This window comes from Thermanaerovibrio acidaminovorans DSM 6589 (assembly GCF_000024905.1).
GTDB classification, from domain to species: Bacteria; Synergistota; Synergistia; order Synergistales; family Synergistaceae; genus Thermanaerovibrio; species Thermanaerovibrio acidaminovorans.
The window spans coordinates 633038-690708 of the sequence record NC_013522.1 but is presented as its reverse complement, the minus strand read 5'-3'; the positions used below and the strand labels follow the sequence as shown (position 1 = coordinate 690708).

Below are 57671 nucleotides of genomic sequence, written 5' to 3'. Positions count from 1 at the left end.
GAGGAACACCAGGTCCACCTTCCCGGTGGGACCGTTCCTGTGCTTGGCCACTATGGCCTCCGCCTGGATGTTGGTGTCCGCCTGGTCCCTCTCGTAGTAACCGGGCCGGTAGAGCAGGATCACCAGATCCGCATCCTGCTCTATGGCCCCGCTGTCCCTCAGGTCCGACAGCTGGGGCCGCTTGTCGTTCCTCAGCTCCACCGCCCGGGACAGCTGCGACAGGGCCAAGACCGGAACGTTGAACTCCCTGGCCACCCCCTTGAGGGCCCGGGAGATCTCCGCCACCTCCTGCTGCTTGCTGTCCACCCTTCCGGGCAGGCTCATCAGCTGAAGATAGTCTACCACCACCAGCCCCAGGCTGCCGTGATGAGCCAGGAAACGCCTGCAGCGGGCCCTCATCTCCAGGGTGGACAGCATGGAGCTGTCGTCTATGAAAAGCGGCGCCTCGCTCAAGGTTCCCGCCGCCCGGGCCAGCTTGTCCCAACAGCTCTCGGGGAACCTGCCGGTCCTCAGGTCGTGGATGTTCACCCCCGCCTCGGCCCCCAGAAGCCGCTGGGCCAGCTGCTCCGCCCCCATCTCGAGGCTGAAGATCAGCACCGGAGTCCTGCCCCTCACCGCCGCGTTCTGGGCTATGTTAAGCGCGAAGGCGGTCTTACCCATGGAAGGCCTGGCGGCCAAGATGTTCAAGCTACCGGGCTGAAGACCCCCGGTGAGCCGGTCGAAATCGTCGAAACCCGTGGGAACCCCGGTGACGATGCTACCTGAGGCGAACCGCTCCTCTATCTGACGGAACGTCTCACCCATGACCCTCTTGATGGGCCTGACCTGGGCCCCCGAGGCCCCGGTGCCTATCTCAAAGACCATCCGCTCCGCCTCGTCCAGGATCTCCTCCTTCGGCCGGTCCTCCTGATACCCCAAGCGGGCTATGTCACCCCCCACCTGGATCAGCCGCCGATGGATCGCCTTGTCCTTGACTATCCGGGCATGATACTCCGCGTTGGCGGTGGTGGTCACCGAGTCCGCCAGGGCGGCCACGAAGGCGCTACCCCCCATCCGCTCCAACATGCCCTTGTTCTGGGCCTCATCCAGGAAGGTGAGCGCGTCCACCACCTTGTCCTTCCGGGCCATGTCCTGGATGAGCTCGAAGATAAGCCGATGCCGCTGATCGTAGAAGTCCAGGGGGGACAGCAGCTCCGTCACCGCCAACATGGCCTCCCGGTCCAGAAGACACGCCCCCAAGGCGGATCGCTCCGCCTCCAGGTTGTGGGGCGGAACCCGGTCGAAGGTCACCTCCGACAAGCCCCTACGCCTCCACCGAAAGGGACATCTCCGCCTCCACCCCGGGGTACAGGCGAACCTTGAAGCGGTACTCCCCAAGCTGCTTTATCTGATCCAGCTTTATCTCCCGCTTGTCCACCTTCACCCCGTGCTGGGCCTCTATGGCCTCCGCCACCTGCTGGGCGGTCACCGCCCCGAAAAGCTTACCCGACTCGCCAGCTGAGGCCTTGATCACCACCCGCTTGCCCCCCAGATGGGCCGCCTGCTCCTTGGCCTGAGCCATCAGCTTCGCGTCCTTGGCGGCCTTGCTCCGCCTGCGCTCCTCCAGCTCCTTCAGCTTCCCAGGGGTGGCCTCCTCCGCCAAACCCCTGGGGAAGAGGAAGTTCCTGCAGTAACCGTCGGAAACCTCCACCAGATCCCCCTTGCGCCCCAGCTTGCTAACGTCCTCCTTGAGAATAACTTTCATCGGTCCTCACCTCCGAAACGGCCTCTGAAATCCCACCAAAGATCCAACAGCCCCGCCATCACGATCAGCCCCGACAGGAGGGGCATGAGCACCAGCAGGGCCGCCAGAAGGTACCTGACCCCCCGGGACAGCCCCCGCTTCAACATGAAGAACCAGGCCACCGCAAGGCCCTGGATGAAGAACAACATCTGTATCAGGATCCGAAGGTTCAAGGACGCCTGGTGAAGCACCCCCTGTCCCTTTGGCCCCGCCACCATGGACACCACTACCGACAACAGGAAGGCCCACAGCACGCTCCTCGGGAACCTCCACTGGGAGAAGGCAGGCAAAGGGGGCAGCTCCGCCATGGACACCTTGCCCGCCACCCACCGGCTAACCGAGTAGGACAGGTAGGAGTCCACCGCGGACGCCATGGTGATCAACGCCGGGAAGAGGTCCGGCAGCTGGCCGAAGGCGGCCAGGAGCTGCCGCTTGGTCTCCTCCATGGCGGCGGAACCCATGCCGTGCCGGGCGTAGAAATCGAAGACCTTGTCAAGCATGGCCTCGATCTGGGCCTGATCGCCAAAGGAGAAGGGGTTAACCCCCGTGAGCTTCACCATCACCGCCACCAGGGCCAGCTTGCTCACCAGGGATACGATGATCCCGTAGAAGAGGATCTCCACCGCCCTCTCCCGGGTCCTGGCCAGCATGCCGAGCCCAACCCCCAGGATCCCGAAGCCCAGGAAGAAGAAAAGCCCCCCTTGAAGCCCCAGGAACAGAAAGGACACCAGGGAGGCCACCACCATGCCCAGCACCGCGTTCCTGGGACTGTGCCGCAGGCCAAGGATGACCAGCGGGGCGGGACAGAGCAGGGTCAGAAACGCCCCCGCCACGGGGATGAAGTTGCTGGCCAGGAACAGCGCCGCCCCCATGGCGGATAGAAGGGCCGACTCTACCAACGACCTTATTGGAGTCATCACGTTCCTCCGGACGGTTCAAAAAAAGGATGGGGAGCTCCCGCCCCCCACCTACGATTCCAGCTTATCCCAGGACTAGTCCGCCGTGAAGGGGAGCAGGGCCAGGATCCTAGCCCTCTTTATGGCCCTGGTGAGCTGACGCTGATGCTTGGCACAGGTCCCGGTCACCCGGCGGGGGATTATCTTCCCCCTCTCGGTGACGTACTTGCGCAACTTGTCGAACTCCTTGTAGTCCACCGCCTCAACCTTGTCCACGCAGAAGTGACAGACCTTCGGCCGACGCTTCCGGCGCTTACGGTTGTTGTTATACTGACCGTTCAACTTCGATTCCCTCCCTTCGAAGGAAGAACACTAAAAGGGCAGATCCACCTCGTCATCGTCCTTGAGCCCCGATATGTCCAGGGGGAACTCGCCGGAGAAGTCGTCGTCGTCCCTGAGGCTTCCGAAGTCCTCCTCCTTGCCCCTGGGGCCGGCGGGGAAGGAGGCGTCATCCTCCCTGCGCCCACCGGGCAGAAGGGTCAGGTTCTGAGCCACCACCTCGGTGACCCAACGGTGCTGACCAGTCCTGGCGTCGTCGAAGTCCCTCACCGAGAGACGACCCTCCACCAACACCGGACGCCCCTTCCTAAGGTACCGCTCACACAGGTCAGCCAGGTTGCCCCAGGCAACCACGGAGATGAAGTCCGTCTGGTTCTGGACCTCCCCCGACTGGGACTTCCACTGACGCCCCACCGCCACGGTTATCCGGGCCACCTTCTGCTTGCTAGGGGTGTAACGCACATCCGGATCCCTAGCCAGGTTGCCCATCAGTATGACCTTGTTGAAGCCCCGGGACATATCAACACCCCCAGACGACTACTTCTCGTCACGAGCCACCACCAGATGACGCATCACCTGGGGCTTCAGGCGAAGGACCCGCTCCATCTCCTTGATCATGGACGGCTTCTGCTTGAAGTTGTAGAGAACGTAGACCCCCTCGGTCTTCTTGGAAATGGGATAGGCAAGACGCCTCTTGCCCCAAAGGTCCACCTTCTCCACCTCGGCGCCCTGGGACTTTAGCACCTCAGCAAGCTCCTCCGCAGCGGACCTGGGATCCTCCAAATCCGCCGTGAGAATGGTAACCAACTCGTATGGCCTCACGACTTTCACCTCCTCCCTACGGACTTAGGCCTTCCGCCGAACGGAAGGCAGGGACATACATTAGGGGATTATATGGCCTTTCTATTTGCCACGCAAGGGCTTGGGAGGAACAACCTCTATCTTGTAGACCACCTCGTCGGGGTAGAAGAGGTTGAACTCCTCCCGGGCCAACCGGGCCAAACCCTCGTCCGTGGAATAGTACCGGATCTTCCTCTCCAGCATCTGGTTGTGACGGCTAAGCTTCACCAGCTCGTCCAGCCTACGGTCCACCAACCGGGCCAGCCGATCCACCTTTCGGGTCTCAAGCACGAGGGCGGTGGCCAGGATGGCCATCACCAACGTGGCGGCGGACCAGAAGACGGCCCAGCGAAGCCTCATCCCTGAGCTACATCCTCTCCGGAGCGCTCACGCCCAGTATGCCCAACGCGTTCCTCAATGCAATCCGGGCAGCCTCCATGAGCAACATCCGGTTCCGCCTCACCGGCTCCTCCTCCCCTATTATCCTGGCAACGTTGTAAAAGGAGTGGAAGGCCTCGGAAAGCTCCTGGGCATAGTAGGCTATCCGGTGGGGAGCCATGTCCCTGGCGGCCTTTCGGATCTCCTCCGGGAACTTGGCTATCACCGTGGCCAGCCTCAGCTCCTCCGGAAGGGAGAGAAGCGACGGATCCAGATCGTCCATACTGGGCCGCTCGAGCCCCCGGGCGTCACTCTCCCTCTCAATGCTGCACATCCTGGCGTGGGCGTACTGCACGTAGTAGACCGGGTTGTCCGAGGAGGCCCGCTTGGCCAGCTCCAGGTCGAAGTCCAGATGGCTGTCACAGCGCCTCATGACGAAGAAGAACCGGGTGGCATCCACCCCCACCTCGTCCATCACGTCCCGAAGGGTTACGAAGGCCCCCGCCCGCTTGGACATGGAAACCGGCTCCCCGTTCCTCAACAACGTCACGAACTGGATCAACAGGACCTGAAGATCCTCCGGATCCCGCCCCATGGCGGCCACCGCGGACTTCATCCTGGGGATGTACCCGTGATGATCCGCCCCCCACACGTCTATGACCAGATCGAAGCCCCGGTCGTACTTGTTCTTGTGATACACCACATCGGACATGAAGTAGGTGGGAGCCCCGTTGGACCTTATGAGGACCCGATCCTTCTCGTCCCCGAAGGCGGTGGACTTGAACCATATGGCCCCCTCCGCCTCGTAGGCGTAGCCCCGGGCCTTAAGGGCCTCTATGGTCCTCTCCACCTGGTCACCCACGTACAGGCTCCGCTCGGAAAACCAGACGTCGAACTTGAGCCCGAAGTCCTCCAGATCCCGCTTTATCCACTTGAGGGTCCTCTCGTAGGCCAGGTCGGTGAAGAGGGGTACTGCCTCCTCCTCCGGCAGGTCCGCCAGGGATGGGCCCTTCTCATCCAGGATCTCCCGGGCTATGTCGTACATGTAGTCTCCGTGGTAACCCTCCTCCGGGAACGGAGCCTCGTCGCCCCGGCCGATAAGCTCGAAATAGCGGCTCCGGGCGGAACGGCCCAACATCTCCATCTGGAGCCCCGCGTCGTTTATGTAGTACTCCCTCTCCACGTTCCAACCCGCATAGGAGAGGATGGAGGCGGTTATGTCCCCCACCGCCGCGCCCCGGCCATGCCCCATGTGAAGAGGACCCGTAGGGTTGGCGCTCACGAACTCCACCTGCACCTTCTTGCCGCCCCCGTCGTTCACCCGGCCATAATCGGCCCCGGCGGATATGACCCGGCGGATCAGGTCCCCAACCCAGCCCTTCGAGAGGGTTATGTTGATGAAGCCCGGGCCCGCCACCTCAACCGTCTCAACCGAGGGATCCTCCGCTATCTTGGCGGATATCTCATCCGCCAGCTCCCGGGGGTTCACCCCAAAGGACTTGCAAAGCTGCATGGCGGCACTGCACGCCCAGTCACCCTGTCCCTCCCGCTTGGGACGCTCCAGGTATATCTTGGCTCTACCGGGGATCTCAACACCCCTCTCCTGGGCCATCTGGGTCACTATGCCCCGGATCTTGTCCTCCAAAGAAAGCTTTATCTCCTCCACCATAAACCCCCCTTAAGAGAAGCCCAAATCGCTCTGGGATATTGTATAACACCTTATCTCACCAGGATACCGTCCCCCAGGCCCCGGATGAAAAAGAAAAAGTCTTCCGACGAGACGTCCGATCGCCCGCCGGCGGCGTCCCTCACCGTCAGGGCGGCGGAGAAGCTTATCCTCCCCCTCACGGACGAGGAGGAGATCCGCTGGCGCAACCAACGGGAGTTCTTGAGCACCGGCTCCACCACCGGCGAGGTGCCCTTGGGAACCCCCAGGTCCACCCGCTGCTCCAGGAGGAAAGGGAACCGGGGCTTAAGGACCTCCCCGCGGGACACCAGATCCTCCAACATCCGGGGATACACCGACGGGATCTTGAGGAGCATCCCATTGGCCCCCACGTCCAGCTGGCCCGCCATGGGGGACTCCAGCACCAGCCCTCGCTGGGACCTGCGCACCCTTACCCCATCGAAGATGAAACTCCCTCCGGTGTTCAGCCACCCCAATGGATCCTCCAGATCCACAAGGCCGATCCAGGCCCCGGAGATCAGCACCTCCATGGTGCCCTCGAAGCGTCCGTCAGGGGAAACGCTGCCCCTTATGTACGAGCTGACCCGGCTGTTCTCCGCCGGCGGCATGGGCACCCCCATGGACCCGATCTCCCCGGAGGGAAGGGACCTATAGAGGGTGCGGCCCAAGAGGCCCATGGGCACTTCCCCCGGCGGGACCCCCTGCCCCACGTAGAAGGGGGATCCGCCGAAGAGCCGCTGGGACCTGAGCACCGGGGTGAGCCACATCCCGTCGGACACGGGATCCCCGGGTGCGAAGCCGCTCTTCGGGGCCCACCAGGTCTCCACGTGATGCCCCTCCGCCTCAAGGGCGTCCCGAAGCGCCAATGTCAGGCGGGAGCCCACCGGATCCGACCCTCCCACCAGGGACATGACCCGCACCCCCTTGAGGGAGGAGGACCACCTGGACTCCAGGGCCTCCAGCTTCCCCTTGGGGTCCTTGGGAAGACCGGACAGGCGATCGGTGCGGACGGAATCCATCTCCCGAAGCCTGAGGGAGGCGGCCTCGGGCCCCCGGGAGGTGCTGAAGGAGACCCAGGGCCTCTGCCGATCCACCAGCCCCGAATCCGACATGGGGGGCTGGTTGCGGTTGATCCAAACGTAGGCTTCAACCCCGCTCAGGGAGCCCACCACCGGCTCCTGGACGCCCTGTTGCTTGAAGTTGAGCCCCCTGCCGGAGGGGATCTCCACCGATAGGACCTCCTCCCACACCGGTAGCTCCATGCCGAAGGACACGAAGCCCGAGAGGCTGGCCCTGGAGGGCACCCGCTGAACCAGGGTGATCAGAACCACCCGGCCCGCCGCGTCCTGAGGCAGGCTCATCTCGAGCCCCCGCACCCCCTCCAGCTGGGTCTCCTTGGGACTCACCGACCCCACCTCCCGCCAGGTCATGGGATCGTAGTAGCGAAGGCCCGCCTGGGCGCTGCCCCCATCGGGGACGGGGACGAAGAGCCTCCGAAGGGCGCCGGGGATCCGCTCCCCAATCTGGGCCACCAGGGTGCAGGACGCCTCGGTGGAGCCATCGGAGAGCATCCGGTAACGGCGCTCCAGCCTCCACACCAGACCATCGGAAGAGAAGGCCGCCAGGGACGGCACCTTCTCCTTGAGGGCCCTCACCCCCTCAGGAGCCAAGTCAAAGGCGTGGGCCCCGGTTGACAGGACCAGGAAAAGCCAAGCCGCCAAAGGAACCAGCCATCCACGGAGCCTCAATCCTACTCCCCCCTGCCACAGCAGTGTTTGTACTTCCTGCCACTCCCGCAGGGGCAGGGATCGTTCCTACCCACTTTGGGCCCCCGATGGAACGGCTTATGCCCCTCCTCCGCCCCGTCTCCAGGCGAGGACCCCAGAAGCATGGGCCCCCTGCCCTCCTGGACCCTGGCGGGGCGGCGCTCCTCCACGATCCTGACCCGGAGCGCCAGCTCGCAGAACCCCTCCCGGACCTTGTCCAGCATCTCCTTGAACAGGTTGAAGGACTCGAACTGGTACTCCAGGAGGGGGTCCTTCTGACCTATCGCCCGGAGGCCTATCCCCCGGCGCAGCTCGTCCATGGCCAGAAGGTGCTCCTTCCAGTGGGAGTCGAGAACGTTGAGCAGCAGGAAGCGGAAGAGCTCGCTGGCGTTCTGCTCCCCCAGCTCCGACACCTTAGTCTCGAAGGCCCTTCGGACCAGATCCAGGATCTCCCCCCTGACCTGTTCCAGGTCCTTGTCCTCCCCAAGGGGGGCGTCGAAGCCGGGACCCAAGACGGACCTAAGCCGCAGGGAGCAGCCCTTCAGGTCGAAACCACCGTCCTCCCCCCCTTGGGAGTGGGAGTCCAGTATGGCGGACACCGTGTCCTCCAGGATGGACCAAGCCCGATCGATCAGGTTATCCGCCCAGAGGATCTCCTGCCTCTCCTTATAGACCGCCTCCCGCTGCTGGTTCATCACGTTGTCGTAGGCCAGCAGTTGCTTCCGGATGTCGAAGTGCATCTGCTCAACCTTCCGCTGGGCGTTCTCTATGGCCTTGGTGAGCAGGGAGTGCTCCACCGACTCCCCCTCCTCCATCCCCATCTTGGCCATGAAGCCCTGGATCCGGTCGGAGCCGAACAGGCGGAGCAGGTCGTCCTCCAGGGAGATGAAGAACCGGCTCTCCCCCGGGTCCCCCTGGCGGCCCGCCCGCCCCCTGAGCTGGTTATCGATCCGCCTTGACTCGTGTCGCTCGGTCCCCAAGATGCAGAGCCCACCGGCGGCCACCACCTTCTTCCGCTCCTCCTCGCACAGCTTCCGGTAGCGCTCCAGGATCTCCCGGTACTCCTCCGGAGACCCGATGGGGTCTATCCCCTTGGAGGCCGCATCCTCCTTGGCCAGGAACGACGGATTGCCCCCCAGGAGGATGTCGGTGCCTCGCCCAGCCATGTTGGTCGCCACCGTGACGGCACCGAAGCGGCCCGCCTGGGCAACTATGGCGGCCTCCTTGTCGTGGAACTTGGCGTTCAGCACGTGGTGGGGGATCTTCCGGGCCTTGAGGAGCTTGCTCACCCGCTCGGAGTTCTCTATGGAAGCGGTGCCAACCAGAACCGGCTGACCGGACCGGTGACGCTCCTCCACCAGGTCCGCCACCGCGTTGTACTTCTCCCGCTGGGTCCTGAAGATCACGTCCGGGTGATCCACCCTTATCATGGGACGGTGGGTGGGGATCACCACCACGTCCATTCCGTATATCTCCTTGAACTCCTCCGCCTCGGTGGCGGCGGTTCCGGTCATGCCCGAGAGCTTCTTGTACATCCTGAAGTAGTTCTGGAGGGTTATGGTGGCCAGGGTCTGGCTCTCCCGGCCTATCCGGACCCTCTCCTTGGCCTCGATGGCCTGGTGAAGCCCGTCGGAGTAGCGCCGGCCGAACATGAGCCTGCCGGTGAACTCGTCAACGATAACGATCTCCCCGTCCTTCACCACGTAGTGCACGTCCCGCTGGAAGAGGTGGTGGGCCTTGAGGGCCTGGATAACCTTGTGGGCCAGCTCGGACATGCCGTAGTCGCTGAACAGGTTGGGGACCTTGAGGATCTCCTCGCAACGGGCTATGCCCCTCTCGGTGAGGGCCACGTTGCGCTCCTTCTCGTCCACCTCGAAGTCCTCGCCCTTCCTCAGGGATCGGGCACAGGAGTCCGCCACCCGGTAGGGCTCCACCGAATCCTCCGACGGGCCGGATATAATTAGGGGCGTCCTGGCCTCGTCGATGAGGATCGAGTCCACCTCATCCACCAGACAGTACCAGTGACCCCGCTGGACCTGCTCCCGCTTGGACAGGGCCATGTTGTCCCTCAGGTAGTCGAAGCCGAACTCGCTGTTGGTGCCGTAGGTTATGTCCGCCCGGTAGGCGGCGTACCGGTCCTCCTGGGACATGAAGGGCTCGATCACCGCCACTGTGAGCCCCAACCCCCGGTAGACCGGCCCCATCCACTCCGCGTCCCGCTTGGCCAGGTAGTCGTTCACGGTTACCACGTGAACCCCCTTGCCCTCCAGGGCGTTGAGCGCCACCGCCAGGGTGGCCACCAGCGTCTTGCCCTCCCCGGTCTTCATCTCCGCTATCTTGCCCTCGTGAAGGGCCATGCCCCCCATGAGCTGCACGTCGAAGTGGCGGAGCCCCAGGCGACGCCTGGAAACCTCCCGCACCCGAGCGAACATCTCAGGCAACAGAGCATCCAGGCCCTCCCCCGCCTCCAGACGGCCCCGGAACTCAACCGCGGTCCCCTCCAGCTCCAGATCCGACAGGGCGGACACCCGGTCCTCCAGCTGGTTCACCTGATCCACCATCTTCCTGTACCTGGACAGGGCCCTGTCGTTGGGATCCAGGCCCAGCATCTTGATGATCCCCTTGATCATCCAGCCAATACCACCTTTCATGCTTTAACGAGCCCATAGGCCCGGTTAGATCCGATCAACCCGTAGATTATATCCCCAAACTAGCCCTCCACAGCCCAACGGGCCATCTCCTCCGCCGCGTTGAGCGCCCCCCTGGGATCCACCGCCCCTGGCGGGGGCGGGAAGGCCCTCTCAACAGCCCAGATCAGCTCCCCCCTGCCCCAGGAGCCCCAAGGCCCCAGATCTATCCCAAGCCCCATCTCCCCTATGGCCCTACCGTTGGAGGCCTGATTGTCCGCCACCTGGAAAGTGACGATCCGCTTGCCCAGCGCCAGAGCCTCGTAGGCGGTGACGCTGGAGGTGCAAAGCACCGTCCCGCACGAGGCCATCCGATCCGGCAGGTCCGGGGGAGAGACCAGCACCCGCACGTTCCGAGCCCCCTTCGAGAGGGCGGTCAGCTCCTCCACCAGATCCCGGGGCACCATGGGGCCCACCACCAGATCCAGTGGGAAGGGCAGGTCCCAGCGGAGGAGCTCCAGGTTGACCCCAAGGGGGTCCGATGCGCCGGGGATCACCAAGATCCGCTCCCCCCCTCGGGGCTCCAGACGCCAAAATATCCTTCGCAACAGGGCGTAGCGGGGCCCCAGCAGGAGCCTGCCCCGGACGTAGCCCAGTTCATGGGCAGTGAGGCTGTAGTTCAGCACCCCATGGGCATGCAGATCCACCGGTAAGGTCCTCAGATCATCTATGACGAACAGCCTGCCCAAGCCCCTCAAGGCATCAAGCTCCCGGCAACCCAGGAGGTAGCTGTCCGCCACGGTCAGCGTGGGCCTTAGGTCCCACATGCGGGGGACCAGATCCCCCACCGCCGCGTCCAGCGGGTCCCGCAACTCCAGCACCTGGAGGGGCTGGTTGGAGTCCCAGTTGGACTGGAAGAACTCCACCGCCCACCGGTTCGCCGCCAGGACCACCGGGAACCCCAGGGAGCTAAATGCCTCCGCCAGGGCCAGGCACCGGGAGGCGTGGCCTCCCCCTATCCCCGGCCCACCATGGGTGACTATGAGAAGCATGCCCTCAACCCAAAGACCCGTCAGCCGGACAGGCCATCCAGCATCTCAGCCATCCGAGCCCGCCTTCCGAACCAATCCTCCCGGAAGGTGGCCATCCAGTAGAGGTCCTCCCACGATCCCTGGGGAGACCTGATGTGCCTCTCGAACCGGCCCTCCACCTTGAAACCGAACTTCAGGTACATGGAGATGGCCCCCACGTTGGATCCAACCACAGAAGTGTACATCCGCTCCAAACCCTCTTCATCAAAGGCCCAATCCATCAGGTGGAACAACATCCTCTTAGCCAGGCCCCTCCCAAGGTATTCCCTCTCGCCTATGTACATGCCCCAATCGCAACGCAGGGATTCCCGATCCAGGTCCTTCAACGTGACCACCCCGAACGGCACCCCATCCAGGTGGGCCACCCTCACCACCTGACGCTTGGGCTCCCCTGACAAGGAATCAAGCCATCGGGCGTGCTCCTCCTCGGTTATGATGGAGCTGTTCAGCATTTGATGCCTAACGTGATCGCTGTTCCGCCAGCGTAGGACCAGAAACTGGACCTCTCGGGGTTCGCTCAGGATATCTCGGTAGTCTATCAAATCTATATCATCTCCCAGGTTATCCACTGGTCCGCCTCGATGTGGCACTTGGCGGCACGGCCCACTATCAAAGGCACGAACTTGGGCCTTATGCCGTACCCGGGACGCTTCACGGTCAGCATCTCCCGGGTTATCACCGTCCCGGCGGGGATGTCCACCGCCGCATGCACGCTGCGCCGGGCCTTCTGATAGAACTCCATCTCCTCCGGCCTGGGCCCCAGCTTCCTCCCGTCCCCCAGGGCGGCCTCCACGTCCCTTATCTGCCTCACCATCTCACAGAGCTCCCGGGGCTCGATGGCAAAGGGATGGTCTGGACCCTCCATGGTCCGATCCAAAGTGAAGTGCTTCTCTATTATCTTGGCCCCCATGGCCACCGCCGCTACGCTGATATGGATCCCGGTGGTGTGATCCGAAAGACCCACCGGGGTGCCGAAGGCCCTGTGGATGGTCTCCATGCTCCGAAGGTTCATGATGGAAGGGGGCGCCGGGTAGGTGGAGGCACACTGCAGAAAGGCCACGTTGGGGTTCCCCGCCTCAAGGGCGGCACCGTACGCGTCCTCTATCTCCCCCAGGGTGGCAAGGCCAGTGGAGATTATCATGGGCTTCCCCTTGGAGGCACAGTAGCTTATGAGCGGAAGGTCCACCAGCTCAAAGGAGGCTATCTTGAAAAGGGGGCTCAGGGGATCCAACTCGTCCACCGCGGCGAAGTCGAAGGGGGTGGCGAAGAAAACTATCCCCCGGCTGGCACAGTACTCGGACAGCTCCGGCAGCCAATCCCTGGGGGTCTCTATCTCCTTGATCAGGCTGAACAGGTCCTTGGAGTAGCCGGAGTGCATGGGGGTCCTGCGGGAGTAGAGCCCCTCGGCGGTGTATATCTGAAACTTGACCGCGTCCGCCTTGGCCTCCACCGCCGCGTCCACCAGCTCCTTCGCCAATGACATGGACCGGTTGTGATTGGCCCCCACCTCGGCTATCACGAAACAGCGCTCCCCGTCACCTATGGCCAGATTATCTGCAACCTTTATCCTCATTCTCACCCCTCCTAGGCCACCAAAGGATAACACGTAACGGGCCCGGATTACATGAAAGGGGCCGGCACTGGGCCGGCCCCCGGGTCGTTCGCGGCGCGTAAAGGGTCTAACTATCGATTTAGAGGCTGACGGGGCTCAGGTGGGCAAGGAAGTGGTGTAGCCCCTTGGCCGCCGGGGCGAAGTCCACCTTGAGGCCATAGCGGATGCTGTCCCGCCTCTTGTAGACGTTGATTATGGTCTCCGCCACGTACTCCATGTGGCTGTTGGTGTAGGTCCTGCGGTTGATGGCAAGACGGAAGAGCTCCAGCTTGGGGTAGACGATCTCCCCGGTGGCCTCGTCCTCGGTGGCGAAGGCCAGGGCCCCAAGGCCTATGCCCCGGACCGCCCCCTCCCGATAGACCTCCACACCCAGCACGTCGGCGGGATAGTACTTCTGGGGGATGTGGGGGAGGAACGCGGCGGCGTCGATGAAGATGGCGTGACCACCGGTGGGCTTCACGAAGGGAACACCCGCCTCATCCAACAGGTCACCCAGGTAGGCCACCTGGGCTATCCGGTGGGACAGGTAGTCCTCCTGGACCATCTCCCGGAGCCCCTGGGCCAGGCACTCCAGGTCCCGGCCCGCAAGACCACCGTAGGTGGCGAAGCCCTCGAAGAGGATCACCCGGGGCAGGATCTTGTAGTAGAGGTCCTCGGTCCTGGTGCACACCAGGCCGCCTATGTTCACCAGGGGATCCTTCTTGGCAGAGACGGTTATGGCGTCCGCACAGTCCATGCAGGCCTTGAGGATCTCCGCCACCGACATGTCCTTGCAGGCCTCCTCCCGGGTCTTTATGAAGTAGGCGTTCTCCGCCATCCGGGCCGCATCCAGGAAGAGGGGTATGCCGTACTTGTCCGCCACCTTGCGGACCTCCCGAAGGTTCGCAAGGCTCACCGGCTGACCGCCGCCGGAGTTATTGGTGATGGTCACCATGATCAGGGGGATCCGCTCCACCCCGTAGGTCTGTATGGCCTTCTCCAGCTTGGCAATGTCCACGTTGCCCTTGAAGGGATGGTACTTGGCGGGATCATAGGCCTCGTCTATCACGCAGTCCACCGGTTCGGCCCCAACGTTGAAGATGTGTGCCCTGGTGGTGTCGAAGGGCATGTTGAAGGGGATCCTGTCACCGGGCTTCACGAGGGCACCGAAGGTGACGTTCTCCGCCGCCCGGCCCTGATGGCAGGGGATCACGTAGTCAAAGCCCAGGATGTCCTTGACCGCCTCCTTGAGGGCGTAGAAACTCGTGGCCCCCGCGTAGGCCTCGTCACCCCTCATGAGCGCCGCCCACTGCTGCTTGCTCATGGCCCCGGTTCCGGAGTCGGTGAGAAGGTCTATGTAGACGTCCTCGGACCTCAAGCCGAAAAGGTTGAAATGCCCCCTCTTCAGCGCCTCCTCCCGCTGAGCCTTGTCCGGTATGGACACGGGCTCCACCATCTTGATGCGAAAAGGCTCCGGCTGAATGCGTCTGACCACAACAAGTTCCTCCCTTGACTGGTCTTCGGCTCATCTGGGCTTGACTCGATGCCTTCCTCGGCTCTGGCTTTCATAAGCCTAGCACTTAAATTTGCAAAAATCAACCCTTAAGCTTCAAAACCCGCGGACCGGATCCCCTCCCCAGTGGAACGGAGGTCACTAAAAAAGCCCCGGGGAGCCATAACCCGGGGCAGACAGCGGAACCGAACTTGATTTAAGCAAACATCCGGGCGAAGACCCTGGCCTCGTTCAGCATGTGCTCCACCAGGGCGTACTCGCCGGGCATGTGGGCCGTGTCGGTCTCCTGGGCCCAGACCGCCGCAGGGATGCCGTTGGCCCTGAAGAAGGCGGCGCAGGTGCCGCCCCCTATGCCCCCCACCCGGGGGCTTACCCCCAGGACCGACTGAACCGACCGGGTCAAAAGCTCCACCACCGGGGAGGCGGGATCGGTCACCGGCGTGGGATCCCCCTTCTGGAGGAACCGGTGGGAGACCTTGGCCCCGTAGGCGTCCTCCACCTTACGGACCTCGGCGGCGATCACCTTCTCCACCTCAGACACCGGCACGTGGGGCAGCACCCGACAGTCCAGGGCGAAGACCTCCCTCCCCGGCACGGTGTTCACGTTGGCCACGTTCTGAAGTCGCCTGGTGGGCTCGAAGGTGGATATCGCGGGCTCGAAGAGGGGGTCCGACTCGGGAAACGCGCTCCTCAAGGCCCTGTCCAGGTTCACCGACAGCTCGTTGGCCACCCGGCAGGCGTTGATCCCCTGATCGGGGCGGCTGGCGTGGACCTGACGGCCCAGCACCTGGAACTCGACCCATAGGATGGTCTTCTCCGCCACCTCGATGAAGTCCCCTGCCTCGTTCCCACCATCGGGCACCAGGACCAGGTCGGAGGGGGAGAACAGGTCCCGATGCTCCCTCATGAGGAAGCCGATGCCGTGCTCGCTACCCACCTCCTCGTCCGCCACGAAGGCGAGACACACCTCCCGCCCGGGTCCCCCCTGGTCCACCACCGCCTTGAGGGCGAAGAGGGACGCCACCAGCTCCTGACCGTTGTCGTTGGCCCCCCGGCCGATCACCATCCCGTCCCTCACCACCGGCTCGAAGGGATCCGACTCCCATAGGCCCCGGTCCCCCTCGGGGACCACGTCCATGTGGGTGAAGATCCAAAGCCGCGGAAGGTCCCGGTAGCTCCCCGGCACCCTTAGCACCAGGTTGGGCCTCACGCCCCCCTTGGCCCTAGGATCCGGCGAGCCGTACATCTCCACGGGACCCAGGCCCAGAGAGGACACCAGGGACTCGATGTAGAGCGCCTTGTCATACTCCCCTAGACCGCCGTCATCGGGGGATATGGCAGGACGCCTCACCAGCCCGCACAGGGCCTCCACCATGGCCCCCTCGTAGGCCAAGACCTTATCGTCCAACGGATCGCCACAGAATCTGCTCAAGGGAACACCTCCAGAGGGGTTAATGTCAGCGGCTCAGGAAATCCTTGCCCTTTATGAGATAGTCCATTCCGGACCACACGGTGAGGATCATGGCCACCCACATGACCCATATGCCTCCCGGCAGGTCCAGTATCATCATCGATATGGCCACGATCTGGCTCACCGTCTTGGCCTTGCCCCCCTTGCTGGCGGCTATGACCACCCCCTCAGCGGCAGCCACCATCCTGAGACCGGTGACTATGAACTCCCTGGAGACCACCACCACCACGATCCAGGCTGGAAGCCGCTGAAGCTCCACCAGCGCCACCAACACGGCGGTCACCAGGATCTTGTCCGCCAGGGGGTCGATGAACTTGCCCAGGTTGGTCACCATCCCCCGCTTCCTGGCTATGTAGCCGTCCGCCGCATCGGTCACGGAGGCCACCACGAACACCAGAAGGGCCAGCAGGTCCCCCAAAGGCATCCCAAGGAAGCTACCGAACTGGGTCCTCATGGTGAGGATAACCATCACCACCGGGGCCAGGAAAACCCTAGAAAGGCTCAACAGGTTGGGAAGGTTAAGAGACGACACGGCACATCCCTCCGATTTTTTTGTAGGGGCTCGGGCCCTCAGGAAATTTATATCACATAAAAAGAGAAAAGGGGCCCGAAGGCCCCTAGATGAACCGACGAAAGTCAACCTCCCAGGTAGGCCTCCTTGACCCGCGGATCCTCCAGGAGCTTACTCCCCGGGCCATCCAACACCAGGGAGCCCACCTCAAGCACGTAGGCGTAGTCCGCCACCTTGAGGGCGGCGAAGGCGTTCTGCTCCACCAGCAGCACCGTCTTGCCCTCCACGTTGATCGCCTGGATTATCTCGAAGACCTCCTTGACCAACAATGGGGCCAATCCCAGGGAGGGCTCATCCATCATGACCAGGTCCGGCTGGCTCATGAGGGCCCTCCCCAGGGCAAGCATCTGTTGCTCCCCGCCGGAGAGGGTGCCCCCCTTCTGCCAGGTCCTCTCCTTAAGACGGGGGAACAGCTCGAAGACCCAGTCCAGCGTGGCCTTCACCCCCACCTGGTCATCCCTTATGTAGGCCCCCAACATCAGGTTCTCCATCACCGTGAGATGCGGGAAGATCCTACGCCCCTCGGGGCAAAGGGCGATGCCGCTCCTCAATACGGACTCGGGGGTCATCTGGGTCACGTCCCCCCCGTTCCAACGGACCCTGCCCCTCTTGTCCTTCACCAGGCCCGCTATGGCCCTCAGGGTGCTCGACTTACCCGCCCCGTTGGCCCCTATGAGGGTAACGATCTTGCCCTTGGGCACCTCCATGGATATGCCCTTGAGGGCGTGGATCCCGCCGTAGTGGACGTGAAGGGCCTCCACCTCAAGCATGCTCCAGCGCCTCCTCCCCAAGGTAGGCCTCTATGACCTTCGGGTTGGACCTTATCTCCTCCGGAAGGCCCTCGGCTATGATGGTCCCATAGTCCAGAACCCATATGTACTCCGATATGCCCATGACCACCTTCATGTCGTGCTCGATGAGGAGTATGGTGAGGCCGAACCTGTCCCGGATGTTCCTGATGAAACCCATCAGCTCCAGGGACTCCTGGGGGTTCATGCCCGCCGCAGGCTCGTCGAGCAGGAGGAACGAGGGACCGGTGGCCAGGGCCCGGGCTATCTCCAGCCTCCGCTGAGCCCCGTAGGGAAGCGACGTGGCCATCTCGAAGGCCAGCTTCCCAAGCCCCACTGACTCCAGGAGCTCCATCCCCCTCTCCCTTATCTCCCTCTCCTCCCGGAGGTGCGACGGTAGCATCAGGGGAGCCGCCCACCAGGGGGACCGTTGCCTCACCCGGAAGCCCACCAGAACGTTCTCCAGCACGGTGCCCCCCGAGAAGAGCCTTATGTTCTGGAAGGTCCTGGCCATCCCCCGGGCGCAAACCTTGTGGGGGGGGAGCCCGGTTATGTCCTCCCCGTTGAAGAACACGTGACCCTCCGTGGGGGTGTAGAAACCGGTCATTATGTTGAAGCAGGTGGTCTTCCCCGCCCCGTTGGGACCTATGAGGCTCACTATGCCGCCCCGCTTGACCGCTATCTCGAAGCCGTTAACCGCCGTGAGGCCCCCAAAGCGCATCACTATCCCCTGGGTCCTCAGTATGTGCTCCTCCAAGGATCACGCCCCCCTTCTGGTGAGAAGACCAATGAGGGCGTCCCAGGACCACTCCCGCTGGCCCATCATGCCCTCCCGACGGAAGAGGATTATGAACAGCAACGCCAGGGAGAAGATCACCATCCTCATGCCCGGGATGCCCGGGATGTGAATGGGCCCCAGGTCGATGGGGTTCTCCACGAACCTGAGCCACTCCAGCAGGATGGTTATCACCACGCTACCAAGCACGCTGCCGGTCACGGACCCAAGACCACCGGCCACCACTATCATCAACACGTTGAAGGTGAGCAGGAAGGTGAACATCTTGGGGTCTATGGTGGTTATCAGGCTCCCCATGAGGGCCCCGCCAACCCCGGCGAAGAAGGCCCCGATGGTGAAGGACGTGACCCGGTAGCGGAAGGTGTCGATCCCCATGGCCCGGGAGGCAACCTCGTCATCCCTTATGGCCTTGAGGCAGTTGCCGAAGTTGCTCCTAAGGAGGCTTACCACCACGTAGAGGGTGATGAGAAACCATCCCCAGTTCCACCACAGGTTCGCATAAGGAGGAATCCCCTTTATGCCCAGGGCACCGTTGGTGACCGACTTGGCGTTGGTGAAAACCACCCTTATTATCTCCGCGAACCCGAGGGAGGCTATCCCAAGGTAGTCCCCCCCGAGCCGAAGCACCGGCATGGCTATCACCAGGCCGAAGAGGGCCGCCATTATCCCCCCCGCCAAGACCGCCACGAAGAATGGGGCCTGCATCACCGACAGGGGCCAGATGAGGGGATCCAGGATGTAGATCATCTCCTTCTGTATGGGGGGGAGGATCAGGAGCGCACAGGTATAGGCCCCCACCGCCATGAACCCCGCGTGCCCCAGGGAGAACATGCCGGTGAAGCCGTATATCAGGTTGAGGCTCACCGCCAGGATGGCGTTGATAGCGATCAGGTTCAGCACCTGGATCTTGTAGCCGTCCAGGTGGCCATCGGCCCACCAAAGGAAGAGGCCCAGGAGGGCAAGACAGGCGCCGTTGAGGATCAGATCTCTCTTCTTCTTGTCCATCATACCTTATCCTCCAGCTTCTCACCCATGAGTCCGGTGGGTTTGAAAAGAAGAATCAGTATAAGCAGAACGAAGGCGAAGGCATCCCGATATCCCGACAGGGTGGGCATGAAGGCTACGATCATTATCTCGATGAACCCCAGCATCATGCCCCCCACCAGGGCCCCGTGGATAGAGCCGATGCCCCCTATGACCGCCGCTATGAAGGCTTTGAAGCCCGGGAAGATGCCCATCAGCGGGTGGATCTGGGGATAGCGGAGGGACCACATTATCCCCGCCGCGGCGGCCAGGGCGGACCCCAGGCCGAAGGTCATGGCTATTATGTGGTCCACCTTCACCCCCATAAGCCGGGTGGTCTCTATGTCCTTGGATATGGCCCTCATGGCCAACCCGGGCTTGGTCCGGTAGACCACCCAGAAGAGGAAGGCCACCAGGAGCAACGACACCACAGGCACCACCACTGCCAACGGAAGGATCCGGACGTTCCCCAGCTCCACCACCCTCACCAGCCACTCGGGAGAGGGCACCGGACGGGGGATGCCGGAGAAGACCACGATGCAAACGTTCTCGATAAAGAAGGAGACCCCTATGGCGCTTATTAGGGCACTTATCCTGGGCGCGTCCCTCAAGGGCCTGTAGGCGATCCGATCCACCATTATCCCTATGCCCGCCACCGCCACCACCGAAAGCACCACAGCCGCGGACCACGGGAAGTTGAACAGGGTGAAGCTCCAGAAGACCCCATAGGCCCCCAGCATGAAAACGTCCCCGTGGGCGAAGTTTATAAGCCTCAGTATCCCGTAGACCATGGTGTAACCGATGGCCACCAGTCCGTAGAGGCTCCCAAGCATCAGGGCGTTAAACAGATGTTGTATAAACATATCCAGGCTCAACTATCAACACCCTCCCCCAAGGAACGCGGGGGAAGAGGATCCCCCTTCCCCCGCATCGAGTTGTAGTTCCCCCTACAGCTTGGGCTCCACGGTGGTGAGGAAGATCCTCTTGCCGTTCTTGATCTGCATTATGCCCACCGGCTTCTCCGCGTCCCCGGTGGCGTTTATGTTGGTCACCCCGGTGACCCCCAAGAAGCCCTTGGTGGACGCCAAGGCGTTCCTTATAGCCTCGGGCTCCGCCTTGCCCGCCCGTTTTATGGCGTCAATGATCAGCATGTAGGTGTCGTACCCAAGGGCGGCGTTCACGTTGGGCTCCTTGCCAGGGAACTCCTTCCGCCAGCGCTCGGTGAACTTCTTGGCTACCGGGTTCATGTTCTTCATGGTGGGATCGTACGGGAAGGTGGTGTAGGCGAAGCCCTCAACCGCCTTACCTCCGATCTTGACTATGTCCGGGTTGTCCATGGCGTCCCCACCCAGGATGTGGAACTTGGCCCCCAGGTCCCGGGCCTGCTTCATTATGATGGCCCCCTCGGCGAAGTAGGAGGGGATGAAGAGCACGTCCGGGTTCTTGCTCTTGATCTCCGTCAGCTGGGCGGTGAAGTCCTGGTCACCGGAGTTGTAGCTCAGCTTGGCCACGATCTTGCCGCCCCCCTTGGTGAAGGCCTTCTCGAAGAATGAGGCGAGCCCCACGCTGTAGTCCTGGGCCACGTCGATGAGCAGGGCAGCGTTCTTAGCCTTCAGGTCCCTCATGGCGAAGGCGGCGGCCCCGGCACCCTGATAGGGATCTATGAAGCATGTACGGAAGTAGTACTTCTTGCCCTGGGTCACCAACGGGTTGGTGCAGGAGGTGCCCACCGCGGGGATTTTGGCCTTCTCGGATATCTCGCCCCCCGCCATGGCCAGGGAGGAGCCGTAGGTGCCTATTATGGCCACCACCTTCTCCTTCTCCACCAGGCGCTTAACCGCATTGGCGGCCTCCACCTTGTCGGACTTGTTGTCCACCACCACCAGCTCCACCTTCTTGCCCAACACCGTGCCAGCCTCCCGGTGGGCCATCTTGACCCCCTCCAGCTCTAGCTGGCCACCGAAGGCGTTCTGACCCGTCAGCGGCAGGTACACCCCTATCCGGATGGTGTCCGCCGCCAGGGCACCCCCAGCGAAGACCATGGCCAACAACAACCCAAGACCAACTACCTTGAAGCCCTTCATTCCCATACCCCCTATCGCTTTTGAAGACTAAACCGACGATCTAATTATACCAATGGGGTATAATAAAACAAAGGGCCGGAGAGAATTTTTGAGAAATTAAACCCTAAATCCGCTCCGACCCCTTGTTGTTGGCAACGAGCCCGGCTATATCAGCTAAAATTAAAACCTATGCCCCGATGCCCCTTACCCGGATACCCCTAAGCTCTTCCTCCAGGGGCGCCGGGCTGGCCGGGTCCTCCTGGTCCAGGGAGGGATCCAGGCACCTGCCGGGCCTGAAAAGCTGCACCACCCAGTGGGCGTCGTCCTTCAGCATGAACCGAATGGCCTTGATATCCTCCAGCGACAGGAGCTTAGGAACCCAGGTAGTCCTCAGCTCGTAATCGCCCCCCCAGGACCTTATGATCCCGATCGATGTCCTAACCTTGGAGGCCACATCGAAGCCCCCGGTCAGGTCCCCGTACCGGTCCCAGGGGGCCTTCACGTCCAGGGCCACAAAGTCCACCAGACCCCGGGATAGGAGGTCCTGGAGCACCTCCGGATAGGTGCCGTTGGTGTCCAGCTTAACCTTGAGCCCCATGGACCTTATCCTTGCCATCAGCTCCCCAAGGCCCCGGTGCATGCAGGGCTCTCCCCCGCTTATGCACACCCCGTCCAGGAAGGCCCTACGCCCCTCCACCACCCGGAGGAAGGCCTCCGGGCCGTCCCCCGCCACCGGAACCGGCACCAGCTCCGGGTTGTGGCAGAAGGGGCACCGGAGGTTGCATCCCGCGGTGAACAGGCTGGCGCAGACCATGCCAGGCCAGTCCAGTAGGGAGGTGGGCACGTACCCCCCCACGATCACCTGACACATCAGGACACCGCCACCCGGCTGCGATCCCTGAGCTCCCCCCTCTTGCCCGCGTTCCAGCTGGAGGTCCTGGTGAAGTAACCGGTTATCCTGGTTATCCCGTCCACGTCGGCGGACCCGCAGGTGGGACAGCTCTCGAACAGCCCCCGGTGTACCCGGTTGCAGGAGTTGCAAACGGTGAACTCCGGGCTGAAGGCCACCTGGGCGTTCTCGCTGTGGTGGAATATCTTCTGCACCAGGGAGCTCAACGAGCGGGGATCAGGCTTGTGCTCCCCCATCCACACGTGGGTCAGGGCACCGGCCTTTATCATTGGATGGAACATCCCCTCCTCCACCACCCGCTGGATCGGATCCAGCGCCAGGTGATAGTTCAGGTGGGTGCTGTTGGTGTAGTAGATCTCGTTGGTCCTGAAGTCCCCCTTGATGACCCGGGAGGCCTCCTCCGGGAAGGTCTTCAGGTCCAGCTTGGCGAACCGATGGGCGGTGCTCTCCGCCGGGGTCTGCTCCAGCACCATCTTCACCCCGTAGCGCTCGCTCAACTGGTCGCACTTGAGCTCCATGTACTTGATCACCGACAGGGCCAGGTCCAGCGCCCCCTTGTCCTCGTGGAGCTCATGTCCGGTCATCACCTGGACCATCTCGTTGACCCCCAGGATCCCTATCAGGTGAGAGGCCTTGTGGAACCGGAGGTAGGCCTCCCCGTCGTGATCCACGCAGAGGGCGCTAAGGGGCCCCCGCTTGCCCAGGTCGAGTATCTCCTTGATGAAGGCCCTCTTCTGCATGTGGGCCTTGGCGGATAGCTCCATGTACTGATCCACCAGGTCAAACAGCACCTCCTGGTCCCCCTTGGCCCGGTAAGCCAGCCGGGGCAGGTTGATGGTCACGTTCTGGAGGGCGCAGTAGCGCATCTTCCAGGGCTGGTGGGCCTCCCTCAGGTCCTCCTCGCTGAGCTCGAAGGAGAGCCGGCAGCACTCGGACAGCTTGGCCACCCCACCCCGGTCGAAGACGAAGTAGGTGTTCCCCTTCTCGGAGGCCACCCGGCAGGCCAGTTCCAGGAACTCCTCCCACCCGGGCTCCTTGAAGAAGTAGTCGGTTATGTGAAGGAGCGGCTTAGGGAAGAAGAAGGGCTGCCCCCGGCTGTCCCCCTCCAGGTAGACCTCGAAGAGGGCCTTGAGGAACTTCTTGGACTCCTGATCGTACTCCCCGTAGGTCTTGCCGGTGAACTCCCCACCGGGACCTATGGCGGGCACGTCCCTGAAGTGGTTGGGGATCTCGTAGTAGAGGTTTATGTCCGTGAAGGCCACCTGCCCGCCCCGGCCCCCGGCCAGCTGGTTGAACTCGAAGATAAGCTGCTGGGCCAGCTGCTTGTACTGTCTATCGGTGGCCCCCACCATGTAGGGGGCGAAGAACATGTTCACCGCGTCCCAGCCGATGGCGCCGGCGAAGTTGTTCTGCAACACCGAGGTCATCTTGAGCACGTGGGCCAGCAACACGTCCGCGTGCTTCGCCGGGGCGGAGACGCTGGTTATGGAGGGGATGTTCAGCCCGTAACGGGCCACGTAGGCTATGCTCTGGCCCGAACAGTAGGGCCTGTTGACCATACCTAGGTCGTGAAGGTGGATGTCCCCGTTCAAGTGGGCGGAGGCCACGTCGGGGGAGAACACCTTGCTCAGGGAGTACTCCTTGAGGACCCGCTCGGCTATGGAGAGGTTTATGGACTCCGGGTTATGGGTGGTGTTGCTGTTCTCCTTGTTGGGCTTGAGCAACATGGTCTCCAGGTCGCTGACCGGCAGACCAACCTGGCTGTGATCCGCCAGCTTGGCGTCTAGCCCTCGCTGGAACAGCTTTACGTTCACCATCTCCCTTATGAGCCGGGTGGTGACCCTGTCCCTACCGTAGCGAACTATGTCGTCCTCCACCTCGGAGGCTATGCTGGCCGCCACCTCCGGGTCCACCTGGGCCTCCAGGATGAGGGCGTTCTTTATCCTGACCGGGTCCCACTCGTAACGCTCCTCGTGCCCCAGGGCATCCACCATGAGGGCCAGGTCGGTGGACTCCCCGGCACCGAAGAGGTGCTGTTGACGCCCCCCAAGGGCGCTATCGTTAACGATGACTCCGTCAGTGGTTATCATGCTTATCCTCCCTTTCCTCTATAAGCCGAGCTATCTCCGCGGCAAAGTTGGACAGATCGGTGAACTCCCGGTAGACGGAGGCGAACCTAACGTAGGCCACCTTGTTTATCCTGCGGAGCTCCTCCATGGCCAGGTCCCCCACCTCAAGGCTAAGTACCTCACCGGACTCCCTCTCCCTGAGAAGGGCCTCTATCCGACTGGCCGCCTCCTCCAGAACATCCAGCGGAACCGGCAACTTCTCGCAGGCCCTCATGAGACCCCGGAGCAACTTCTGCCGGTCGAAACTCTCCCGCCTGCCGTCCTTCTTGACCACCCACAGGATCCCCCGCTCCTCCACCTTCTCGTAGGTGGTGAACCGGTATCCGCAGGAGGGACACTCCCGCCTGCGCCTTACGACCCTACCTCCCTCAGACGTCCGGGTCTCGATCACCCGGGTCTCGCTCAAGGAACAACGGGGACAGAGCATGGCACCCTCCAGAACTACTATATATTGTGGCTTGCTAGGGTATGATACACCATATTTGGGGTGTTGGGGAGTGTGAAGGGGGGAAAAGGAGGGGTCCCTGGTCCCATGTTTTTGGGTCTGGAGCCCCTTGCAGATTGTAACGATTACAATCTAGATCCGCAAGACAGGGGGCGGGGACGCCCCGAAGGGTGCGCCCCCGCCCGGTATAGCTGACCTTTAGGTGGCTTCTAACTTCTAAAGGGAGGACAGGTAGGCCGATACCCTCTCCCTAACCCGGTTGCCGTCCGCCCGGCCCTTGACCAAGGGCATGATCCTGCCCATGAGACGGCCCATGTCCTTGGGACCCGTTACGCCAAGCCCAAGCGCCTCCCGGGTCACCAGTTCGTCCAGCTCCCGGTCGGACAGCTGCTCCGGCAGATAGCGCCTAAGAAACTCCGCCTCCAGCATCTCCGCCTGGGCCCTATCGGAGGCACCACAAGCCCGGTACTGCTCCGCCGCCTCCTCCCGTTGCTTTACCAGCCGCTGCACTATGGATATGAAGGCGTCCTCGGACACATCACCGCCCCCACCCTTCTCGGTCATGGCCACCTGAAGGGCGGACTTCAACATGCGAAGCACCGATAGGGCCAGCTGATCCCTCTGCTTCATGGCCGACACCAGGTCAGCCTGAACCCTATCAACCGGCTTCATCAACCAGCCCTCCTGCGATTCTTGGCCTGAGCGGCCTTCTTGCGCTTCTTTATCTCGCTGGGCTTCTCGTAGTGCTCGTGCTTCCTTGCCTCCCGCAGCACGCCCACCTTCCGTAGCTCCCGCTTGAAACGCTTTAGGGTGTCCTCCAAAGACTCATTATCCCTACGAACGACAGTGGTCATCCCTGTTCCCCCCTTTCCTCTGCCACCTGCTCTATCCCGGCGGCCAGTTAAACCGTCGGCCCGCAAGCACGTGAACGTGCAGGTGGGGAATAGTCTGACCGGCCTGTTCTCCGCTGTTCACGACCAGCCGGTAACCACCGCTGACCCCCAACAGCTCCGCCACGCGAACCGCCCCGTCCATAACCGCCCCCCAGACCTCTGAGCCCGGATCGTCGGCGGCACAGGAGATGTGCACCTTTGGCACCACCAAAACGTGTACCGGCGCCATGGGGTTTATGTCGTGAAAGGCCAAGACCCTCTCATCCTCGTAAACCCTCCGGGCCGGCACCCGGCCTGACACTATCTCACAGAATAGACACGGTTCAGCCACAGCAGATTCCCCCGAACAGCCAGTTCCTAACATTCTACTCCATAGGCCTGGTTCTAACAATAGCCGAGGCCCACACCCTCACCGCCGCCGAACCGTGACTGGAGGCCAGCCGCTCCAGCCTGGGCATCATCCACCCCTGAGGCCCCTCCCTCTTGATGAGCCTCAAGGCGGCCCCCAAAAGGTGCTCGTCCTCGAACTTGAGGAACCGGGACATGTCGGACACGTCCGGCAGGCCACACCCCATGGGCCAGGCGTCCAGAAGGGTCACCAAGACCACCGGATCCTGGCTGGAGCAGAAGGGCTTGAACAGGGCCCGATCCCTGGCCCCCCCATACTTTAGCCACCGGATCACCGACACCGCTTCCTCCCGTCCGTAGGAGGCCCCCCAACGGCAGATGGCCCGGGCCACCTCGGAACAGGCGGGGCGGAACATGCCCAGGGCCTTCTTGAGGACCTCCCCGTCCGGCACCCCCCTGGACAGCAGGGAGCCCATTAGCCTCTCCGCCAACGCCCTGTCCTCCAGCCTCCTAAGCTCCTCCATGGCCAAGACCACCACCCCCGGATGCCGGCTGAACAGCCGGGTCTCCAGGTGGGGAGACGAGGAACCATCGTAGGCGGGCCTGGAACGCCTCAATATCCCATCCAGCCGGTTACCCGCCAGGTCCATGGCCTCGCCGATGATTCGCTCCAGCTCCTGGGCCCGCCGCTCCGACTCCCTGCGGCGCCTCTCCTCCTGGTTGAAAATGGCGCTGGCCCCCCGGGCTATGGCGGACCCCAGGGAGCTGAGCCAACCCAAACCCCCAATCCGGATGCCCCGGGACGGCCTCCTGGACCTGGCCCGCCGTTGGGTCCGCCCCTCGTAATAGGTCCCGGTCCCACCGCTGAAGGGGCTCGATGCGCCGGCGGAGGTGGCGGATCCATAGGCCCCGTAGGTGCCCCGCTGGACCGCCTCCCTTATGGACATGTAGGCCCGGTTTATCTCCGCGAAGCGGACCGAGTGCTCTGGCCCCGCCACGTCGGGATGATAGGTCCTGGCTAGCCGCCGAAAGGCACTCTTGACGTCCTCCCAGCTGGCCCCGGGACTCAAGCCCAGGGTCTTGAGATCCATATCAAGGCTCACCGCCAAGCACCCTCTCCATGTCCAACATGAGCCTATCGAAGACCTCCAGGGCCTCCATGGATAGGCCATCGTTCCCAAGGGCCCCTACCCGCCTAACCTTCCCCAGGAGGGAGCTCAACCGGTCCTGAAGTGCCGGGCTCAGGGCAGAGCTGATCCCCACGAGCCGGGACTGCCTCTCCCTTATCTCCCGCTCCAGGTCGAAGGGCACCGCACCCCCCGACAGGGTCAGATCAACCACCCGGCTGGCGGACCAGCCGGAGCCCACCACCTTCACCCGGAGCAGACCCCCGGTGTCCACCACCACCGAGAGGCGCACATCCCCCCGGTAGCCATCCGGCACGTCCACCCGGTATATCACCCTGGAGCCCCGGGGGTCCCTCATGGCCCCCTCCCCCTGAACCAGGTCAATGGAACCGGACATGAGGGACTCCGCCCCGATGGAGACCGACGCCTCCGCGGGAAGTGGAGTCCCCCGCTGGACCAGGGTCTGGACGCAACCGTCCCGCAGAACCACACCCACGGAGGAGCTCAAAACGTCTATCAGGAGCCGCTCTCCGCACTGCCGGGCGAAGAGGCTAGCCCCCAGGACCACCGCCTCATCGGGACAGACCTTAAGGTGCTCTATCTGACCCACCCGCTGGGATAGACGTTGCCTCAGCAGCGGTATCCTGCCGCTACCCCCCACCACCACAAGCCGATCCGGCGAGTGTCGGCGAAAGAGTCGCTCCGCCAACCTCACCACCTCGTCTATGGCGGGGGATATTATGCCCTCCAGGTCCTCCCGGGTGATCCGGATGGTACCCTCGCAACCGAAGCCCGCGGGGGGCACCCACTCCACCGCCTGGACGTCCGACAGGGCTATCTTTATCTGCTCCGCCTCCCGAAGGACCATTATCCACCGGGGGTCCACCTCGTCCATTGGAACGTGACCAAGACACCTCCAGATCCAGACCGCCAGGCGCCGATCCAGGTCGTAACCCCCCAGGTCCTTCCTCCCCAGGCTGTCCAGCACCTGGAACACCCCGTCCTCCCCCTCCAGGACCGATATGTCCAAGGTCCCGCCGCCGAAGTCCAAGATTAGGAACCTGCCGTCGGAGGCCACCGAGAGGGCCGCCGCGGTGGGCTCGTTTATCAACCTCACGAAGTCGAAGCCCGCCCCCTTGGCCGCCCTGTACAGGGCCCCCCTCTCTGGGAAGCCGAAGTGGGCGGGAACGGTTATGACCGCGGAGGTCACGAAGCGCCCCAGCGCCGCCTCCGCGTCCTCCCGCAACAGACACAGGAGGTGGCTCAACAGGTCCTCCGCCCCGTAGGCCCTGCCGCCGCACCGGACAACCCAGTCGGAGCCCAGCTTCCGCTTCACGTCCCACCACACGTCCCCGGAAAGGGGGACCCCCCTAAGGGCGTCCTCACCGCAGAGGAACCGGCCGTCCCGGAAGGCCACGTAGGAGGGGGTACGGGTCTTCCCCCACCGGTTGGTCAAGATCCTGGGCCCCCCATCGGGGGGACAGTAGGAGACCAGGGAGTACCTGGTCCCAAGGTCTATGCCTATCACTGGTTCCCTCAAGATCTCACCTCCCGCGAAGCGAAGGGCCCCTACGCCACCCAGAGAAACCGAAACTCGTAAACCTATAGAGGATATAACAGGTCCCCGGGGGATTCAAACGCCCGGTCCCCAACCACCAGGAGGCCCTCCACCTCCCCGGTGGGCACCACGGACACCACCCGCCCCGGTGGACCCTCATAGGGGAATCGGACCCGGAGGAACGGCTCCGCAAGGCCGTCCCCAATCCGATCCTCCACCCTCTCCACCAGGACCCGGACCTCCCGGCCCACGAACCCCCGGGCGAAATCCCCGAGGGAGCGCCTCCCAAACTCCAACAGGCGCTGGACCCGCTCCCTCACCGTATCATCCTGGGGCCTGGGCCAATGGTAGGCCGCGGTGCCAGGTCTTGGGGAGTAGGGAAAGACGTGAAGGCGCCCCACCCGAGCCTCCTCCAGAACCCTCAGGGTGTTGTCGAAGGCCACCTGGTCCTCCCCTGGGAAGCCCACCATCACGTCGGCGCTCACGTGGAGGTCATCCCCCAGGACCTGCCGGGCCCTGCGAACCATCTCAACGTAGTCCGATCCACCGTAACCCCTGCCCATCCTTCTCAAGACCTGGTCGTCCCCGCTCTGAAGGGGTACGTGAAGGTGGGGCATGAAGGACCGGCTCCCCCCAAGGGCCTCCAGGAGCCGTTGGGACAGCCCGAAGGGCTCTATGGACCCGAAGCGGATCCGCCCAAGTCCCTCCACGGAGGACAGGGCCCTCACCAGGTCCGCCAGGTCAAGGCCGTCCCACCGGTAGTCCCCCAGGTGCACCCCGGTGAGGACCACCTCCAGGGCCCCGGACTCAACCAGGGACCTCACCTCGGACAACACCTCCTGGAAAGGACGGGAGATCGAGGGCCCCCGGAGCTTGGGCACTATGCAGTAGGTGCAGCCCCTGGAGCAACCGTCCTGGACCTTGACGAAGGCCCTGGTGTGCCGGGTGGTCCTTCGGAGGGACAGGGGATCCCACCCGGCGGCGGAGGACCTGTAGACCCCTCCCACCGGGAACCCATGAAGGTGCCTCTCCACCAGGCCCGGTATGGTGCCCTTGAGGCCGTTGGACACCGCCACGTCCACCCCCATGGACTCCAGGTCCTGGTCGGAGACCCGGTTGACCCAGCAGCCACAGACCACCAGTAGGGCCCCTGGGCTCCTGCGCTTGAGACGCCGGAGCTCCTGGCGGGTCTTCCTCTCCGCCTCGGCGGTGACCGCACAGCTCACCAGCACCAGGCAGTCCGCCTCCTCCGGGGCGGAAGGGATCCCCCCCGCCGCCTCCAGCTCCGCCGCCAGGGCATCCCCCTCGTACTGGTTCACCCTGCATCCATGGGAGATCACCTTAAACCTAAAGGGGCGGCTCACCTCTCCACCCCCCAGGACGAGAGTCGAACCAGGCTCACCGCGGCGGCCACCGCGGTGGAGGCCCGAAGAACCCTAGGCCCCAGGGAGACGGGCCTGAACCCCATCCCGATCAGGGCCTCCGCCTCCCAGGGGGCCCAGTCCCCCTCGGGCCCCACCGCCAGGGCAACGTCACCGCAGGGAACCACCTCCCCAATGGGCACCGCCCCATCGGCAAGGAAGGCCCCCAGCCTCAGCTCCGGTAGCCCCGATGGGTCCAGCTCCCGCAGGGAGACCAGATCCCCTATGGTGGGTGGACGAAGGGCCCCACACTGCCTGGTGGACTCCAGCAGGATCCGCCGATATCGTTGGACCTTCCGGTGCCAGTCGTCCGGCCGGGGAACGGACCTCTCGCAGATAACGGGAACTATCTGGTCCACCCCCAGCTCGCAGGAGAACCTCAAGACCTGGTCCCACTGGTCCGCCTTCAACAGCCCCACCAGGAGGACCACCCGGGAGGCATACCCCCCCAGGTCCTCCTGGTCAACCACCTCTTTGGCCTCCACCACTCCGTTGGACACCGAAAGCCGCAGGATAACCCTCCGGCCCTCCTCCAATCCCTCCACCAGGGCCCCGGTGTAGCACCTAAGCACCTTAACAAGGTGCCTGGCCTGCTGAGGGTCCAGCCGGTACCTGCCGGGGAAGAGCCTCTCGCAGGGCTCAAGCCTTATTCGATGCAAGGACACCCCACCAATCGCCCTGGGATGACTCCTTCTCCGGCCGGAGGCGGTTGGCCTCCAGGGCGGACAGGAACTCCTCCCTCTCGGACAGGAGCAGGCCGGAGAAGACGCAGAGGCCCCGGGGGCTCAGCACCCCGTGAACATGGGGTAGCATGCTTATAAGCGGGTCCTTCAGGATGTTGGCGGTGATCAGATCCACCCGGTGCTGGAAGCCCTTTAGCAGATCCCCTTCCTCGAACTGGACCGCCCCCTCCAGGTGGTTCAGCTCCAGGTTCTCACGAAGCTCCGGAAGGACCGTGCCATCCAGGTCCCTGGCGTACACGGTGCCGGCCCCCAGTTTGATGGCCCCTATGGCCAGTATCCCCGAGCCGGTGCCCACATCCAGAAGGGTGAAGCCCGGGCCCAACATTTCCCGGGCATCCTCCAACAGGCCAAGGGCTATCCTGGTGCTCTCGTGGTAGCCGGTGCCGAAGGCGCTACCGGGCTTTATGATCAGCGGGATCCTGTCCGAGCCGCAGGACTGGGCGTGCCACGGGGCGGTTATTATGAACCCCCTGCCGGCCTCCACGGGGGTGAAGCCCTCCTCGCAGACCCGGTACCACTGCTGGTTCTCCAGCTTGCCCGAATCCTCCACCTCCACGTCCACCCCGTCGCCCAGGGCCTCGAGCAGCCGCATCTGCCAGTACCCCAGGTCGTTGGAGGACAGGAAGTAGTAGCGGATCCGGACCCCCTCTGGAAGCTCCTGTATCTCCGAACCGCAGCTCCCCGCCAGGTCCGCGGCGGACATGAGCGCCTCCTCGGAACCATCGGGACCCTTGAGGGTTATGTACCACCAGAACGAGCCCAAAGTTCAACACCTCTCCTCCGAAAGTCCAAAAGGGGGAAGCGCCAAGAGCACTTCCCCCGCGGAGATCCTACCCCCCGAAAAAGCCCTTCAGCTTGTCTAGTATACCCTCTTCCTGCCTCACCTTGACGTTCATCTCCTGAGCCAGGGCCTGAAGAAGGGCCCGCTGTCGCTCGGTCAGGTTCTTGGGGACCTCCACCCGGACCTGGACCACCAGGTCGCCCCGGCCGCCGTTCATCCGGGGCATGCCCCTCCCCTTGATCCTCAGCACCGAGCCCGGCTGGGTCCCCGGAGGGACCTCCACCCTCTCCTCCCCTTCCAGGGTCTTTATGGGCACCTCTGTCCCCAGGGCCGCCTGGGGGAACGCTAAGGTTATCCGGGTGTACAGGTCCGCCCCGTTCCTCTCCAGGGATCCGTGGGGCATGACCTCCACCACCAGGAACAGATCCCCGTTGGGCCCCCCGTTCAGGCCCGCCTCGCCCTCACCGGGTATCCTCAGCCTGGTGCCGGTCTCGACCCCCCGGGGTATCCGGACCTCCACCTTGTGGGGCACCCTAACACGCCCCTGGCCCTTGCACTGCCGGCAAGGAGATTTTATGACCCTTCCGCGGCCGGAGCAACGGGGGCAGGTGTTCACCTGGACGAACTGGCCGAAGGGGGTCCTCATGGCCTGCTCCACCTGCCCCCGACCGCCGCAGGTGGGACACGTCTCGGGCTCGCTCCCGGGCTCCGCCCCGGAGCCGCCGCACCTTTCACAGGTCTCCCAGCGGGGTATGGTGAGCTCTTTAACGGCCCCCCGAAAGACCTCCTCAAGGGTGACCTGGATCACCGTCTCCACGTCGGCACCCCTGCGGGGGGCGGTGGAACCCCGGCCAGGGCGCCCACCCATTCCCCCGAAGAAGCTATCAAAAAGATCGCCGAAGAGGTCCCCGAACGGATCCCCACCGAACCCGCCGAAGCCCTCGAAGGGGTTGCCCCCCGGAGGGGCGTCCCCCACGTACCCGAACTGGTCGTACTGAGACCGCTTGGCGGGATCGCTCAAGACCTCGTAAGCCTCGTTGATCTCCTTGAACTTGGCCTCCGCATCCTTGTCGTCCGGGTTGGCGTCCGGATGGTACTTCCGGGCCAGCTTGCGGTAGGCCTTCTTTATCTCCTCCGACGTGGCCTCCCGGGAGACTCCCAGTATCTCATAATAGTCCTTGCGTCCCGGAGCAGCCACTGCCAAGGTCCCCCCTTACGCCCTTCCGGCGTCCTTGAAGTCCGCGTCCACCGAACCGCCCTGGGAGGACGGATCCTGGGCGCCCTGCTGCCCCTGGGAGTATATCTTCTGGGAGATCCCGTGAAGGGCCTTGGTGAGCTCCTCGATGCCACCCCTTATGGCGGCGGCATCCTCCTTGGCGGTCAGCTCCCGGAGTTGCCTTATCTTCTCCTCTATGGGGGCCCTCTCCTCGGGGGTCAGCTTGTCCCCCAGGTCCTTCAGGGTCTTCTCGGTGTTGTAGACGAAGCTCTCCGCCTCGTTGCGGGCCTCCGCCAGCTCCTTCTTCCGCCGGTCCTCCTCCTCGTGCTGCTCCGCCTCCCTACGCAGGCGCTCGATCTCCGCCTCAGAGAGCCTGGAGGACTGGATGGTTATGTGCTGGGCCTTGCCGGTCCCCTTGTCCTTGGCGGTTACGTTCACTATGCCGTTGGCGTCCACCTCGAAGGTGACCTCGATCTGAGGGACCCCACGGGGTGCGGGGGGGATCCCATCCAGGATGAACCTACCCAGCTCAACGTTGTCGTTCGCCATGGGACGCTCCCCCTGGAGAACCCTTATCTCCACCTGGGGCTGGTTATCCGCCGCGGTGGTGAACACCTGGGACTTGGAGCAGGGGATGGCGGTGTTCCGCTCGATTATCTTGGTGAACACCCCTCCCAGGGTCTCGAGACCCAGCGACAGGGGGGTGACGTCCACCAAGACTATGCCGCTCTTCTCACCGCTCAAAACCGCCCCCTGGATGGCGGCACCAACCGCCACGCACTCGTCCGGGTTGATCCCCTTGGTGGGCTCCTTGCCCAGGAGCTCCTTCACCTTCCGCTGCACCATTGGCATCCGGGTGGAGCCCCCCACCAGGAGCACCTTGTCTATCTGGGAGGCGGTTAGACCCGCATCCTCCAGGGCCCTCTTGGTGGGGGCCACGGTCCTCTCCAGCAGGTCCTGGGTCATGTCCTCGAACTTGGCCCGGGTGAGGGTAAGCTCCAGGTGCTTGGGACCGTTCTGATCCGCGGTTATGAAGGGTAGCGATATGGTGGTCTCCGTCATGGAGGACAGCTCTATCTTGGCCTTCTCCGCCGCCTCCCGGAGACGCTGGAAGGCCATCTTGTCGTTCCTCAAGTCTATGCCCTCCGCCTTGCGGAACTCGTCGATCATCCAGTCCACGATCCGCATGTCCCAGTCGTCGCCGCCCAGATGGTTGTCCCCCGACGTGGCCATCACTTCGAACACCCCGTCACCCACGTCCAGGATGGACACGTCGAAGGTTCCGCCCCCAAGGTCGAACACCAGGATCTTGTGGTCCCCCTCCTTGTTTACCCCGTAGGCGAGACACGCGGCGGTTGGCTCGTTGATGACCCTAAGCACCTCGAGCCCCGCTATGGTGCCCGCGTCCTTGGTGGCCTGACGCTGGGCATCGGTGAAGTAGGCGGGGCAGGTTATGACCGCCTGGGTCACCGGCTCACCAAGGTAGTCCTCCGCGTCCTTCTTCAGCTTCTGAAGGATCATGGCGGAGATCTCCTGGGGAGTGTAGGACTTGCCGTCGATGTTGACCTTGTAGTCGGTCCCCATCTTCCTCTTGATGGAGATTATGGTCCGATCCGCGTTGACTATGGCCTGCCGCTTGGCCAGCTGGCCCACCAGCCTCTCCCCATCCTTGGTGAAGGCCACCACCGACGGGGTGGTCCTGTTGCCCTCCGCGTTGGGGATGACCGTTATGTTGTCACCCTCCTTGACCGCCACACAGCTGTTGGTGGTCCCCAAGTCTATTCCTATAACCTTTCCCATGGATTCACACCCTCTTTCGAATTTTTAGCTTTTAGTATATAGAGAAACAGATGGATCGCTAATCCTTGAGTTTGGCCACCCTGACCAGGGCGGGCCTTATCACCTTGCCGCCCAGCAGGTAGCCCCTCTGCAGCTCCGCCACGATGAGCCCCTCCCTATCCGGGTCCTGGGTCTCCTCGAAGTCCACCGCATGGTGCACCGCCGGGTCGAACCTGCCCTCCACGGATATGCACTCAAGCCCCAGGGACTCCAGGGCGGACAGGAACTGGCGGGTCACCATCTGGACCCCCTTGAATATGGGGTCCTCCTGGTCCCTACAGGACGACAAGGTCCTCTCCAGGTTGTCCAGAACCGGGAGAAGAGCCATCACCGCCGACTCGGCGGAACGCTTCCTGTCCAGCTCCCGGTCCCTCTCCACACGGCGAACGTAGTTGGCGAAGTCCGCCTTGTTCCTCTGGGCCTCCCCCATCAGGTCGTCGTAGCTGGCCCTGAGCCTCTCGAGCTCCTCCTCCACCCGCTTCAGGTCCCTATCCCTACCACGAATCATCTCCACCAACTCCACCTTGGCGAGCCCCGCCAGGTCCTGATCCTCCAGTGGCTCCACCCCAGATACGTGCTCCCTGTCCATGATCTAATCCTCCACATCCTCCATGGCCTTTGCCACGTTTTCAAGCAAGGCTATGACCCTCTCGTAATCCATCCTCTTGGGCCCCAATATGCCCACTATCGCCTTGGCTCCCCCCCTGGGGCTGGAGGCCAACACCAGCGAGCACTCCTCGAGACCGGGCCTCTGGGCCTCCTCGCCTATCACCACGCTGACCCCGTTACCCAGGGAGTGGCGAGCCACCAGATCCGCCAGCTCCTCCTCCTGCTCCAGCAGGGAGAAGAAGGCCTTGAGACGGCTAAGGTCCTGGAAGTCCGGCAGGTTGAGCATCTGACTGACCCGACCGGTGAAGACCTTGACCGGGCTGGAGCCCAACATCTCCCCCAGGGTGGCTATGGCCAGCCTGCACGCCTCGGAGAACCGGGAGAGCTCACCCATCAGGTACCCCTCCAGGGCGCTCTTTACCTCCCCCCAAGGCCTGCCGGAGGCCACCAAGTTCAGCCTCCTGGAGAGCTCCTCCAGCTCGTCGGAGGAGAGCTCCCAAGGGACGGTGATCACCTTCTGGTGCACCAGACCACCTTCCAGGACCACCACCAGCAACACGTTCCTGGTGTCCACCTTGAAGAAGCCAACGCTCCTCACCACCACGTCCTTCAGGGGGGCTATGGCGCCTATCCCCACGTAGTGGGTTAGCCTGCCGAGCAGGTCGCTGGCCTCGTCCAGGAAGCCCTCAAGATCCCGCCTCTTGCGGATCAAGGTCTCCGCCAGGGGGATACCGACCCCGGAGGAGTGCCTCTGGCGTTGCAATACCGAGTCCACGTAGAGCCGGTACGCCCGGGTGGTGGGGATCCTCCCCGCGGAGGTATGGGGCTGGGCAAGGAAACCCATCCCCTCCAGGTCCGCCATCTCGTTCCTTATGGTGGCGGGGCTGCGGGAGCTCAGATATCGCTTGGAGACCGTCCTGGAACCCACGCTCTCGCCGCTCCGTATGTACTCGTAGACCACCGAAAGGACTATCTCAAGCTGCCGCTCGGTAAGCACCGTCTCCACCTCCGGAACGTTGGCACTCTACTGGCGAGACTGCTAACACCACCACACGGCATTAAAATTACCCCCTAGTCGGCCAATTGTCAAGACAGGTCAAAAAAAATTGCCCCCCGGGTAATGTACAATTTATCGGACCCGCCGGCGGGATGGGTCCCATAACGCCTGTAAAGCCACGGGGTGAAGCTTTATATGATTCCACAAAAACTGGATATGTGGGACCCTAGGGAGCTACAGCACAGGGTCAAAGAGGTTGGAGCGGACCTGAGGAGCGTCCCCTACTTCATGAGGAAGAGGGGGGTGCTGTGCCTCCGCCTGGGCCCGGTGGACTTCCGGGCCGCCAACGCGCTGAAACAGGAGCTCCTGGCGCGGGGCGGGGACGCGGTGGTCCACGGGGGCGCCATAGCCGGCACGGTGTACAGGACCCGGGTCATACTGATGGGCACCCCGGGGCAACTTCGTAGCCTGCAGGAAAAGCTGGCCCACATGCCCTACTTCGGCCTAGAGGAGGTCCGAAGCGGCCTGAAAGCCGCCCTGGACAACCTCGATATTTCCAACTGGGAGGTGCCCCTCCCCGGGGGCCGGGTCCTCTCCCTGGGGAGGATCACCAAGGTTATGGGGATAATAAACCTCACCCCGGACTCCTTCTTCCCCGGCAGCCGCCACCAGGGGCCCGATGGGGCCCTGGAGACGGCGGAGAGGATGCTGAGCCAGGGGGCCCACGTGCTGGACCTGGGGGCGGAGTCCACCCGGCCCGGCTCGGACCCGGTGAGCCCAGAGGAGGAGCTGACCCGTATGTTGCCCCCCCTCAGGGCCATAAGGCGGGAGTTCCCGGAGGCGGTAATATCGGTGGACACCTACCGAAGCGCCACCGCCCGGGCCTGCGCCGCCGAGGGGGCGGACATGGTGAACGACATCTCCGGCCTATCCTTCGACCCAGAGATGGCCAGGACCGTGGCGGATAGCGGGTGTGCCCTGGTGCTCATGCACATAAAGGGGCGCCCCAAGGACATGCAACAGAACCCCACCTACCGGGACCTGCTGGGGGAGATATCCGATTTCTTCGAGCACCAAATGGACCTGGCGGAGAGAGGGGGCATCCCCAGGGACCGGATCATCCTGGACCCGGGGATAGGCTTCGGCAAGACCTACCAGCATAACCTGGAGATCCTGCGGCAGCTGGAGGCCTTCTCCACCCACGGCAGGCCCATCCTGATAGGGGCCTCCAGGAAGAGCACCGTTGGGATCGCCACGGACTCCAAGGACCCGGAGGACCGGCTGGAGGGGACCCTGGCCATAACCTCCCTGTGTGCAATGAGGGGGATTGCGCTGGTCAGGGTGCACGACGTGGAGGAGAACGTCAAGACCATAAAGATGATAGAAGCCGTAAAGGAGGCAGGGCTATGACTGAGGTGACGCTGGCCCTTGGGGCCAACCTGGGGGACCGGCTATGGGCCCTACGAACCGCGGTGGAGCACCTCACCGCCCAGGGATGGAGGGTGCTCCGGGCCAGCCCGGTCTTTGAGACCCCACCCTTCGGATACGAGGACCAGCCCCCGTTCCTGAACGCCTGCGTGACCATGGAGTGCCCCACCGATGACCCCCAGGAGATGCTCAAAACGGTCAAGGAGGTGGAGGCCAAGATGGGGCGGATGGAGAGGTTCAGGAACGGCCCAAGGGAGATCGACATAGACATCCTATTCTCCGGGTCCACCGTCTACCATGGGCAGGACCTGGACGTGCCCCACCGGGGGATCCCCCAAAGGGCCTTCGTCCTGGTGCCCCTGTCCCACATAGAGCCCAACTGGGTCCACCCGGAGACCGGGGAGTCGGTGATGGGGATGCTGGAGAAGGTGGACACCCGTGGGATATTCAACATAACCAACCTGCTGATCGGCTGATCGACCAAAGGGGATGGGTCCCATCGGCCCAGGGGAAGCACCGGGCAGAAAAGGATCCGGGGCGGGGGATCACCCCCGCCCCGGATCCTGCCCCTAGGTGGGGCTCACTGGACCTTGAGCGTGCCGCTGGCGCTGCCCATGATGGAACAGACCGCGGTCACCTTGATCTCCGATCCCTTGGGGATGGAACCTATCTGAAACTGGTCAACCTCCTTGGAACCGTCCCCCTGGGACTTGTACTCCCGCTGCTCCACCAGCTTGCCCCCGATGAAGACCGATATCCGGCTCACGTAATGCTTGGCCGGGTCAGACACCTGATGCCTGGCCGTCACGGTGAGCACCGACCCGTCGTAGTCAAGGAGCACCTCCGCCGGCGGGTGCGCCATGGCCCCCTGGAAGGACCCCAGCAGGAACCCCATGGCCAAAAGGATCGCAAGCAACTTCCTCAAAGGGAACACCCCCTCTCGAGGATAGTTTACAACAGGTTCAGCACCTCCTCAAAGTCCGGGAGGGTCTTTAGCTCGTAGACCTTGACCCACTGGACCCGGCCCTCCTCGTCCACCAGCACGTTGGCCCGGCCGGAGAACCCGTGCTTCTCGATGAAGAGTCCCAGCGAGTCCGCCACCGCCCCGTGGGGCCAGAAGTCCGACAACAGCTTCAAGCTCCTTATCCCCATGGAGTCCGCCCAGGCCTTCTTGGATGGTATCGGGTCCACGCTGAGCCCCAGGGGCTCCACCCCCTTGGCGACGAACCGGTCGTAGAGGTCGTCCAGGGCCTTCATCTGGTCCCTGCATATGGGGGTCCAAGCCAGGGGATGGAAGGACAACAGCACCTTCTTACCCCTAAGGGAGGACAGGGTCACATCGTTCCCGTCCTGGTCCTTGAGGGTGAAGTCCCTAACCTGATCGCCCACCTTGATCTGCTCCGTCATGATGATCTCCTCCTATGTGTATGGTTTTAATATGATTTAACCGAACCGCACCTCTCCCGCAAAACGGATGCCTGGGTTCACCGGTATCGCTCCAGGAAGGAGTCCACCTCCTCAACGGATCGGGATCTCCTGTAAAGGGGCGTCTGGTCCCCGTCGGCGTAGGGGGCCAGGTTCCGGTGGAAGGGAACCCCCTTGTTCCTGTAGATGACCCCCACCGGGTAAGGGGGACCCGACAGGGCCAGCCTCATGGCCGCCTCTCGATCGTGGGGATCGTGGTCCTCCCCTACGGGCACCGTGTTCTCCTTGAACCACTGGTAGGTGTTTATCTTGTTGAAGGAGACGCAGGGCTGGAATATGTCCACCAGGGCATACCCCTCCCAGTTGATGGCCTCCTGCAACACCCGGACCATCATCTCCTTGTCGGCGCAGAAGACCCGGGCCACGAAGGAGGCCCCCAGGGCCACCGCCACCGACAGGGGGTTGAAGGGCTCCGAGGAGACCCCGTCCACCTGCACCGGGGTCACCATGCCCCTTGGACTGGTTGGGGACGCCTGCCCCTTGGTCAGACCGTATACCATGTTGTTGTGCACCATGTGCAGGATGTCCGGGTTCCTCCTCACCGCGTGGATAAAGTGGTTCCCCCCCTCGCCGTACATGTCCCCGTCCCCTCCAACGCATATGACCTTGAGGGATGGATTGGCCGCCTGGATGGCGGTGGCCACCGGGATGGCCCTGCCGTGGAGGCCGTTGAAGAAGTGGCTCCTGAAGTAGTGGGGGAGCTTTGCCGCCTGGCCTATGCCGGAGACCACCACCACATCCTTGGGGGCCAACCCCAGCCCCGCCACCGCGGATTTGAGGCAGTCCAGGATGGGGAAGTTCCCGCAACCGGGGCACCAGGAGTTATCCCCCGGCACGTCGAAGACCCTGGGATCCATTCTAAGCACCCCCCTCAAAGTCCATCTCCCGAAGGGCCGCCACCGCGTCCTCTACGGGCATCTGAAGGCCCGAGAAGTGGTTGATCCTCCCGTGGGAGCATATGCCGTGGATCCTGAGTAGCGCATCCAACTGTCCGGTGGCGTTGCCCTCCAGGACCACCACCCGCCGATCCCGGATCAGATCCCTCAAGGCCTTAAGGGGCAGGGGCCAAACCTGGGGAAGGTGGACCTGGCAGAACCGGCCCTCAAGCTCCGGGCTGGATATGGCCTCCCGGACTATCTCCTTGGTGGAGCCCCAACCAACCACCACGAAGGGGGCGTCCGAGGGGCCGTTGAAGACCGGGGGCATGACCCGGGCCCTCAAGACCTCCTCCTTGGCGAGCCGCTTCCTGGTCATCCTGACCCGGAGTTGGAAGTCCTCCTTCATGTGCCCCCACTCGTCGTGCTCGTGGCTGTCCACACATACGAGCCCCTCCCCCAGGCCCGGTACGCCCCGGGGGGATATCCCATCGGGGGTGATCCGGTACCTTCCGTAGTCGGAGGAGGTCTCCACCACCCAATTGGTGGAGATGTGCCCCACCGAGAAAGGGTCCAGGTCATGGGAGCTGTCCAGCAGGTACTGGTCGGTGAGGACGAAGGCGGGCACCTGGCACTGATCCGCCACCTCGAAGGCGGCCCGGGTGCAGTGAAAGGCCTCCTCCACGTCCCCGGGGGTAAATATGGCCCGGGGGAATTCCCCATGCCCCGCGTAGAGGGCCAGGTTGAGGTCCGCCTGCTCGGTCCTGGTGGCCATTCCGGTGGCGGGACCAGGCCTCTGGCCTATGTGGACCACCATGGGGACCTCGGAGACGCCGCAGAGGCTAACCGCCTCGCACATGAGGGCGAACCCACCTCCGGAGGTGGTGGCCATGGCCCTGGCGCCGGCGTACCAGGCCCCAAGCACCATGTTGGCGGCGGCGATCTCGTCCTCCGCCTGCTCCACCGCCACCCGGAAGGCCCTGGCGTGCTGGGCCATCAGGTGCAGGACCCCGCTCCCGGGGGACATGGGGTAGGCGGTCACGAAGTCGCATCCCCCCGCTATGGCCCCCATGAAGACCCCGTCGTTGCCGGACATGAGGAGCCGCCCCGAGAGGGATGAACGGGGCACCAGGTTGACCACGATTCCCTCCGAGGACTTAAGCCCCAGGGCCCCATGGAACCCCTCCTGGGCGGCCTTCAGGTTGCCGCTCAAGACCTTCTCCCCCTTGGCGGCGAAACGGCCCCTGACCTCCCTCTCCAGGAGTTCCCACTGGACACCCACCAGGGCCCCCATCAGCCCCAGCACCACCGAACTGGCCAGGGCAGGACCGCCGGAGGACCGGGCCATGGAGAGGATCGGGAAGGGAACGAACCGGCCACCCAGGCCCTCCGCCTCACCCCCCATCTCCTCCGGGTCGGCGATCACCAGGGTATCCTTGGAGATCCTCCGGATCACGTTGTCCCGAAGGCCCCGGTTCAGGCAGATCAAGAGGTCGATCCGGTCCACCAGGGCCCTGACCGGGAGCTCCGACAGGCGAAGCTGGGAGGAGTTGCTGCCCCCCCTAACCCGGGACATGAACTCCTTTGTGGCAAACACGTGAAGCCCCATCCGCTTGAACATGGCGGCCCCCAGGGTCTCCACCGTCTGGAGCCCCTGCCCGGCGGCTCCGCATATGACGATCGATAGGTCCCCGCCGGGCGAGGAAGGAAGCACGGTCCCCACTGTCACCCCTCCAATCTATAACTATTTTAGTTTAACTCCTCCTCCCCGCAAGTCAAGCCCCGCCGACGAGAGAGGGAAAAAGGCCCGGGAAACTCCCCGGGCCCTTGGGACCGACTCAGCTGGCCCTCTTCAGGGCGTCGAAAGCCTCCTTGACCATCATGATGGCCAGGATGAGCAGAAGAACCGACGGGACCACCAGCACGTAGTTGGGGGTGGCCAGCATCAGGTTGTCCTTGATCATCAGGACCAGGGCCCCAACGGTGGTGAGCAACATGAACCACATGGGGGCCATGAGGAACCGGTTGTCCTTCTTGAGCCCCTTGGCCACCCACACGGCGATGGAGAGCAACGCCAGGGCGGCCACCATCTGGTTGGAGGCGCCGAAGACGGGCCAGATGGCCGCCCAGGCGGGGACCTCCTTGCCGTCCGCCCCGTGGATCTTTACCAGCAGGAGCGCCAGGGCGCCTATGACGGTTATAACCGTGGCGGTGTACTTGTCCACCCTGTTGTTGGTGAGCTCCTGGATCTGGTACCGGGTGAGCCTGGTGGCGGTGTCAAGGGACGTGAGGATGAACGAGTTTATGGCCAGCAGACCCAGGGACATGCCCACCTTGGGATCTATCCCCAGAAGGCCAGCGAACTTGCCGAACCCCTTGGCGTAGGTTACCACCGGCCCTCCCTGGTCCACGCCGCCGCTTATCATCACGGTGCCTATGGCTATGACCGCCACCACCCCCTCCAGCAGCATGGAACCGTAGCCAACCGCCACTGCGTCGGTCTCCCTGCGAAGCTGCTTGGAGGTGGTGCCGCTGCCCACCAGGGAGTGGAAACCCGAGATGGCCCCGCAGGCCACCACCACGAACAGCATGGGCCACATGTACTGGCTTCCGGCGGTGAAGCCCTTGAAGGCAGGCAGGGTCACCTGGAAGTCCGCCCCCCGGCCCAGGACCATCCCGATGGTCCCTATTATCACCGAGAAGTAGAGGAAGTAGGAGGCCAGGTAGTCCCTGGGCTGAAGCAGAAGCCAGACGGGAAGGACCGAAGCGAAGAATATGTAGGCCGCCAGGACCCAGCGCCAGGTATCGCTCGAGAGGGTGAAGACCCGGGAGACCCAGGGGGCGCTGTTGCCGTACCAGCAGGCGTAGATGACCAGGGGGACCATCACCACCGTGGCCCAGAGGATGGATATGCGATAGCGGTAAACCAGCACGCCGAACACCATGGCCAGGCCTATGTACAGCATGCCCGAGAAGGCCACCGCCGGGTCCGCCGCGAAGGAGTTGGCCGCAAGCTGCAGGAACACCGCCACCACCAGGACCAGCGCCAGAATGGTGAAGCACAGGAACAGGGTCTTCCCCCTGTGGCCTATCCAGCGGTCCACCACCTCCCCCACCGACTTGCCCTCGTGCCTCATGGAGGAGACCAGGGCGCCGAAGTCGTGGGGGCCCCCGAAGAATGCGGATCCCACCAGACACCACAGGTAGGCGGGAAGCCAGCCGAACATGGAGGCGGCGGTTATGGGTCCCACTATGGGCCCCGCCCCGGCTATGGAGGAGAAGTGGTGCCCCAGGAGGACCGACGGATGGGCGGGACAGTAGTCGAACCCATCGCAGATCTCCACCGCCGGGGTGTTCCTGGTGTCGTCCAGGCCATATATCCTGGCCATCTTGAACCCGTAGACCCTGTAACAGACGGCGAACAACGCTATGGCCGCCAACAGAAGACCGAACAGCATGATAACACCTCCCAAATATGCTAACTCAAACCCAGCCGCCTAGATTCAATCGCCACGTCAAACCCGGCCATCACCTCCCCCCTTTGGCCCCTCAAGGGAGGCCTCCGCCAGGACGACAAGGTCCTCGAACCCCCTGGGGGGCCTCATGCCGGGGCCCATTACGCAGACCTCCGCGAAACCCCTGAAACCGAAAAGGAACGACCGGACCCGGCGCCGGCCGTCCCCGCCACTCCTGGTCCATATAAGGAACCTCTGGGTCATCACGTCCTCCAGGGGAGACGATCCGGCCAGTATCCGGTCCGCCAGCGAGACGTCCACCGTCCCCCAGATCAGGTGATCCAGCGCGTGGTACCGGCAGACCTCTCCAAGCAACGCGTCCTTGACGAAGGTGACCTGCCTAAAAGCCCCACGGACGCCGAACCCCTCCCAGGGCTCAAAGCCAAGCTCACGCAGCCTGGACGGCAAGGCATCCACCGAGATCAAATCCCCACCCCCGAAACCAAATGCAAATTTAATTTAAATTGCAAAAAAGGGGGGCTCAGGCCACCCGGCTTGGGTAGCCCGCCCCCTCCAAGGCCTCCACGGCCCTCTCCACATCCCCCTCGCTGGCCAAGGAGACCGACTTGGAGCTCAAGTCCAAGGTGAAGCCCTGGATTCCCGCGGACTTGAGCGCATCGGTTATCCTCCTCACGCAATGCTCACAGGACATGTCATCCACCTTCAAGGTAATCATGGCGATCCGATCCCCTCCTAACGCCTCGCCCTTATCCTGAGCGAATTGATTATAACCGTTATGGAGCTACACAGCATGGCCAGCTCCGCCAGCATGGGGTGCATAAGCCCCACCATGGCCATGGGGATGAACAGGACGTTGTATATGAAGGCCCCCGCCAGGTTCTGGGCTATGATCCTGGTTAGGGATCTGGATACGTCCACCGCCCCCACCACCCCGTAGAGGCCTCCCCGGACCAGCACCAGGTCCGCGCTCTCGATGGCCAAGTCCAGGCCGGACCCCATGGCAATGCCCACATTGGCCCCCTTGAGGGAGGCGGCGTCGTTTATCCCGTCCCCCACCATGGCCACCCTCATCCCCTGGGACTGAAGGCGGTTGACCAGCTGAAGCTTGTCCTGGGGCCTCATCCGGAACGACCAGTCCTGGAGCCCCAGCTCCGCCGCCACCCGAGAGGCCACCTCCTGGGAGTCCCCGGTGGCCATCATGGGCCTTATCCCTCTGGAAACCAGCTCTTCTATCACCCGCTTGGCGTCCTCCCGAAGGGGATCCCGAAGGGCCAGGGCCCCCACCACCTCCCGATCCCTCCTGACCTCCACCACCGTGAGCCCCTCCCGGGACCAACTGTCCCACCGATCCCCATCGGGGCGCCCCACGAACCAGCGGACCCCGTCCACGGTTCCCACCACTCCCCTCCCGGGCTCCTCCGCCTGGTCCTCCACCGGGACCTGCTGGACCCCCAGATCGGTCAGGAACGCGCATACCCCCTTGGCTATGGGGTGGGACGACCGGGCCTCCAGGGAGAGGACCGCCGAGAGAGCCCAAGGGGGCAACGAGTGATCCACAACCCTGGGGCGGCCGTGGGTCACCGTGCCGGTCTTGTCGAAGACCACCACGTCCACCTTGCCGAGCTCCTGAAAGGCCTCCCCGTCCCGGATAAGAACTCCCAGGCTGGACGCCTCCCCGGTGGCCACCGCCAGGGCCATGGGAGTGGCGAGCCCCAGGGCGCAGGGACAGGCGATGACCAGGGTGGCCATGGCAGCGTAGAGCCATGGCCAGGGGACCTGACCGCCACCTAGACCCACAAGTCCCGCCACCCGGGTCCTCAGACCGTCCATGATGGGGAACCCTAAGTGCCAGGCCAGGGCGGAGACCAGGGCCAACAGCAGGACCCCGGGGACGAAGTACATGGTCACCCGGTCCGCCAGGGCCTGGATCGGGGTCCTGGCCCCCTGGGACTCCCTCACCATCCGGACCATTTGGGAAACGAAGGAGTCATCCCCCACCCGCTGGGCCTCCATCAGGAGCACCCCGTTGAGGTTCACGGACCCGCTGGTCAGCTGGTCCCCGGGCCGCTTGTGCACCGCCTTGGACTCACCGGTTATGAAGGACTCGTCCAGGGCGGACTCCCCCTCAAGCACCACCCCATCGGCGGGGACTCGCTCCCCGGGCAGGAGCCTAACCAGATCCCCCTCCCTCAGCATCTCCTCCGGCAGGATCTCCTCCACCCCATCCCGGACGACCCGGGCGGTCCGGGCCTTCAGGTTCAGAAGCCCCTTCACCTTCTTGGATGCCCGGTCCCTCAGGTGGGACTCGATGAACCGCCCCAGCAGGTGAAGGGCCACCATCATGGTGCCCACCGGCAGGAACGACGGCACCTCCGGGGCTAGAAGGTTAACCAGGCCAGTGATCCAACCCGCGGCGGCACCAAGCCCTATGAGCACGTCCATGTTGGCGTGAAGGTGGGACACCGCTATGTAGGCCCCCCGGAAGATCCCCCGACCCCCAAGGAACACCGCCCCGAAGCCGAGGACCACCTCCAGCCACCGGGGGATAAGGCCCCCGCCGTGCAGGACCATGTGATGGACCATGTTTATCCAAACCGGAAGGGACAGCCCGAGGGATGCCGCAAGGTCCCGGATCACCCGCCGGTACCGGCCCTCCTCCACGTCCGGGGCCTGATCGAAGGGCACCATGGGGTAGCCCGCAGACTCCGCCGCCTTGAGCAAGACCCCCTCGGGCACATCATCGGAGGAGATGACCAGCGCGGTCTCGGTGGCCAGATCGACGGAGGCAAAGATCACTCCCTCCACCCTGGAAAGGGACCTCTGCAGCATCCTGGCACAGGTGGCACAGGTCATCCCGGAGACTCGATAGGTGCGTCTAACTCCCTCCTGCAAATTCATCCTCCTCTATCTCTATATTTTCCCTAGAAAACCGTCAGGTTAACCGCCCCCAAGGGGGTTATCACGATCCTGCCCACCGGAAGACGGCTGGACCTATCCTTGTAGAACCAAAGCGTTAGCCCCGGGGAGAAGGTATGCCAACGGGGCTGATAGGTCACCCAGTTGGTGGCCAGGTTGGCCTTGAAGTAGACCCTCCCGGCGGAGTTGAACCTCTCCCACCGGTTGTCATCCAGCCAGAAGATCTCCAGCCTGTCCACGTTGGATGAGACGGACACCTGGAACTGAAACGCCCGCGACTCCGCCCGGGCCCTGACTATCATCCCCCGGAGCCACTGGACCGCCTCATGGGCGGCCTTGACGCACCGCTGATCCTCGGTGCCCTCCGGCGAACCCCCGGCGAAGCCAAGGGCCAGGGAGCCCATAAGGGCACCCAGGATCGCCAGGGCCACCAGGAGCTCCACCAGCGAGTAGCCCCTTCGCCCTACGAAAACACCCAACTTCTCCCCATGTCAGGCCCCCCTCTCTACCAGCCAGGCATGGAAGGGGTTCTCCCCCTTGAAGAGCCGCCCCGACGGATCGCATATCCCGTGCCGGGTCATCCCCTCCGCCACCAAGGCCCCCTGACAGGTGACCCGATACCGGAAGGACACGGTGTGAAAGGACAGGGACTCCAACCGGCACTCCACGGTGATCTCGTCATCGTACCTGACGGGCCTCTTGTACCGGCACCGGGCCTCCACCGCGGGGAGCAACACCCCCCGCTCCTCCCACTGCCGGTAGGTGACCCCCAGGGACTCACAGAAGGCGGTCCGGGCCACCTCGAACCAGACCAGGTAGTTAGCGTGGTAGGCCATCCCCATCTGGTCCGTCTCGCTGTACCTCACCCGGAGGGTCACGCTGGAGCTGGGCCTCTCCATCATCGCCCCCCCAAGGACATGTGCACCGCCATGACACACCCGGGGAATACCTTGAAACCCATCTCCTCCAGGGACAGCTGGGCCTCCGGGTTCTCCGCCCCGGGCTGGAAGAACAAGTGGGGCCGGTAGGGCAAACCCTTAAGGTCCTCCAGCACCTGGGCCTGGTTGGCGGGGGACAGGAACAGGGTCACCAGGTCCACCTCCACGGGGAGCTCCCGCAGGGACCCAAGGCACACGTCCCCGTTGACCTCCTGTCCCGCCAACGAGGGGTTCACCGGGTGGACCTCGAAGCCGTTGGCCTTCAGATACCGATGCACCCGGTTTGACATCCTATCTTCCTTCATAGAGGCCCCTACCAGGGCCACCCTCTTAGATACCCTGACCGCATCCTCCATCTCCGAGTGGGACACGCAACACACCCCCTGTTGGAAATCCTCATGCCACGTCCGACAGCGCCGGGGAACCAATCTAAATCAGTTGCAGGTTGAGCACCCCTCGTCCAGAAGCATAACCCTTACCCCCGAGGGTATCAATGGAGACGACAGGGTGAGGTTCACCACCCCGGTCCCCTTGGGTTTGATCCAGGCCCCATTGGGCCTTCCCCAAACGCTCCCCAGTTGCCCCCCCAGGGGGTCCAGCAGCACCACCGCCACCCGGGGGGACGGTATCCTGGATACGCCCGGGTTGAGAAGCTTGATCACCGCCCTGCCGGATCGGGAGGAGGGGTCGTAGCTCCAGCTTACATGGGTTATGATCGCCTTGGGGGACTTATCGGCCCCCAGGGACGGGGAGGCGGCGAGCAGGATCAACAGAAGGATAAGCACCCGCAGGGGACCTACCCTCCGGGTGCCAACCCCAGGCCTTTGTGCTAAAATCTCGGTTGCGTGCGGAGGGCTGGCCGAGCGGTCTAAGGCGGCTGACTTGAAATCAGTTGTGGCACTGCCACCGCGGGTTCGAATCCTGCGCCCTCCGCCAGAAATGGTCACGCCAGCCACTGCCTGAACTGCCCCTTTCCGTACCCGTACTCCCGGAACATAAGGTCCGTCTCCCGGTAGCTCCGGCGGGCCACCAGGTACGTGAGGGTCACCGGAATGTCCCCCTCCCAGCCTTCCAACACCCGGTACTGGTAGACCACGTCCATGTCCCGGACCCCCCGGACCATAACCCGGTCGGGCCAGGCGGGGGACACGGACACATCGTCCCACCGGGACCGCCCGTAGAGGTAGGACACCTCACCGGGCACGGGGAAACCAGACCTCTCCACGGCTCCGAATATCCTCACGGCGGATCCCCCCTTCCGCGCCTCATCACGTTCTTATGATATCAGAACCGGGGCACAAGCGGTCCTGCAAACGAAAAAAGGGGGCGTAAAGCCCCCCTGCAGATGTCCTAAGGCCTAACCCTTGAGAGCCCGGTGGACCAGCTCCTCCACCAGCCCCTCCCGAGGCACGTAGGGGAGGGTTATGTGGTCCCGTCCATCGGACTTCAGGTTGTACTCCATGGAAACCTCCATGGCGTTCCGGTTTCTGGCCCAGGCCCGGCGGGCCACCCCGCCCATCACGTCCCAGGAAAGGGCGGACCTTATTATCTCGTCCACCCGGCGGGACCCATCCAGCACCAGGCCGAATCCGCCGTTTATGGACTTGCCTATGCCCACTCCGCCGCCGTTGTGAAGGGCGATCAGGCTCATGCCCCTGGCGGCGTTGCCGGCGAAGCAGTGGGTGGCCATCTCCGCCATCATGTTGCTGCCGTCCTTTATGTTGGCGGTCTCCCGGAAGGGGCTGTCAGTGCCGGACACGTCGTGATGGTCCCTGCCCAGCATTATGGGGCCCACCTGCCCCTTGCGGACCATCTCGTTGAACCTCAGGGCTATCCTGACCCGGCCCTCCGCGTCCTGGTAGAGGATCCTGGCCTGGGTGCCCACCACCAGGCGGTTCTTCTCCGCGTCCCGGATCCACACCCAGTTGTCCCGGTCCTGGCCCCGCCGGTTGGGGTCGATGCACTCCATGGCGGCCCGGTCGGTCTTCCTGAGGTCCTCGGGGTCACCGGAGAGGCACACCCAGCGGAAGGGACCGTAGCCGTAGTCGAACAGCATGGGGCCCATTATGTCCTCCACGTAGGAGGGGAAGATGAACCCGTCCTTGTCGTCCACCCCGTTCTTAGAGACCTCCCGGACCCCCGCATCAAACACCGCCTTGAGGAAGGAGTTGCCGTAGTCGAAGAAGTAGGCCCCCCGGTCGGTCAGGGTCTTGATCAGCTCGAAGTGCTTCCTCAGGCTCCGGTCCACCAGCTCGCAGAACCGGGTCCTGTCCTCCTTGAGGAGCTTGGTCCTCTCATCGAAGGTGAGCCCCTGGGGACAGTAGCCCCCCTCGTAGACCGCATGGCACGAGGTCTGGTCGGACAGTAGCTCCACCTTTACGTTCCTGTCCACGCAGTACTGGAGCAGGTCCACTATGTTGCCGTGGTAGGCAATGGACAGGGGCTCCCGCTTGGAGAGGGCCTCGTTGGCCCAGCGGAACACCTCGTCCAGGTCGGAGGAGCACTTGCTGACCCAGCCCTGGTCGAGCCGGGTCTTTATCCTGCTGAAGTCAACCTCGGCGATTATGCCCACCGCGCCGGCTATCTCCGCCGCCTTGGGCTGGGCGCCGCTCATGCCCCCCAGGCCGGAGGATATGAATAGGTGTCCCCTCAGATCCTCGTGGTCCTTTATGCCCAACTTCAGCCGGCCCGCGTTGAGGATGGTGTTGAAGGTGCCGTGCACTATCCCCTGGGGACCTATGTACATCCACCCACCGGCGGTCATCTGGCCGTAGTTGGCCACCCCCAGCTGGGTGGCCAGGTGGAAATCCGCGGGGTTATCGTAGAGGCCCACCATGAGCCCGTTGGTGATTATCACCCGGGGCGCCTCAGGGTGGGACTTGAAGAGCCCCAGGGGGTGCCCCGACTGGATCACCAGGGTCTGGTCCTGGGTCATCACCTGGAGGTACTTCATTATCAGCCGGTACTGCATCCAGTTCTGACACACCTGGCCGGTCTCCCCGTAGGTGACCAGCTCGTAGGGGTAGAGGGCCACGTCGAAGTCCAGGTTGTTGTCGATCATCACCTGGAAGGCCTTGCCCTCCAGGCAGCGGCCCTGATACTGGTCTATGGGCCTGCCCCATATGCGCCCCTTGGGCCTGAAGCGGTAGCCGTATATCCTGCCCCGGGTCATCAGCTCGTTAAGGAACTCCGGGGCGAGCTTCTCGTGGTACTCCTCGGGCACGTACCTGAGGGCGTTCTTCAGCGCCACCACCGTCTGAGCCTCGGTTAGGGTGAAGCCCCTGTCGGGGGCCCTTCGGATCCCGGGCTCGAAGGGGGGTATCTCCTCCGGAACCTCATCAAGCCTCACGGTCATGGCCCGCCGGATATCCTCGTTAGATATCATATGCATCTCCTCCTCCCGGAAGTTGTGAGTGCGCACGGGGCACCTGCGGTTCGAATTCTAAACCCTCCAACGATTGACGTCAAATATGCGTCTAAAAATCGACAAAAGACTCCCTAAGGGGTCCAATCGGGGGACTTTTGTGGTATTCTAATTTTTTGCGGCCCAACGCCGCATACCAAGGAAGGAAGGTATGAAAATGAAGTCCCACGAGAAGATACGGAACGTGGCCATAATAGCCCACATAGACCACGGAAAGACCACCCTCATAGACTCCATCTTCAGGGCCGCCAAGACCTTCCGGGAGAACGCCAGGCTCTCGGAGAGGATAATGGACAGCCACGACCTGGAGAGGGAGCGGGGCATCACCATCAAGGCCAAACACTGCACCGTCCGCTGGGGAGACTACAAGATAAACATCGTGGACACCCCGGGACACGCGGACTTCTCCGGAGAGGTGGAGCGGGTCCTCTCCCTGGTGGACTCGGCGCTCCTCCTGGTGGACGCGGTGGAGGGCCCCATGCCCCAGACCCGGTACGTGCTCTCCAGGGCCCTCAAGATGGGCCTGAGGCCCATCGTGATCGTCAACAAGGTGGACAGACCCCATGGGGACCCGGAGGGGGCCCTCAACAGGACCTTCGACCTCTTCGTGGAACTGGGGGCCACGGACGAGCAGTGCGACTTCCCCATCCTCTACGGCTCGGGGCTCAACGGATGGGTCACCAGGGACCTAGCCACCCAGGGGGAGGGCATGGAGGACCTCTTCAAGACCATCGTGGACTTCGTCCCTCCCCCCAAGGTGGATCCCGAGGGACCCCTCCTCATGCAGGTCTGCACCCTGGCCTGGAGCGACTACCTGGGCCAGATCGGCTGCGGAAAGATCCTCAGCGGCACCATGAGGAGGTCCCAGGACCTAAGACAGGTCCGGGTGGCCTGGACCGACCGGAGGGCCAACCGGTTTGAGCCCGTCTGGACCGGGGACTGCCGCTGCGAGCACCTGTTCGTCACCGACGGGCTGGACCGGGTGGAGGTGGAGGAGGCCCAGGCGGGGGACATCGTCTGGTTCTCCGGCCCGGACGAGATAGCCCTGGGGGACACCTTCACCGCCGCCGGATCCGACGTGGCCCCCATGCCCCCCCTGGACGTGGAGGAGCCCACGGTATCCATGTTCTTCCTGGTCAACAACGGCCCCCTCTCGGGAAGGGAGGGGCAGGCGGTCACCCTGAGGCAGCTGAAGGCCCGGCTGGAGAGGGAGAGCAGGACCGACGTGGCCCTTAAGGTGGAGGACCTGGGGCGCCACGACGGGGTCAAGGTGTCCGGCCGGGGGGAGCTACACCTGGCGATCCTCATCGAGGAGATGAGGCGGGAGGGGATGGAGTTCTGCGTATCCCGCCCGGAGGTCATAACCTCCATGGACCCCGAGGGCCACACCCTGGAGCCTCTGGAGGAGCTGGTAATAGACGTGCCGGAGGAGTTCCAGGGGGCGGTGATCCAGAAGCTCTCCCTCCGCAAGGGGGAGCTGGTCTCGGTCTCCAACCCTGGGCTTGGCTCCGTCAGGCTGGAGTTCAGGATCCCCACCCGGGGACTCATAGGCTACCGGGGGGAGTTCCTCACGGACACCAAGGGTCTGGGCACCATGTCCAGCCGGGTCATCGGCCAGACCCCCTGGGCGGGGGAGATCTCCGGAAGGACCAGGGGATCCATGGTGAGCGTGGACGACGGGCAGGCCACGTCGTACGCGCTGGAGAACCTCCAGGTCCGGGGCACCCTCTTCATCTCCCCGGGGGACATGGTCTACTGCGGAATGGTGGTGGGGGAACACTCCAGGGGCAACGACCTGCCCTGCAACCCCGCCAAGAGGAAGCAGCTCACCAACCACCGGTCCGCCACCAAGGACGCCACGGTGATCCTGGACGCCCCGCGGCCCCTCACCGTGGAGGGGGCCCTGGAGTGGATCGCCGAGGACGAGCTGGTGGAGATAACCCCCCAGTCCATCCGGGTTAGGAAGGCTATTCTGGACCCCAACGAGCGCAAGAAGGCCTCGAAATCCTGAGGCCCCTAAAACGACCCTCTCGGGACGAAGACCGGCTCCGGCGCGAAGAGGTCCGTCAGGGCCCATCTCCGGTAGACCTGGGCGGAGTGGGGGGAGGACCTGAGGTCCAGCCAGGAGGGGGTCCCATCGGGCCGCATCGCCTTGTCCCACCAGGCGACCCCCTTGAGCCCCCTCCCCTCCCACCGGGCGAAGGCGGCGAAGGCCTCCTCCACCCACCGGGGCTTGTCCACCCCGGGTCCATCCGCCACGTTCCACTCCAGCACCGCCAGGGGCTTCCCCCCCTTGGAGACCTCCAGTAGCCGGGGCACCGCCCGGCTCAGGAGCTCCTCCATGGAGCGGACCGGGTTGACCCCCAGCCGCCCGTAGAGGCTGACCCCAACCCAGTCAACCCACACGTCCCCCGGGTAGTAGTGGACCGCCTGGTTCCAGGGCAGGTCCGGTCCGGGCCGCTCCGCCAGGTGCAACACCCAGGTGACGTCCACCGCCCCGTTGGCCCTGAAGACCTCCACGAACCGGCGAAACGCGTCCCGGAACCTCTCGGGCCCGTCGGGGACCTTGGGGTCCCCGTAAAGATCGCAGCGGCTCCCGCCGTTGAAGCGCCCGGACCAGGGAAACCACCCCCCGTCCGCCTCGGGGCCGAAGGAGATCATTATGGGGAACCCCAACTCCCGCGCCGCCCTGGCCGCCCGGGCCAGCTGAGGGTCGTAGAGGCCCCTGGCTATGGCGTCCAGGGTCACCTTCGGCTCCCTCCGGTTCTGCACCCGGGTGCTCCAGGGCATGACGCCTACGAAGGGGATCATCCGGTTGGCGTGGATCAGCCGGCAGATCTCGGATGGGAAGGGGCTATCCCCGTCCCAGTTCCAGCTCACGTACATCCAGACGGGCCTGCGGCCCGTGTCCTCCAGGAACCGGTCTATGGCCTCCTGGGTCAGCTGGTCATCGTAGGGACCCGACGTGGGATGCCCCCCAAGGTAGATCCCCACCTTAGGGGGGGCCAGAACCAGCCCCTCCCGGCCCCAACAGGGGGAGGAGAGCAGGACCGCCAGGAGGGCCAGGGCCAACCCCCGATACCCGGCAAGGGGCCCCATCAACCCCCGTCCCGGGACGACCGGCCCACCCGGTAGGCGTAGGCGCAAAGCACCAACGCCACCAGCCCCATGAGGGCGAAGGAGGCCTTCCCCACGAACCGGTGCACCATGTCCGCGTTGCTTCCGAACCAGTAGCCCGCCAGGGCCAACACGGTGACCCATATCCCGGCCCCCAGGGCGGTGTAGACCGAGAACCAGATGAGGGACATCCTGGCCACCCCGGCGGGGAGGGATATGTACTGCCGGACCACCGGCACCAGCCGGCCGGTGAAGGTCCCCACGTGGCCGTGCCTGTCGAAGAACCGCTCCGCCTTGTCAAGCGCCGATGGGGTCACCCCGAAGTACCTGCCGTACCGCTCGAAGAAGGGGCGCCCGAACCGGACCGCTATCCAGTAGTTGAACCAGGCCCCCAGGAGGCTACCCAGCGTTCCGGCCCCTATCACGAGCCCCAGGTTCATCTCCCCCTTGCTGGCCAGGTAGCCCGCGGGGGGTACCACCACCTCGCTGGGGAAGGGGAAGAAGGAGGACTCCAGGAACATGAGCCCCACCACCCCAAGGTACCCCATCCTTCCCACGGTGCTCACCAGGAAGTCCACCAACCAATGCAGAATGCCCAAGTTCAAACCCCCTCCAGCATCGAATCGATCCACTCATCCAGGGGGCACTCCTCCGCCACCCCGCTCACCATCTGGGGCGATCCGCCCCCCTTGAGGCCCCTGGGCCTCATCCGCTTAAGCCAGGCGGACAGGTCCACCGGACATCCGGCCCCCCGGCAGGCCACGAACCGGAGGCCCTGCTCGGCGGGGACCACCCCAACCCCCAGGGAGGACGGGTCCGACTCCACCCGCCGCCGGACCGCGAAGTTCATCATCTCCGCCGGCACCATCCCCAGGGGCCTCAGATCCAATAGGTGGAACCGATGCCCCCCCCGGACCCTCTCCTCGAAGGGAAGGCACAGGTGGTCCCTCAGCCTGTCCAACAGCTTGGCCTTGGCCTTGGCGTCCTCGAAGGCCCCCCAGTAGACCCTCTCGATGTCCTCCGGGGGACAGCCTATCTCCCGGGACATCCGGCGGACCATGCGGCTCCATTCCATCATGAGCTGGGTCCTCACGGGATCCACCGTGTATCGAACCTCCCACCGGGGGCTGGATCCCTTGAAGCCCAGCACCATGACGCCCCCTATCTGGCCGGTGCGCTCCACATGGACCCCGCAGCAGGCCACCCGGTCGTAGCCGCCCAGGCTGACCACCCTTATGATCTCCGGCGGATCCAGCTGAAGTCGCTCCCAGTTGGCCTTGAGGTCCGGATCCTCCGCCGCCCGATACCCGGTCAGCTCCTCCACCGTCACCGGCAGGTCCTCCCCCACCACCCGGTTGGCCTCCTCCTCCGCGACCCACAGCAGGTCCCAGGTGAGGTCCCCCTGGAAGTCGAGGGTTATCAGCCCCTCCCGCTCGCCGATGTTGACCTTGAAGACCCGAAGCCCCGGCCGGTTCCTCTCCAGGGCCCTGGAGAGGGCGTGCTCCCCGGAGTGCATCCGGGCCACCCAGTCCCTCCACTGGAGGTCCACCTGGGCCTCCACCGTCTCCCCGAGGGCCATATCCCCGCCGATGATCCTTCCGGTCAGGACCTCCCGGCCATCCCTAACTCGGCAGTCCTGGACCTCCACCTGCACACCGGGGGACACTAGCATGCCCCTTCCACCGGGCTGCCCCCCGCCGGCCAGGTGGAAGGGGTTCTCGTCCAGGCACAGATCCACCCGATCCCCCTTCAGCCTCTCAAACCAAGTTACCCTTGGCATCCGCATCTCCCCCTCATATGGACGTCAGCACCCTGAAGGGCCCGTCCTCACAGGCCTCCAATGGCACCGGTTGGGTGGATAGCTGGTCCACCCGGGACCACCTGGGTCCCCTGGAGGTGGCCTCCACCGCCGCCTCCACCGCGGACCTGGGGCCCACCAGGAGGGCCTCCACCTGGTCCTCCCCCACGTTCCTGACGAAGCCACTAAGGCCCAGCTCCGCCGCCTTCATATGCACGAAGTGCCTGAAGCCGACCCCCTGAACCCGCCCTCTGACCAGGACACGGAGGGCCACCTTCTCATCCCCGCAAGACAAGGTCATTCGAATCCCTCCCCTGGAGACTCAAGGATGATACAGGCACCAAAATGCCATAGCAAGGCGGGACTCCACAAGGGGTATAATCGGGGGGATCGCCATAACCTGTCAGAAGGAGGTATCCTTCCAATGAACGGCTTCGAGGATCACCGCCGTAACGCCCTTAGGGCCCTTGCGGAGAGCACCGCCACCAGGCTGAGGGAGCGGGGGTACTCCGCATCGGTGGTTGAGGACCGGGACTCCGCCCGGGAGCTGATCCTGTCCCTCATACCCGAGGACGCTCACGTGGGCGTGCCGGGCAGCGTAACCGTACGGGATATAGGTCTGTTGGGGGCCCTGGAGAGGCGGGGGAACCGGGTTATACAGCACTGGGGGGACATGACCCCCGAGGAGCGGAAACAGCGGCTGCTGGAGGAGATAATGGCGGACGCGTTCGTCACCAGCGCCAACGCCCTGTCCAAGGATGGCCACATAGTCAACATCGACGGGGCGGGGAACCGAGTGGCGGGCATATCCTTCGGCCCCGGCAAGCTGATCTTCGTGGTGGGGGTGAACAAGATAGTCCACGACCTGGATGCGGCCCTCAAGCGGGCCCGGCAGGCTGCCTCCCCCAACGCCTCGAGGCTCAACTCCCCGGTGCCATGCGGCAGGACCGGCTTCTGCGTGGACTGCAATGTGCCCGAGAGGATGTGCCGGGTGATCTCCATACTGGAGAGGTGCCCCATGGGAAGGGACGCCCACGTTATAATAGTCCTTCAAAACCTGGGCTACTGAGTCCGAGGCTTTACAGCACCTGAAGACCACATGGCGGGGGATCCCCGCCGAGGAGGGGTATCATGGCATCGCAGAAGACCGCCCTGGTCTTCGCCGGGAGTCCGTCCCTGGGGGACATGTCCCCGGTGGAGTCGGTGAAGTCCCTCATCTCCCTTCCCCCCGAGCTGGTGGGGGAGACGGAGGTGATCGAATGGAGCAGACAACCCAGCAGCCACTACACCATAAGGGTCACCACCGACCTGCTGGAGCTCTTCCGATCCCTGCTAGGAGACGGCTACAGCGGCATAGCGGTGGCCAGCGGGACCGACGTGATGGAGGAGATGGCCTACCTGGTGGACCTGCTCTGGCCCTACCCCAACCCAATAGTCTTCACCGGCCTGGGCTCCCCCGCCAGACACGGCAGCAACGAGGGGGCGGTGAACCTGCGTCAGGCGGTGGTGGCCGCCTCGTCGGAGGCCTGCTGGGGGATGGGGGTCCTCATCTTCTCCCGGGGGGAGCTCTTCGCCGCCTCGGAGGCCTGCAAGTTCTACAGCCACCGGGGGCACGACTTCGCCTCCCCCGGAGCGGGACCGGTTGGGGAGGTGGTTCAGAACCGGGTCTACGTGGCAAGGCACCCCCGGAGGGCCCGGGTCATTGACCGGCCGGTGGTGCCCGCCAAGGACGTGGAGGTGCTCTACGCCTCCCTGGGAGGCGGGGAGCTGACCCTTTCGCACCTTTTCCGGGACGAGTCCCTCAAGGGGCTGGTGCTGGGGTGCTTCGGCACCGGTAACGTGCCCCCCTCCTGGACCCCCCACATCAAGAACCTGATCCGCCGCCGGGTGCCGGTGGTGCTCACCTCCAGGTGCCAGCTGGGAAGGGTGCTCTCCCTCTACGACTTCGAGGGATCCGCCAGCCGCCTCCTGGACA

59 protein-coding genes and 1 tRNA gene (2 of these 60 running past the window's edge) are annotated in these 57671 nt (G+C 63.9%); 6 read left to right on the top strand and 54 right to left on the bottom strand.

The window, feature by feature from the left end; all coding sequences use genetic code 11:
• The 36 genes from dnaB to hrcA all read right to left on the bottom strand — a co-directional run.
• On the bottom strand, positions 1–1299 hold the 5' portion of the coding sequence (gene dnaB, locus TACI_RS03290) for a replicative DNA helicase (RefSeq protein ID WP_012869407.1). The gene continues 45 nt to the left of window position 1, outside the view; 1299 of the gene's 1344 nt are visible here — the first part of the coding sequence; it begins with the start codon at positions 1297–1299; its stop codon lies off the left edge, out of view.
• Between the two features lie 4 nt (positions 1300–1303).
• A complete protein-coding gene (gene rplI / locus TACI_RS03285) occupies positions 1304–1744 on the bottom strand; it encodes a 50S ribosomal protein L9 (protein WP_012869406.1) in 441 nt (146 codons plus the stop codon).
• A complete protein-coding gene (locus TACI_RS03280; protein WP_012869405.1) occupies positions 1741–2700 on the bottom strand; it encodes a YybS family protein in 960 nt (319 codons plus the stop codon). The genes rplI and TACI_RS03280 overlap by 4 nt, the downstream gene beginning before the upstream one ends.
• A 75-nt stretch (positions 2701–2775) precedes the next feature.
• A complete protein-coding gene (gene rpsR, locus TACI_RS03275) occupies positions 2776–3021 on the bottom strand; it encodes a 30S ribosomal protein S18 (RefSeq protein ID WP_012869404.1) in 246 nt (81 codons plus the stop codon).
• A gap of 30 nt (positions 3022–3051) precedes the next feature.
• Positions 3052–3537, bottom strand: coding sequence for a single-stranded DNA-binding protein (locus TACI_RS03270; protein ID WP_012869403.1), 486 nt, complete (start codon positions 3535–3537; stop codon positions 3052–3054).
• An 18-nt stretch (positions 3538–3555) separates the two neighbouring features.
• Positions 3556–3840: a 30S ribosomal protein S6 gene (gene rpsF, locus TACI_RS03265; protein WP_012869402.1), complete on the bottom strand. Its 285-nt coding sequence runs from the start codon at positions 3838–3840 to the stop codon at positions 3556–3558.
• 81 nt (positions 3841–3921) lie between these two features.
• The gene (locus tag TACI_RS03260; protein WP_012869401.1) at positions 3922–4218 is read right to left on the bottom strand and encodes a septum formation initiator family protein; all 297 of its coding nucleotides are present in this window, start codon (positions 4216–4218) and stop codon (positions 3922–3924) included.
• A gap of 7 nt (positions 4219–4225) precedes the next feature.
• Positions 4226–5905 (bottom strand): arginine--tRNA ligase, encoded by a 1680-nt coding sequence (gene argS / locus TACI_RS03255; protein WP_012869400.1) that lies wholly within the window; start codon positions 5903–5905, stop codon positions 4226–4228.
• A 50-nt stretch (positions 5906–5955) separates the two neighbouring features.
• On the bottom strand, positions 5956–7671 hold the full coding sequence (locus tag TACI_RS03250) for a hypothetical protein (RefSeq protein ID WP_012869399.1): 1716 nt from the start codon (positions 7669–7671) through the stop codon (positions 5956–5958).
• A 2-nt stretch (positions 7672–7673) separates the two neighbouring features.
• Positions 7674–10319, bottom strand: a complete 2646-nt coding sequence (gene secA, locus TACI_RS03245) for a preprotein translocase subunit SecA (RefSeq protein WP_012869398.1) — start codon at positions 10317–10319, stop codon at positions 7674–7676.
• Between the two features lie 80 nt (positions 10320–10399).
• Positions 10400–11368, bottom strand: a complete 969-nt coding sequence (locus TACI_RS03240; RefSeq protein ID WP_012869397.1) for a spore coat polysaccharide biosynthesis protein — start codon at positions 11366–11368, stop codon at positions 10400–10402.
• 20 nt (positions 11369–11388) lie between these two features.
• The gene (gene pseH / locus TACI_RS03235) at positions 11389–11949 is read right to left on the bottom strand and encodes a UDP-4-amino-4,6-dideoxy-N-acetyl-beta-L-altrosamine N-acetyltransferase (protein WP_164925126.1); all 561 of its coding nucleotides are present in this window, start codon (positions 11947–11949) and stop codon (positions 11389–11391) included.
• A 2-nt stretch (positions 11950–11951) separates the two neighbouring features.
• Positions 11952–12980: an N-acetylneuraminate synthase family protein gene (locus tag TACI_RS03230; protein ID WP_012869395.1), complete on the bottom strand. Its 1029-nt coding sequence runs from the start codon at positions 12978–12980 to the stop codon at positions 11952–11954.
• Between the two features lie 118 nt (positions 12981–13098).
• On the bottom strand, positions 13099–14493 hold the full coding sequence (locus tag TACI_RS03225) for a tryptophanase (protein WP_012869394.1): 1395 nt from the start codon (positions 14491–14493) through the stop codon (positions 13099–13101).
• Between the two features lie 214 nt (positions 14494–14707).
• Positions 14708–15943: a M20 family metallo-hydrolase gene (locus TACI_RS03220; RefSeq protein ID WP_012869393.1), complete on the bottom strand. Its 1236-nt coding sequence runs from the start codon at positions 15941–15943 to the stop codon at positions 14708–14710.
• A 25-nt stretch (positions 15944–15968) separates the two neighbouring features.
• Entirely contained in the window at positions 15969–16514 is a 546-nt protein-coding gene (pgsA, locus tag TACI_RS03215) for a CDP-diacylglycerol--glycerol-3-phosphate 3-phosphatidyltransferase (protein ID WP_012869392.1), read from the bottom strand.
• Between the two features lie 104 nt (positions 16515–16618).
• The gene (locus tag TACI_RS03210; RefSeq protein ID WP_012869391.1) at positions 16619–17323 is read right to left on the bottom strand and encodes an ABC transporter ATP-binding protein; all 705 of its coding nucleotides are present in this window, start codon (positions 17321–17323) and stop codon (positions 16619–16621) included.
• Positions 17316–18062, bottom strand: coding sequence for an ABC transporter ATP-binding protein (locus TACI_RS03205; protein WP_164925352.1), 747 nt, complete (start codon positions 18060–18062; stop codon positions 17316–17318). Before TACI_RS03205 ends, TACI_RS03210 begins: the two co-directional genes overlap by 8 nt.
• Before the next feature lie 39 nt (positions 18063–18101).
• Positions 18102–19145, bottom strand: coding sequence for a branched-chain amino acid ABC transporter permease (locus TACI_RS03200; RefSeq protein ID WP_012869389.1), 1044 nt, complete (start codon positions 19143–19145; stop codon positions 18102–18104).
• Positions 19142–20035: a branched-chain amino acid ABC transporter permease gene (locus TACI_RS03195; protein ID WP_012869388.1), complete on the bottom strand. Its 894-nt coding sequence runs from the start codon at positions 20033–20035 to the stop codon at positions 19142–19144. The genes TACI_RS03200 and TACI_RS03195 overlap by 4 nt, the downstream gene beginning before the upstream one ends.
• Before the next feature lie 72 nt (positions 20036–20107).
• Positions 20108–21244 (bottom strand): ABC transporter substrate-binding protein, encoded by a 1137-nt coding sequence (locus TACI_RS03190; RefSeq protein WP_012869387.1) that lies wholly within the window; start codon positions 21242–21244, stop codon positions 20108–20110.
• Positions 21245–21410: 166 nt separating this feature from the next.
• On the bottom strand, positions 21411–22094 hold the full coding sequence (locus tag TACI_RS03185) for an anaerobic ribonucleoside-triphosphate reductase activating protein (protein ID WP_012869386.1): 684 nt from the start codon (positions 22092–22094) through the stop codon (positions 21411–21413).
• Positions 22094–24223 carry an anaerobic ribonucleoside-triphosphate reductase gene (nrdD, locus tag TACI_RS03180; protein WP_012869385.1) on the bottom strand — a complete coding sequence of 710 codons (2130 nt, stop codon included), beginning with the start codon at positions 24221–24223 and terminating at the stop codon, positions 22094–22096. Before nrdD ends, TACI_RS03185 begins: the two co-directional genes overlap by 1 nt.
• Positions 24210–24689 (bottom strand): transcriptional regulator NrdR, encoded by a 480-nt coding sequence (nrdR, locus tag TACI_RS03175; RefSeq protein ID WP_012869384.1) that lies wholly within the window; start codon positions 24687–24689, stop codon positions 24210–24212. The genes nrdD and nrdR overlap by 14 nt, the downstream gene beginning before the upstream one ends.
• Positions 24690–24923: 234 nt before the next feature.
• Positions 24924–25379: a GatB/YqeY domain-containing protein gene (locus TACI_RS03170; RefSeq protein WP_012869383.1), complete on the bottom strand. Its 456-nt coding sequence runs from the start codon at positions 25377–25379 to the stop codon at positions 24924–24926.
• On the bottom strand, positions 25379–25561 hold the full coding sequence (gene rpsU / locus TACI_RS03165; protein WP_012869382.1) for a 30S ribosomal protein S21: 183 nt from the start codon (positions 25559–25561) through the stop codon (positions 25379–25381). The genes TACI_RS03170 and rpsU overlap by 1 nt, the downstream gene beginning before the upstream one ends.
• A gap of 31 nt (positions 25562–25592) precedes the next feature.
• On the bottom strand, positions 25593–25931 hold the full coding sequence (locus TACI_RS03160; RefSeq protein ID WP_012869381.1) for a histidine triad nucleotide-binding protein: 339 nt from the start codon (positions 25929–25931) through the stop codon (positions 25593–25595).
• Between the two features lie 34 nt (positions 25932–25965).
• The gene (locus TACI_RS03155) at positions 25966–27039 is read right to left on the bottom strand and encodes a J domain-containing protein (RefSeq protein ID WP_164925124.1); all 1074 of its coding nucleotides are present in this window, start codon (positions 27037–27039) and stop codon (positions 25966–25968) included.
• Position 27040: 1 nt separating this feature from the next.
• Positions 27041–28615 (bottom strand): Hsp70 family protein, encoded by a 1575-nt coding sequence (locus TACI_RS03150; protein WP_012869379.1) that lies wholly within the window; start codon positions 28613–28615, stop codon positions 27041–27043.
• 62 nt (positions 28616–28677) lie between these two features.
• Positions 28678–29997, bottom strand: a complete 1320-nt coding sequence (locus tag TACI_RS03145; RefSeq protein WP_012869378.1) for a MiaB/RimO family radical SAM methylthiotransferase — start codon at positions 29995–29997, stop codon at positions 28678–28680.
• Entirely contained in the window at positions 29994–30719 is a 726-nt protein-coding gene (locus TACI_RS03140) for an RsmE family RNA methyltransferase (protein WP_333645013.1), read from the bottom strand. The genes TACI_RS03145 and TACI_RS03140 overlap by 4 nt, the downstream gene beginning before the upstream one ends.
• Positions 30694–31560 (bottom strand): 50S ribosomal protein L11 methyltransferase, encoded by an 867-nt coding sequence (locus TACI_RS03135; protein WP_012869376.1) that lies wholly within the window; start codon positions 31558–31560, stop codon positions 30694–30696. The genes TACI_RS03140 and TACI_RS03135 overlap by 26 nt, the downstream gene beginning before the upstream one ends.
• A gap of 67 nt (positions 31561–31627) precedes the next feature.
• The gene (gene dnaJ / locus TACI_RS03130; RefSeq protein ID WP_164925123.1) at positions 31628–32776 is read right to left on the bottom strand and encodes a molecular chaperone DnaJ; all 1149 of its coding nucleotides are present in this window, start codon (positions 32774–32776) and stop codon (positions 31628–31630) included.
• A gap of 15 nt (positions 32777–32791) precedes the next feature.
• Complete coding sequence (gene dnaK, locus TACI_RS03125) at positions 32792–34594, bottom strand: molecular chaperone DnaK (RefSeq protein WP_012869374.1); 1803 nt, start codon at positions 34592–34594, stop codon at positions 32792–32794.
• Between the two features lie 58 nt (positions 34595–34652).
• Positions 34653–35222, bottom strand: a complete 570-nt coding sequence (locus TACI_RS03120) for a nucleotide exchange factor GrpE (protein ID WP_012869373.1) — start codon at positions 35220–35222, stop codon at positions 34653–34655.
• A gap of 3 nt (positions 35223–35225) precedes the next feature.
• Positions 35226–36239, bottom strand: coding sequence for a heat-inducible transcriptional repressor HrcA (gene hrcA, locus TACI_RS03115; RefSeq protein WP_012869372.1), 1014 nt, complete (start codon positions 36237–36239; stop codon positions 35226–35228).
• 216 nt (positions 36240–36455) lie between these two features.
• Between hrcA and folP the strand changes: the two genes are divergently transcribed.
• Positions 36456–37649, top strand: a complete 1194-nt coding sequence (gene folP, locus TACI_RS03110; protein WP_012869371.1) for a dihydropteroate synthase — start codon at positions 36456–36458, stop codon at positions 37647–37649.
• Complete coding sequence (gene folK, locus TACI_RS03105; RefSeq protein WP_012869370.1) at positions 37646–38143, top strand: 2-amino-4-hydroxy-6-hydroxymethyldihydropteridine diphosphokinase; 498 nt, start codon at positions 37646–37648, stop codon at positions 38141–38143. Before folP ends, folK begins: the two co-directional genes overlap by 4 nt.
• A 104-nt stretch (positions 38144–38247) precedes the next feature.
• Here the strand turns inward: folK and TACI_RS03100 are convergent, their stop codons facing one another.
• The 12 genes from TACI_RS03100 to TACI_RS03045 all read right to left on the bottom strand — a co-directional run bounded on the left by TACI_RS03100 (position 38248) and on the right by TACI_RS03045 (position 48142).
• Positions 38248–38601 (bottom strand): hypothetical protein, encoded by a 354-nt coding sequence (locus TACI_RS03100; protein ID WP_423218558.1) that lies wholly within the window; start codon positions 38599–38601, stop codon positions 38248–38250.
• 17 nt (positions 38602–38618) lie between these two features.
• The gene (locus tag TACI_RS03095; RefSeq protein ID WP_012869368.1) at positions 38619–39074 is read right to left on the bottom strand and encodes a peroxiredoxin; all 456 of its coding nucleotides are present in this window, start codon (positions 39072–39074) and stop codon (positions 38619–38621) included.
• A gap of 77 nt (positions 39075–39151) precedes the next feature.
• Complete coding sequence (locus TACI_RS03090; RefSeq protein WP_012869367.1) at positions 39152–40009, bottom strand: thiamine pyrophosphate-dependent enzyme; 858 nt, start codon at positions 40007–40009, stop codon at positions 39152–39154.
• 1 nt (position 40010) lies between these two features.
• Positions 40011–41750 (bottom strand): 2-oxoacid:acceptor oxidoreductase subunit alpha, encoded by a 1740-nt coding sequence (locus TACI_RS03085; protein WP_012869366.1) that lies wholly within the window; start codon positions 41748–41750, stop codon positions 40011–40013.
• Between the two features lie 115 nt (positions 41751–41865).
• Positions 41866–43485, bottom strand: a complete 1620-nt coding sequence (locus tag TACI_RS03080) for a carbon starvation CstA family protein (RefSeq protein ID WP_012869365.1) — start codon at positions 43483–43485, stop codon at positions 41866–41868.
• Between the two features lie 57 nt (positions 43486–43542).
• On the bottom strand, positions 43543–43959 hold the full coding sequence (locus TACI_RS03075; RefSeq protein WP_423218562.1) for a hypothetical protein: 417 nt from the start codon (positions 43957–43959) through the stop codon (positions 43543–43545).
• Positions 43960–44023: 64 nt separating this feature from the next.
• Positions 44024–44218 carry a heavy-metal-associated domain-containing protein gene (locus TACI_RS03070; protein WP_012869363.1) on the bottom strand — a complete coding sequence of 65 codons (195 nt, stop codon included), beginning with the start codon at positions 44216–44218 and terminating at the stop codon, positions 44024–44026.
• A 17-nt stretch (positions 44219–44235) separates the two neighbouring features.
• Positions 44236–46401, bottom strand: coding sequence for a heavy metal translocating P-type ATPase (locus tag TACI_RS03065; protein WP_164925122.1), 2166 nt, complete (start codon positions 46399–46401; stop codon positions 44236–44238).
• Positions 46402–46424: 23 nt separating this feature from the next.
• Positions 46425–46898 carry a type II secretion system protein gene (locus tag TACI_RS03060; protein WP_012869361.1) on the bottom strand — a complete coding sequence of 158 codons (474 nt, stop codon included), beginning with the start codon at positions 46896–46898 and terminating at the stop codon, positions 46425–46427.
• A 12-nt stretch (positions 46899–46910) separates the two neighbouring features.
• Positions 46911–47318, bottom strand: coding sequence for an acyl-CoA thioesterase (locus TACI_RS03055; protein WP_012869360.1), 408 nt, complete (start codon positions 47316–47318; stop codon positions 46911–46913).
• Positions 47318–47728 carry a CoA-binding protein gene (locus TACI_RS03050; RefSeq protein WP_012869359.1) on the bottom strand — a complete coding sequence of 137 codons (411 nt, stop codon included), beginning with the start codon at positions 47726–47728 and terminating at the stop codon, positions 47318–47320. Before TACI_RS03050 ends, TACI_RS03055 begins: the two co-directional genes overlap by 1 nt.
• A 63-nt stretch (positions 47729–47791) precedes the next feature.
• Positions 47792–48142, bottom strand: coding sequence for a hypothetical protein (locus TACI_RS03045; protein ID WP_242601145.1), 351 nt, complete (start codon positions 48140–48142; stop codon positions 47792–47794).
• A gap of 64 nt (positions 48143–48206) precedes the next feature.
• On the opposite strand from TACI_RS03045, the gene TACI_RS03040 reads away from it, so the two are divergent.
• Positions 48207–48293 (top strand) — tRNA-Ser (locus tag TACI_RS03040).
• A gap of 7 nt (positions 48294–48300) precedes the next feature.
• Here the strand turns inward: TACI_RS03040 and TACI_RS03035 are convergent.
• Both TACI_RS03035 and TACI_RS03030 read right to left on the bottom strand, forming a co-directional pair.
• The gene (locus TACI_RS03035) at positions 48301–48600 is read right to left on the bottom strand and encodes a hypothetical protein (protein ID WP_012869357.1); all 300 of its coding nucleotides are present in this window, start codon (positions 48598–48600) and stop codon (positions 48301–48303) included.
• Positions 48601–48714: 114 nt separating this feature from the next.
• Positions 48715–50742 carry a urocanate hydratase gene (locus tag TACI_RS03030; RefSeq protein WP_012869356.1) on the bottom strand — a complete coding sequence of 676 codons (2028 nt, stop codon included), beginning with the start codon at positions 50740–50742 and terminating at the stop codon, positions 48715–48717.
• A gap of 196 nt (positions 50743–50938) precedes the next feature.
• On the opposite strand from TACI_RS03030, the gene typA reads away from it, so the two are divergent.
• Positions 50939–52792: a translational GTPase TypA gene (typA, locus tag TACI_RS03025; protein ID WP_164925120.1), complete on the top strand. Its 1854-nt coding sequence runs from the start codon at positions 50939–50941 to the stop codon at positions 52790–52792.
• Positions 52793–52797: 5 nt separating this feature from the next.
• On the opposite strand, the gene TACI_RS03020 is transcribed toward typA, so the two are convergent.
• Genes TACI_RS03020 through TACI_RS03005 form a run of 4 tightly spaced genes read right to left on the bottom strand, consistent with a single transcriptional unit; the run spans position 52798 to position 55997 of the window.
• Complete coding sequence (locus tag TACI_RS03020; RefSeq protein ID WP_242601144.1) at positions 52798–53853, bottom strand: glycosyl hydrolase; 1056 nt, start codon at positions 53851–53853, stop codon at positions 52798–52800.
• A 26-nt stretch (positions 53854–53879) separates the two neighbouring features.
• A complete protein-coding gene (locus TACI_RS03015; RefSeq protein ID WP_012869353.1) occupies positions 53880–54497 on the bottom strand; it encodes a DedA family protein in 618 nt (205 codons plus the stop codon).
• Positions 54498–54499: 2 nt separating this feature from the next.
• Entirely contained in the window at positions 54500–55678 is a 1179-nt protein-coding gene (locus tag TACI_RS09410) for an alanyl-tRNA editing protein (RefSeq protein WP_012869352.1), read from the bottom strand.
• Positions 55679–55691: 13 nt separating this feature from the next.
• Positions 55692–55997, bottom strand: a complete 306-nt coding sequence (locus tag TACI_RS03005) for an acylphosphatase (protein ID WP_012869351.1) — start codon at positions 55995–55997, stop codon at positions 55692–55694.
• A gap of 123 nt (positions 55998–56120) precedes the next feature.
• Between TACI_RS03005 and TACI_RS03000 the strand changes: the two genes are divergently transcribed.
• On the top strand, positions 56121–56765 hold the full coding sequence (locus tag TACI_RS03000) for a lactate utilization protein (protein ID WP_012869350.1): 645 nt from the start codon (positions 56121–56123) through the stop codon (positions 56763–56765).
• Between the two features lie 62 nt (positions 56766–56827).
• On the top strand, positions 56828–57671 hold the 5' portion of the coding sequence (locus TACI_RS02995) for an asparaginase (RefSeq protein WP_012869349.1). 113 nt of this gene lie beyond the right edge of the window; the window shows 844 of its 957 coding nt (coding positions 1–844); it begins with the start codon at positions 56828–56830; its stop codon lies beyond the right edge, outside the window.

What these genes read in the sequence shown, in the direction of transcription:
- TACI_RS03090 (WP_012869367.1), bottom strand. Translation starts at nt 40,009, where the DNA reads ATGGATCCCAGGGTCTTCGACGTGCCGGGGGATAACTCCTGGTGCCCC.
- TACI_RS03095 (WP_012869368.1), bottom strand. Translation starts at nt 39,074, where the DNA reads ATGACGGAGCAGATCAAGGTGGGCGATCAGGTTAGGGACTTCACCCTC.
- TACI_RS03120 (WP_012869373.1), bottom strand. Translation starts at nt 35,222, where the DNA reads ATGGACAGGGAGCACGTATCTGGGGTGGAGCCACTGGAGGATCAGGAC.
- nrdD (WP_012869385.1), bottom strand. Translation starts at nt 24,223, where the DNA reads ATGATAACCACTGACGGAGTCATCGTTAACGATAGCGCCCTTGGGGGG.
- TACI_RS03190 (WP_012869387.1), bottom strand. Translation starts at nt 21,244, where the DNA reads ATGAAGGGCTTCAAGGTAGTTGGTCTTGGGTTGTTGTTGGCCATGGTC.
- TACI_RS03270 (WP_012869403.1), bottom strand. Translation starts at nt 3,537, where the DNA reads ATGTCCCGGGGCTTCAACAAGGTCATACTGATGGGCAACCTGGCTAGG.
- TACI_RS03030 (WP_012869356.1), bottom strand. Translation starts at nt 50,742, where the DNA reads ATGATATCTAACGAGGATATCCGGCGGGCCATGACCGTGAGGCTTGAT.
- TACI_RS03055 (WP_012869360.1), bottom strand. Translation starts at nt 47,318, where the DNA reads ATGGAGAGGCCCAGCTCCAGCGTGACCCTCCGGGTGAGGTACAGCGAG.
- folK (WP_012869370.1), top strand. Translation starts at nt 37,646, where the DNA reads ATGACTGAGGTGACGCTGGCCCTTGGGGCCAACCTGGGGGACCGGCTA.
- folP (WP_012869371.1), top strand. Translation starts at nt 36,456, where the DNA reads ATGTGGGACCCTAGGGAGCTACAGCACAGGGTCAAAGAGGTTGGAGCG.
- TACI_RS03280 (WP_012869405.1), bottom strand. Translation starts at nt 2,700, where the DNA reads ATGACTCCAATAAGGTCGTTGGTAGAGTCGGCCCTTCTATCCGCCATG.
- nrdR (WP_012869384.1), bottom strand. Translation starts at nt 24,689, where the DNA reads ATGCTCTGTCCCCGTTGTTCCTTGAGCGAGACCCGGGTGATCGAGACC.
- argS (WP_012869400.1), bottom strand. Translation starts at nt 5,905, where the DNA reads ATGGTGGAGGAGATAAAGCTTTCTTTGGAGGACAAGATCCGGGGCATA.
- TACI_RS03240 (WP_012869397.1), bottom strand. Translation starts at nt 11,368, where the DNA reads ATGCTTCTCATAGTCACCCATGGTGGGCCGGGGATAGGGGGAGGCCAC.
- TACI_RS03080 (WP_012869365.1), bottom strand. Translation starts at nt 43,485, where the DNA reads ATGCTGTTCGGTCTTCTGTTGGCGGCCATAGCGTTGTTCGCCGTCTGT.
- typA (WP_164925120.1), top strand. Translation starts at nt 50,939, where the DNA reads ATGAAGTCCCACGAGAAGATACGGAACGTGGCCATAATAGCCCACATA.
- rplI (WP_012869406.1), bottom strand. Translation starts at nt 1,744, where the DNA reads ATGAAAGTTATTCTCAAGGAGGACGTTAGCAAGCTGGGGCGCAAGGGG.
- TACI_RS03210 (WP_012869391.1), bottom strand. Translation starts at nt 17,323, where the DNA reads ATGCTTGAGGTGGAGGCCCTTCACGTCCACTACGGCGGGATCCACGCC.
- TACI_RS03205 (WP_164925352.1), bottom strand. Translation starts at nt 18,062, where the DNA reads ATGCGCTTTGGGGGCCTCACGGCGGTTAACGGCTTCGAGATAGCGGTC.
- TACI_RS03070 (WP_012869363.1), bottom strand. Translation starts at nt 44,218, where the DNA reads ATGATTACCTTGAAGGTGGATGACATGTCCTGTGAGCATTGCGTGAGG.
- TACI_RS03005 (WP_012869351.1), bottom strand. Translation starts at nt 55,997, where the DNA reads ATGACCTTGTCTTGCGGGGATGAGAAGGTGGCCCTCCGTGTCCTGGTC.
- rpsU (WP_012869382.1), bottom strand. Translation starts at nt 25,561, where the DNA reads ATGACCACTGTCGTTCGTAGGGATAATGAGTCTTTGGAGGACACCCTA.
- TACI_RS03170 (WP_012869383.1), bottom strand. Translation starts at nt 25,379, where the DNA reads ATGAAGCCGGTTGATAGGGTTCAGGCTGACCTGGTGTCGGCCATGAAG.
- TACI_RS03185 (WP_012869386.1), bottom strand. Translation starts at nt 22,094, where the DNA reads ATGTGTCAGGTGATCGTGGGGGGGTACGTGCCCACCTCCCTACTGGAC.
- TACI_RS03000 (WP_012869350.1), top strand. Translation starts at nt 56,121, where the DNA reads ATGAACGGCTTCGAGGATCACCGCCGTAACGCCCTTAGGGCCCTTGCG.
- dnaK (WP_012869374.1), bottom strand. Translation starts at nt 34,594, where the DNA reads ATGGGAAAGGTTATAGGAATAGACTTGGGGACCACCAACAGCTGTGTG.
- TACI_RS03155 (WP_164925124.1), bottom strand. Translation starts at nt 27,039, where the DNA reads ATGGATCTCAAGACCCTGGGCTTGAGTCCCGGGGCCAGCTGGGAGGAC.
- TACI_RS03230 (WP_012869395.1), bottom strand. Translation starts at nt 12,980, where the DNA reads ATGAGGATAAAGGTTGCAGATAATCTGGCCATAGGTGACGGGGAGCGC.
- TACI_RS03260 (WP_012869401.1), bottom strand. Translation starts at nt 4,218, where the DNA reads ATGAGGCTTCGCTGGGCCGTCTTCTGGTCCGCCGCCACGTTGGTGATG.
- TACI_RS03200 (WP_012869389.1), bottom strand. Translation starts at nt 19,145, where the DNA reads ATGATGGACAAGAAGAAGAGAGATCTGATCCTCAACGGCGCCTGTCTT.
- TACI_RS09410 (WP_012869352.1), bottom strand. Translation starts at nt 55,678, where the DNA reads ATGCCAAGGGTAACTTGGTTTGAGAGGCTGAAGGGGGATCGGGTGGAT.
- TACI_RS03065 (WP_164925122.1), bottom strand. Translation starts at nt 46,401, where the DNA reads ATGAATTTGCAGGAGGGAGTTAGACGCACCTATCGAGTCTCCGGGATG.
- secA (WP_012869398.1), bottom strand. Translation starts at nt 10,319, where the DNA reads ATGATCAAGGGGATCATCAAGATGCTGGGCCTGGATCCCAACGACAGG.